Source organism: Bifidobacterium pongonis, from assembly GCF_019331805.1.
GTDB classification, from domain to species: domain Bacteria; phylum Actinomycetota; class Actinomycetes; order Actinomycetales; family Bifidobacteriaceae; genus Bifidobacterium; species Bifidobacterium pongonis.
Map to the genome: position 1 here is coordinate 1 of NZ_JAHBBE010000005.1, position 57,671 is coordinate 57,671.

The window sequence follows — 57,671 nt, forward strand, 5'->3', positions numbered from 1 at the left end:
GCCAGCGCCTCGGCGTCCTGCAGCGGCGCCTGCTCCACGGCCAAGTCGAGAACCTGACCGATCTCCACCTCACGCTGCATGTTCAGGAACGCGGACGTGATCGCGGTGCTGTTCGGCATGAGCGCGGCGGCGCCATTGGCGATATCGATGCACACCGTGGCCAGCAGATCGCCCAGCATAAGTCCCAAACCCCTGCCGATGGCGGCGCTGCCCGTATCGTGCTCCAACGCGCGATGGGCGCTCGGCTTGCCGCGGCGCAAGTCGGAATCGTCGATGATGTCGTCGTGCACCAGCGCGGCGGTCTGGAACACCTCAAGGGCGCAGGCGACATCGAGCATGGCCGAGCGGGTGGCGGTTTCGCCGCCGAACGCATCATAGGCCGCAAGCATCAGCAGCGCTCGCAGACGCTTGCCGCCTTCGCTGCTGGCCACCGCCTGATGGGTCACCGCGCTCATGACATTGCGGCATGCTTCGGGCATCGCGGCATCCTTGGGCATGGCTGACCATGCTTCCACCAGGGAGACGATGCGTGGCTCGATTTTCGAACGGTCGACGTCGGTTATGCACATGTCTTCTAAGGTATCCTCATCGCACTACGAATCACGGAACCCAATGTTTCCAAGGCCTCGCCGCGTGTCGACCACAACCCCTGATCCGGCGTGCGTGCAGCGCGGCGAACGGTCATACTGTATGGACGCCGTCGCACGGGGCGGTGGCGTGACGGATGACATCAAGGAGGATGATCCCATGAAGGAACGAATGGAAACGACGAGATGCGTATTCTGCGGTTGCGATGACGGGCTCGATGGGCTCGACGGGCTCGACGGTTTCGGTGGATTCGGCGGGGCGGATGCGCATGAGATGCACCGTCGGCATGATGCGTGCGACAGTCAAGCCGGCGGAACGCGCGGCTGCGCCCATGACGACGATCCGGTTGCGTTCGCGGAGTTCCTCGACTCGTTGGAACCGGTGGGCGAGGGCGTGGCCGATGATCTGCTCAACCGGTTGCGCGAGGACAGGCGCAGGTACGGTCCGCGCCGCGCGGACGGCGAGTGGATGGAGGAGCCGATGCGCGTATGGCTCGATTGCCTCGACAAGGGCAGTTCGGAACTCGATATGGAGACGATGCTTCCGTTGGCGGTCGGCATCAACGAGGTGCTGTCGATGAGGGACGCGCTGATCATCTCGGTGATCGCCGAACAGGGGGCGTGCAATCGCGACATGCTGATGGACATCGTGAGGACACCGCATGCCAAACAGGTGGTGACCGTCGTACATAAGGTACTGTCCGAAGCATTCGACGACCGCGACGGCCCGGACCGCGACCGTTGCCGGACGGCGCTGCGCATGCTCGCGTCCATGGCCAAGGTGATGCCCGAACGCATGAGGGTGCAGCCGTTGGCCGTCATCTCCTATGTCATGTGGTGGACGGGCGACTGCAGGGCCGAGGATTACGCGTTGAGCAGCCTGTCCATCGACGGGAATTGCTCGCTTGCCGCGATCGTGCTGAAATCGGTGCGCAACGGCATGCATCCCGCCTGCTGCGGAGGCTGATAGGCCTTGTGCCTCCGCGTGGTGCGGTTTCATGGCCCGCATTGCGGGCGTGGAAGTGAACTTTCCCATGCCTTCGGGAATAATCGTCCCTATCAGGTGGTTAACTCACATAGTTGACGATTTGCCCTTGCCAGAAGTGCGCCCATGTGGTATACGCGGCGGGGTGAGCATTCCGCGAGGAGGGATAGTTTGGCTACCAAGAGCACAGCGGCCGCTGAGAACACCGAACAGGTACAGGACGAGGCCCAGGCCGTTTCCGCCAAAAAAGCCAGCGCCACGCGCAAGACTGCCGCGGCCAAGAAGACCACGACCAGGAAAACCACTGCCCGGAAGACCACCAAGTCCGGGGAATCGACGACGGGCACCAAGAAGAAGTCCGCGACCAAGAGCGCGAAGACGACCAAGCCTAAGAAGAAGGTCGAAAGCGACATCGACGAGGTCGACGAGTTCGTCGACGACGAGGCCGATCTGGAGGACGCGAAGGACGACGGTCTCGATGTCGACGACGTGGACGGCATCGACGGCATCGACGGCGATTCGGACGACTCCGACGATGAGGACGAGGACGAAGACGACGATTACGAGGATGACGACGATGATGATGAGGAGGAAGAGGACGACAAGTCCGACACTCCCGACATCAGCAAGCAGAAGGGTGCCTTCGTCGTCAGCGATGATGATGACGACGACGAGGACGCGAAGCCGCGCCGCCGCCGTGGCGGCAAGGTAGGCAATCCGAAGCGTCGCGTCGTCACCGCCGGCGCCACCGCCGATCCGGTGAAGGACTACCTCAAGCAGATCGGTCGCGTCAGCCTGCTGAACGCCGAACAGGAAGTCGACCTGTCCGAACGTATCGAGGCCGGCCTGTACGCCCAGCATCTGCTGGACACCGAAGGCGACACCATGGACTTCAAGCGCAAGCGCGAGCTCAAGTGGGCCGCCAACGACGGTAAGAAGGCCAAGGACCATCTGCTGGAAGCCAACCTGCGACTTGTGGTGTCGCTGGCCAAGCGCTACACCGGCCGCGGCATGCTCTTCCTCGACCTGATTCAGGAAGGCAACCTCGGTCTGATCCGCGCCGTCGAGAAGTTCGACTGGAAGAAGGGCTTCAAGTTCTCCACCTATGCCACGTGGTGGATTCGTCAGGCCATCACCCGCGCCATGGCCGATCAGGCCCGCACCATCCGCGTGCCCGTGCACATGGTCGAGGTCATCAACAAGCTGTCGCGCGTGCAGCGCCAGATGCTGCAGGATCTTGGCCGTGAACCCACGCCCGACGAGTTGGCGCGTGAGCTGGATATGCCGGTCGAGAAGGTGCAGGAGGTGCAGAAGTACGGTCGTGAGCCGATTTCGCTGCACACCCCGCTCGGCGAGGACGGCGATTCCGAGTTCGGCGATCTGATCGAGGATACCGACGCCATCGCCCCGTCCGACGCCGTGGCCTTCTCGCTGCTGCAGGACCAGTTCAAGCAGGTGCTTGAGACGCTGTCTCCGCGAGAATCCGGTGTGATCAAGATGCGTTACGGTCTGGAGGACGGCCAGCCGAAGACGCTGGACGATATCGGCCGCGTGTACGGTGTGACCCGCGAGCGTATCCGCCAGATCGAGTCGAAGACCATGTCGAAGCTGCGTCACCCGTCCCGTTCGCAGACGCTGCGCGACTTCCTCGATCAGTGATGACGATGCTTCCCCGAGGCCAAGCCTTGGGGAAGCTTTTTGTCACGGCGATCGTCACGGCAAGATAGGCATTAAGTGGAAGAGGCACATGGCTAAAGAAGATTACGGCGCGAAGGATCTCGCCGTTCTTGAAGGGCTCGACGCGGTGCGCAAGCGTCCGGGCATGTATATCGGCACCACGGATTCGCAGGGCCTGATGCATTGCCTGTGGGAGATCATCGACAACTCCGTGGATGAGGCTCTGGCGGGCTTCTGCAACAGGATCATCGTCACCCTGCATACGGACGGTTCGATCTCCGTGGACGACAACGGCCGAGGCATCCCCGTCGACAAGGAGCCCAAAACCAAGCTGTCCGGCGTGGAGGTCGTATTGACCAAACTGCATGCCGGCGCGAAGTTCGGCAACTCCTCGTACAACGCGGTGGGTGGTCTGCACGGCGTCGGCTCGTCCGTCGTCAACGCGTTGAGCTCCCGTCTCGATGTGGAGGTCGACCGTGACGGCAAAACCTACCATATGGCGTTCCATCAGGGGCATCCGGGCGTCTACGCCGATGCCGACCCCGAGCATCCCTCGCCCGATTCCCCGTTCAAACGCACCCGCAAGAACAGACCCACCGAACTCGACATCATCGGCAAGGTGCCGGCGAAGCGTACCGGTACGCGCATCCGTTACTGGGCCGATCCGGAGATCTTCAACAAGACCGCGGAATTCTCATACGAGCAGCTCGTCGACCGTGTGCGCCAGACCAGCTTCCTGGTTCCCGGGCTGAAAATCACCGTCATCGACGAGAACGTTCCCGACCAGCAGGAAACCGTGTCGCCGCAGTCTGACGATACGGCCGCCGCTTCGGAAGCAGCCGGTGAAACGGTCGCACAGCCGGTTACGGAAACGTCTGGCGAGACCGCAGTCGTAGCTACGGGTACGGGCGAGGCCGAAACGGAGGCGCAGCCCGTCGCGGGGGAGAACGCGGAAGGCGAACAGCCGGATGAGGACATCACCCTCACCGGTGCCGAGGTCATCGCGGACGGGGCGTTCGGCGCCCAGCCCGACCATCCGCGCGTGGCCGAATTCCTTCACACCGGCGGCGTCAAGGACTTCGTGGACTACCTGTCCAAGGGTGAGCCGGTCAGCGACATCTGGCGCATCCAGGGCGAAGGCACGTATGAGGAGGAGACGCAGGCCGTCGCCGCGAACGGCGAACTGCATGCGGAGAAGATCACGCGCACCTGCGGCGTCGATATCGCGCTGCGCTGGGTGAACGGGTACGACACGGTGATGCGCAGCTTCGTCAACATCATCGAGACGCCGGGCGGCGGCATGCACGTCGACGGTTTGATGAACTCCGTCACCAGGCAGGTGCGCAAGGCCATCGAGGCGAACGCGCGCAAGCTCAAGGTGAATCTCAAGGATTCCAACATGAAGGTCGAACGCGACGACATCATGGCGGGTCTGGTCGCCGTGGTCACCGTGCGCATCGCCGAACCCCAGTTCCAAGGGCAGACGAAGGACGTGCTCGGCACCGCGCAGGTCAAGCCGATCGTCACCCGCATGACCGACAAGCAGTTCGGCGAGATGATCACCGGCTCCAAGCGCGGCTACAAGGAGCAGTCCGGCCGCGTGCTGGAGAAGATCGTCGGCGAAATGCACGCCCGCGTGCAGTCTCGTAAGGCGAAGGAGGTCACGCGCCGCAAGAACGCGCTGGAATCCGCATCCATGCCGGCCAAGCTGTCCGACTGCCAGCCGGGCAACGACGATGTGGCCGAACTGTTCATCGTGGAGGGCGATTCCGCACTCGGCACCGCCAAGGCCGCGCGTAACGCCGGATTCCAGGCGCTGCTGCCGATTCGAGGCAAGATCCTCAACGTGCAGAAGGCTTCGATCACGCAGATGCTGTCGAACAAGGAATGCGCGGCCATCATCCAAGTGGTGGGCGCCGGTTCCGGCCAAAGCTTCGACATCGAACAGTCGCGCTACCACAAGGTCATCATGATGACCGATGCCGATGTGGACGGCGCGCACATCCGCATCCTGCTGCTCACCCTGTTCTACCGGTATATGCGCCCGCTCATCGAGCATGGCTACGTGTATGCGGCCGTGCCGCCGCTGCATCGCATCGCGCTGACCGGTTCGCACAAGGGCGAGTTCATCTACACGTATTCCGACGACGAGCTCGCCGGCAAGCTCGCCGAGCTTGACCGCAAGCACATCGGGTACAACGACGACATCCAGCGTTATAAGGGTTTGGGTGAGATGGATGCCGATCAGCTGGCGGACACCACCATGGACCCGCGTACACGCATGCTGCGACGCATCCGTATGGAGGACGCCGAGCAGGCCAGTCAAATCTTCAGCCTGCTGATGGGCGACGACGTGCCGCCGCGCAAGGCGTTCATCGTCGAGAACGCTGATGATTTCGACCGTTCCAAGATCGACACCTGATCGGCGTTTTGCCGATTCGACCGTGCGGGGTCGTGCGCATGTGGTCCGTTCGTTTGGGCCGCGCGTGCACGACCCCGCACGGTTATAAGCGGTTGATTCGTGGCTAATCTACAGCCGGTCTACAGCTGGTTTGCGGCTGTCTTGCGGCTGGTTCATTCGCGCGGGTCAATCCCGGCGTTCCCTCCACAGGTTGAGTTTGTATCGGGTGATGTCGGCGTTCGGATCGAACTCGTCATCCAGCCGTTCGCGGTACATCGCGATAAGCTCATCGCGTCTTCCCAACGCTTCCAACGCGGCCTCGCGCATCGTCTCCCACTCGTAGGGGACGATATCCTCCGGGAACATCACGGTGCACTGGTTCGGATTGTCGCGTTCCACCAGGTCGACGAAATCGATGAGATCGGCCCACCGTTCGGCGGCGACGAGACGGGCCGCATAGGTGTCGGCGAGCGGTTCGACCGTGTGGTGCTCGCAGAGGAACCTGTCCGCTGCCGTCGCGTCGCCGCTGATGCGCATGAGATCGTGGCGCAGGAACTGGATGGCGTGATCGAACTGGTGCCGTGCGCTTTCGGCGAGCTCGCGTTCCGTCAGCAGCGTCGGATCGAGCGAGGCGAGGTTGGCGAGGTCGTCGGCACTCAGGTTCTTATGAGGCTCGTCGACCCCCTTACCTGTCTCGTTCGCTTCGTTTGCCTCGTTCGCTTCGTTCCCGGACGTGCGTGTGATGAGCTCATCCATCGACGCCGTCGCCGTGGTTAACGCGTCATAGGCGAACATGCGGGTGTCGTCCCATTGCGCGAACGACAGACCGCAGGACAGCAGTTCCACCATTTGCATGGCATTCAGGCGGAATTCATCGTTGCAGGCGACCCTCGTGATCGTGCGCAACGCCTGCTCGCCGGTCATCGGGTCGGCGTTGCAGGCCACGGCGTCCATGTAGACGCGCACGCTTTGGACCAGATCCTTGAGATAGTCGAAGCCCTCATTGTCGCGATCGGCCACGTTGCCGACGAATCTCGCGGTCATTTCCAACGCCTTGGCGAGATTGGCCACGGCATCCGCCCAGCGCGTGCTGACCAAGGCGTTGCCGACCACCGCGTCCACTCCGGACAGCGCCTGCGAATCGAGGTGGAAGGTGGGCATGTCGCTGCGTGGCATTTCCACGCCGTTCTCGGTGCGTTCGGCAGTGGGCACGATGGCGGCGATGGAATCGAAATACCACTGCATAGGCATGCCGATGACGGTGTCCGCGTCGGTGAGTGGGGCGACGGGCGCGTCGTTGCGGTTCTGCTCGTCCTGCTGCGAGGCTTCACGGATCAGATGGTTCCACAGGATCGTCGGTCCATCGAATTCGCCTGATCGCAGCCAGCCGTTGTTGACGTAGTCGGTAAGCTCCTCGACCTCGCGTCGCGTATCGATCCGTTCATGTGATGCGTCGACCATGATCATCCTTCCTCTTGCACAGGTAAGGCTACAACCTGCGTTGGTCCGACCTGCGCGACGGGTGAGGATGAGTGTATTCACGTGGCTTTCCTATCCTCCGCAAGGATGAGATTCGCTTTCGGCAAATCATCCTTAAAAACGACAAAAAGGTTCGAAATGTCGAATATCATAGTTTACGTAGTCATGTGGTTCGCAGTGATCGCAAGACAGGAAAGGGGCCGGCGAGGCAGGGAAAATTCAAAGTTCTCTCATCTCCTTTGGCTGAATGCCCTACCGTAGCCGGTCTCTTTCCGCTTCTTTTTCCCTCAATTCCCCGGGATCCCCACGATCCCGGGGAAATTTGCATTTCCGGACGGTTATGCGTCGGCGCGCAGGTCGCCCTGTGTCGCCTGCTGACTGTTGATGCGCCGTTCGTACCCGTTGTACCTTGCAAACCCGTCGGTTTCCCGCTTCATGCCTTCATGATGACTCGACTACCATCATGCCGATGATATGGTCGGCCTCGCATATACTGGGATGTTGGTTACGAGAGATGGATGGGAACATGGTGCTGCAGGATAAGGGCAACGTCGAAAACCGCGGAAACGGCGGTGACGGCGACGACAATAGAGGCAAGAGCGGCAGGCTCTCCCCGGTGGATATGATGCGCGGAATCGGGGGAGCGGTGATGCGCGCATCGCGCGGCGTGGGCGGAACACTCCGCAAATGGTGCTCCGGTGTGAGCGGCGCGATCGCGAAACGCTGCAGAACCGTCGCCGATGCGCTGAACCCCAAGACCGCTTCGGGATTGGATGCGAAGAAGGTGTTCCGCATCCGTAGAACGGTCGTATTCTCCGGACTGGCGGTCATCATCCTGGTGGTGGCGCTCGTCGTGACCGTGGTTGTGCATACGCACAGTGGAGCCGCCGCCGACGGTTCCACGGCAACGACCTCGCAAACGGATAGGCAGTCGGGCAAAGCGTCAACGACGAAGAAGACATCCGACGGCAAGGCGACGGCATCCACGTCCACGAAGTCGTCCACGAATGCATCCACGAAGCAAACGACCAAGCAAACCACGTCCACGAAGGTCGAACAGGAGAAGAGTTCCTCGTCCGACTCCTCATCCGATTCCGCTACGGCGAAGAACGGTGAACAGGCGAAACTCGATGCGCTCGCGGCCACGATCAGCGATGAGGAATCCGCGAAGATCGCGGCGAAGGCGAGCGAGACCGCGAACAACAGCGGCAAGGGCGTCGCGCAATACAAGTATTGCATTGCGGGCAAGGGAAACGTGGGCAAACTGGACGGATTCGCCAACACCGTGTACCGCGTGCTCAACGATTCGCGCGGTTGGCCGCGAGCCGGCGCGACCTTCGCCAAGGCCGACGATGGCTGCGATTTCACCATAGTGCTGTCCGAGGCGAAGTATCTGCCATCGTTCGACGCGGGATGCAGCACGAAGTACAGCTGCCGCGTGGGAAACCACGTCATCATCAACCTCGACCGTTGGAATGATGGAATCGAGGATTGGAAGAAGGCGGGCGGCGATCTTGCACGCTATCGCACCATGGTGATCAACCATGAGGTCGGTCATGCCCTAGGGCATGTCGATAACGAAACCACCTGCGCTGGTGCCGGCAAGCCCGCGCCGCTCATGCAGGAGCAGTCCATGCACCTCGACGGTTGCACGGTGAACGAGTGGCCGCTCGACGGCGAATTGTGGCGGGGCTGAACGATTGGGGCTTCCCTCCGCTCCGCTCGCGGGGTCTTTACGCTCCTGAATGATTCCGGTGAGCCTTCTGGAGGATTGTTTCGCCGCTACTTCGCTTACATATGGCGGATTCCCGTGCCCGCGCGGAACCAAGTGGCTTATATATGGCACCGGATTTGCGATACCCGGGATATCGCATATGAAGTGCCATATATAAGCCACCTGGCATGATTCATATGCCCGAATCTGCCATATATAAGGCGGATAGCGGCATTACAGCTCGGCCTTGCCGGTCAGATACTTGTAGAACTCCGGATCCAGTGGCTTATTCAACTTGAGTGTCGAAAGCACGACGTTCGTCGGTTTGCCGTCCTTGTTGTGCTTCTGTACGGCCCGGATATCGGATACCGAAGTGATATGGCCAAGATAGTAGTATTTCTTGTCCGCTTCCTCCTGCTTGCGCATGACGAGCAGCGGAACGAAATGCGTATCGGCCCATCGCCCGGCGGAAGCATCCTGCTGCAGCCAGACGAATTCCGGTGAGCTTGGACGTCGTCCGTTCTTGCTGTACCAGTCCATCTCCTGGGTGTTGAGAAACCGGTCCTCATACTGGCTCGCCTCGTATTTGACGAGAATGGGCATGGTCCCGGTCCGTTTGTGGCAGAAATAGCCGCCCACATTCTGGCCGTTGATCTCCTCGGCCCAGCCGCAGAGGCGCTCGATTTCCGTCAGTGTGTACCGATGCCCGTACAGGAAGCCATGGTCGAATTCCAATTGCTGGTCGGTGGCGTCCGCGAACATGTCCCGGCAATTCAACAGTCCTGTCCGCAACGTGTCTGCGAAGAAGATGCGGAAGGTGCTGTTGCGCTCCAACAGCTTGGCGAACTTCGAGTGGAGCGTGATGCGCCCGTCGGGGTTCCTGTCGATGAAGGGGATGTTGCCGAAGCGTTGCGCGCTGGTCTCTCCGAAATAGGAGAAATCCAGCACCCGGAGCGCGGATTCCCATTGGGCATCGGAATCGTCCGCGTTGCCGAAACGGCGGCGGATCTCGTTCCTGAGCTCGTGCTCATCCGCTCCCGTTCCGGGCACCCATGTATGCGGCTGTTCCGGTCGTTCATCGCTGAAACGGCACAGCTGGTCCAGTATTACCAACTCATGCGGGCGGATACCGGGCAGCAACAGTTCCGTGGCCATTTTCAGAATGCCGTTCTCGGTTTCCGAAGTTGCGGCGAGCGTATCGGCAGGCGAATCGCCGTCCTTGCCTTTGGCGCCCTTGGTGAGGCTCTTCTCGCATGCTCGCACGAATTCCAAGTATGACGAGGTGAGCAGGCTGCCGGTCTTGCTGCGGCGCAGGGCGAGCATGCCCGGCAGTGAAGGGTCATGGGCGTACACGTCCGTCAACAGGGGGATGCGTCCTATCTGGAAGCGGATCTGCCGGTATTCCTCGGAAAGCCGCTTCATATTGGACCAGTCGGCGTTGTCGAGAGCCTTGAGGATGCGTTCCCTGGAGATCCGGTCGAAGCTGATGGAGCTGAAGCCGATGCTGCCACGGGTCATGTTCTTGTGGGGGTTGCCCTTCCTGCCGTACAACGCGACGGGTATCAGGAAGTTGTTGGCGTAATTGCCGATGAAGTCGATGACGATGACGCTGTCCTTGTGCGCGAACTTGCGCAGGCCGCGGCCCAGCTGCTGGGTGAACACGATGCTGGACTCGGTGTTGCGAAGCATGACGATCTGGTTGATGGCGGGGATGTCGACACCCTCGTTGAACAGATCGACGGTGAAGATATAGTCGAGTCTTCCCTCTTCGAGATCCTTGATCGCCTGCTGCCGTTCGTCGCGCGAATTGCGGCCGGTGATGGCGCGGGTCCGGTAGTTGCGTTCCTGCTGGTGGAAGAAGCGCGTATTGAACAGATCCGACAGCCGTTCGGCCTCATCCTGGCGGCTGCAGAACACCAAGCCGGTCAGATCCTGATGGTAGGGTGTGTACTTCTGCAATTGCCCGATGATGTAGTCGACACGCTTGGCGTCGGTCAACTGACCGATCTCATAGGTCAGCTGGTTTCGCTTCCCGGTTTCCATATCGCCGTCCAGATGGATGTTCTCGGAGGTTCCCTCGGCGCTGGGCGCACCCAGATACTCGGTGATGCCGTAATAGTGGAACGGGCAGAGCATGTTCTCGTCAAGCGCCTGCTGGAGCCGGATCTCATAGGCGACGTTATAGCCGAACATTTCGAAGATGTTGACGCCATCGGTGCGTTCCGGTGTCGCGGTCATGCCGAGCATGAACTCCGGGGTGAAATAATCGATGACCCTGCGGTAGCTTTCGGCGGACACGTGGTGCGCCTCATCGACGAGGATGTAATCGAAATGCTCCTTGGCGAACGAGGCGAGCGTTTCCGGATTCGACATCGTGTTGATCATCGCGAACACGTATTTGCGGTCGCCCTGCTTGCTGGTTCCGGAGAGAATGCCCAGTTCGGAATCGTCGCAGCCGAGCACCTTGCGGTAGGATTCCTTGGCTTTTTTGAGGATCTCTTCGCGGTGCGCGAGGTACAGCATGCGTTTCGGCTGGAACTGTTTGACGTCGAAGGCCGAAAGATACGTTTTACCGGTTCCGGTGGCGGAGATGACGATCGCGCGATGCTCACCATCGTCCCGCAGCTTGCGTAGATTCGCCAACGCCTCGCGTTGCATGCGGTTCGGTTCGAGAGGCTGTTGGGAAACCGACTGCAGCAGCGTCGAGCGCTTCGGCGCGTATTTCTTGAAATCCTCCTCGTACTGTTCGATCCAGTCTTCGGTGAGTGGGACGGATTCGCTGACCTGGGCCGACACTTCTTCATGCAGCTGGTCGATGAGCGCGCCGTCGCCGGAGGACGAGACCTTCAGATTCCATTCGCGCTGCGAGTTGAGCGCCGGGCGAGTCAGGTTCGAGCTGCCGACGTAGACGTTGAAATAAGGTTTGCCGTCACGCATATGCCGGGCGAAAATGTAGCCCTTCGGATGGAAGGCCTTGTTCCAGGAGCGCTGGTTATGCCCCTCCCAGACCCGCACGTCGACATGCGCTTCGTTCTTGATGCGCAGCAGTTCCCAGAACGCCTTGGGCTCGTTCCACATGTTCTTCGTGGAGGTGATCAGCCTGCTGGTACCGCCGGCCTGACTATGCTCCAGGAACGAGCCGAACAGTGTCCTCAAGGCTTCGGAGCTGATGAAGGCCACGGACATGTCGAACGAGTCGCTGTACTGCAGTTCGTCGTTGAGCGCGGCTTCCATGGTGTTGTTGTTCTGATTCGAGATGAGTCTGGGGGAGAAGGTGCCGGGGGCGCTGTCCCGGCTTTGGATGAAACCGGAGGTGATGTCTTCGAGCATCGAATCGTCCGGGGCGATCTCATGATCGGAATACTGCCCGGCGAGGGATTCATGAATCTGCATGGCGGTCACTCCTTCGTGAAATCCATTGCGGAGATCAGTTCCACGGCCTCGCGGTCGGCGGGAGCCCAATCCAGTTCCGGCATGTTCTTCGGAGTCAGCCAGCGGATCTCCTCATGTTCCGTCAGGCGTGGGGAGCCGGCGGTGAGATGGCATACGAACGTGGTGAGCGTGACGGTTCCGAAATCGTAGCCGTAGGAGGAGGTACACACCTCGTCGGCGACGTTGACCTCGCACAGAAGCTCCTCTTCGATCTCGCGGTGCAAGGCCTCGCGTGCGGTCTCGTGCGGTTCGATCTTGCCGCCTGGGAACTCCCAGTAACCGGCCAATGATTTGCCGTCGCCGCGTTTGGCGCACAGCACCTTCCCCTCGCTGACTATCGCCGCACCGACGACGTTGATCACCCTTCCCGGTTCCCGGTTCTCGCCGCTCATACGCGCCCTCCTTCACTTGCAGAAACCAGGACCAGGATACAACCTCCAAGGCTGCTGGCGTGGTGTGCGGGCGAGGCGCGGGCGAGACACGGGCGAGGCGCGGGAACGGTTCATCAATCGAACATCTCGTTGAGATTTCGTTCGGCGAGATCACGGTAATCGGTGTTTTCGTCCATATACAGGCGGATGGCCGCTTCCGGATGCATCTCGAATACGGGCACGGAACCGCCGATCGCCGACCCGTACAGGCGGCGCATCACATCCGGCATGAACGGCATGTACACCACGCCGCGCAATGCGAGGAGCCTGCGGGATTCCGTCTCCGGATCGTCGAATGCGATCCGCCCCGGCATGATGAAGGCGTTGCCGCGAATCGGGGGAACCATGCTGTTCGTGGCATCGGTGGCGTTACCGATGCCGACACCGAGGGATGCGTTGCCGCCTGCTTCGACGGCCCGACCGGCCGCAAGCCCGAAATAGTAGAAGTACTGTTTCATCACGTCCTTGGCGCTCGGCGCATGGGTGACCGTCGCCTTGCCTCGCCGTGCCGAATACGACGGGACGTAGTATTTCGCGTCGAGAACGTAGACCCGGCCGTCATCGGTACGTGAAACGACATCAGGCAGCATATCCGACGCGCCTTCGTCATCACCGCCCGCGGTGCAATGCTCCCAGCGGGAACGCGTCTTCGCGTCGGCTCCGTTACCGGGCAGACGTTCCGTAAGCGAATCCCGCCGTGCCCCGAACCAGTCGGGCATGGAATCGAACAGCCATGTGGTGGGGACGATGTAATGCAGCTCCTCCTCGTCGGCGAACAGCCTTTTGCAGATATCCTCCCAAACCAGTTCGAACGAGCAGGTGCCCCGCGCGAGAACCATATTCTTACGCGAACCGCCCTCATCCTCCACAAAGCGGATCAACGCCTGCAGCAGCAGACGTTTCCGTGTGACGAACTGGACGGCAAGCTCCCTGCGCAGCAGGCGCAGCAGCATATCCGGGTCGCCGATGTCGCGCGGTGATTCGTCGCACGGTTCAGCCAGAGGAAGATCCAGCAGAAGATTCAGCCGGTTGACGTTCAGATAGCGTGAAATGCTCGTGACGACCGCGGCGTGGATGCGCCGGATGATCGTCTCATCGGAACGCACGTTGCGCTCGCTGTCGTAATCGATGTAGGCGACGCTTTCGTCACCGGCCGGGTAGGGAACGTACCGGTCGATGGTGCGCGACCAGTTGATCTCGCCGTCGCCGTTGTGCTCATGGATGTGCGCGGTCGACTGGTACAAGCCGTTGTCGGCGTAGTCGTTGAGCAGGAACGTGAACAATTCCAGTCGATCGGCCACACCGTCGTCCCCGAAATCGTATTCGAACCCGGTCGCCGAATCGTTGTGCCTCGGGTCGGCGTTGTACCGCCCGATCGCCTGCAGGACGCCTTTCATCGCGGCGATGAGCCGTTCGGCGGCGGTGCCGGAGCCGGGGCGGGCATAGTATTTCGGAAACACCAGGAAAAGATGGTTCGCCACGGAGAGCATGCCGACATAGTTGAATCGGTATTCGGCAGGCCCCCGCGTGGAGTCGCCAGCGCCGTACACGGGTTCCAGAACCGCTTTCCGTCCCATATGCATGTCGCGCAGCAGCGAGACCACGCCGGTGCTGTCGGCTGCGTTATCGCCGGTCGACGGTAGGACCGCCTTGGCGAGCGTTGCCGGGGAATAGGATGCGCCCTCAACGAAGCAATGATCGGAAAGATCCATCGGATGGCTTTCAATCATTGTCGATATCGGCGGAATCCGGGGCGCGGAACGGCGTCATGCCGGTGAAGATGCCGAAATCCTCCCTGTCCCAATCCTCGAACAGTTTGCCCAAGGTGTTGCGCCCGGAGGCGTAATCCCGGAAGATCTCCTTGCGCTTGTAGCGTGCGGCGTCTTCGAACAGGTACATAAGCACCTTGTATTTGAAGGTTTCGCTGAACCGTTCGGGCAGCCGCTTGGCGCCCGAGGGGATGGAGTCCCTGATGAAGAACGGGCCGATGAGTTTGTCCTCATTGACGTGGGCCTTGTCCAGTAGCAGATCGTTGAGCCTGCGGCGGTAGCCGTCCCACACGTCGTCGATGGCGTCCGCCCCGTCGTCGATGCCGACATACAGGAAATCCCAGCGTCTCTTGAACGCGGTGTCGAGCGGGAAAACACCCTGATCCGCGGAATTCATGGTCGCCAGGATACTCATGTTCGGCGGGATGACGATGTTCAGTGGGGTTTGGGTGGATCGTTCGTCAAGGCTGGAACCGGTGAGTTCGGCGAGATAGGCCATGCCGGTCTCGTTCAGGTGGGAACGCAGGTACCGTGACAGATCGGCGTTCGTGCTGATGGCGTATTCGCTTGCGCCGTTGTCGTCGCGGTCGAGCAGCTGGAACAGGTCGCCGAATACCGCCGCGGCGTCGGCGCGATTGATCTCCTCGATCACCAGCGCGTACATGTGATCCTTGTCGTTGAGCGCGCGGATGAGGATGTTGGTGAACGGGCCGGAGGTGAAACGGTAGGTCAGGCGATCGGGCTTGTCTTCGTCGCCGGAGGCTTCCATGGTCGGGCGCAGCGATCCGACGAACTGGGCGTGCAGGTAGTCGGCGTGGAAGGTGATGCGTTCGTAACGCCCCTCATATGCCTGCAGACTTTGGTTCAGCCTATGGCTTTTGCCGGTTCCCGGAGCGCCGAAGTAGATGACGTTTCTGCCGGAGGTGTAGGGGTCGTAGTCGAGGAATTCGAGGTATTGCTTCAGTGCCGCCGCCGCGGTGCCGCTGTTGTCGAAGTTTCTGACGTTGCGCCAACCGTGGGAAAGACTGCGCAGGGCTGTTATGTCGGCGCATTCGAGCATGCCTTGGCAGTCGTCGGGGATGAGGCAGGTGTCGTAGCCGGGGATGATGTCGGCGATGGTCGGCTTGCTCTTGTTCCCCTCGGAGACAGTTCGGCTCATCAGCTCCTCGATCAGGCTTGACGGCTCGATCTTCGTCGCGTCCACGCCATGGCCGAGCGCTTCGCGCAGCGCACGTCTGTAGCTGGTCTGTGTGCTTGACTTCTTTCTGGAATTGTCGGATCCTGAATCGGAGGCACCGGCTTTCCTGAGGTTCAGCCAATCCTCGTATCTGCCGACGCGCAATTCGACATTGTTCCAATCGACCGGCTGTTCATGCGGTTCGACGGCACAAGCCGTGTGGAACAAGGCGTTGTAATCGTAGAGAGTATGGGCGTTGAATCGCCCGTTCGCCGCGGTGAGCGTGACGGCGTTCCTGTTTTCGCCGATGAAATCACGCAAGTCGATGGTCTGCCCGTCGAAGCGGATCATGCCGTCAGTGGAATCGGCGGCTTTCCGGTCGAGTGTGACGCCGCCGAAGGAGCGTGCATCGACAAGCAGATAACGGTCGCTGCCGACGTATGCCCAGACGAGCACGATGTCGTCCGCTTCGAGACCCGCGCCGCGTAAGGGGTATGCTGAGAAGTCGAATGCTTGGTCGTGCGCCCAGAAATCAAGCGCGGCGTTCCTGCTCGGATCGAAATGCCCGCGACCGTCGGTGTACGCGAACAGTGAGTAAATGCGTGAATCCTCCTGCTTGAACAAGTCCTTGAATTGCGTCATGGCGATTCCCCCCGATGGCTGATGTATCCACCAATCATTATGCCATCGGGGGTGCGGCCATTCAGTGATTGCCTGGCTCCGAAAGCGCGATGCGCACGACGGATGGGGTGTTCTCCGCCAAGCATCGAGCCAGCCAATCGAGGTCGGTTTCTTCCGCTTCCGCTTTCCCGTTCAGACATGAGCAGGCGTCCGCGTGCCATTCGAGCATCAGCCCGTTGCTCATGCGGAACAGGATCGTGGCATCCACGTTCATGGTGGTTTCGTTCATGGTGTCTCCTTCCGTTGCTGGACGGGACCAATGGTGATCCATGTAGGGGCGTGACGGGGCGTTTGGGGTGGAACGATCCACGGATGATCCACGATCGGCGGGTAACTCGCTTATTGATGGCGGATTTCGGGGTGCGTGGGGAACCAGGTGGCTTATATATGGCGGCCTAAGGGCGATTCGCCAAGTATGGGTGGCGGAATTCCAACGGCGATACTCGGGGTTTCGGGGATGAGGTGCCATATATAAGCCACCTGGTGCAATGCGGGGCACCGAATCTGCCACATATAGGCGGAGTAGTGGGCGCACGCCGACCCGCACGCCAATCCGCACGCCGACCCATGCGCCAGCCCACTCCGCCACACCGTGCCGCCGCATCGCCCGCCGCGGATACACGTGCCGATATAATAAACCGGCTGAACTTTCAAGAGCTAGGAAATGGGAGAACATATGGCAAGTCTGCTGCTTGCGGTCATCTACGTCGCGTTCATCAGCCTCGGATTGCCCGACGCCATGCTCGGTGCCGCATGGCCATCCATGAGCCAGGATCTCGGCGCTCCGCTGTCGTGGGCGGGCGGCATCTCCATGGTCATCTCCGCGGGCACCATCGTCTCCGCGCTGCTCTCCGACCGTATGACGCTGCGCTTCGGCGCGGGCAAGGTCACCGTGGTCTCCGTAGGTCTGACCGCCGCCGCGCTCGCGGGCTTCTCCATCGCCCCGAACTACTGGGTGCTCATGGCCTTCGCCATTCCCTACGGCTTGGGTGCGGGCGGCGTGGACGCGGCGTTGAACAATTACGTCGCCATCCACTATGAGAGCAAGCACATGAGCTGGCTGCACGCCATGTGGGGCCTTGGCATGCTCACCGGCCCGTATGTCATGGGCTATGCGCTCGGCCGCGGCCAAGGCTGGGGCTGGGGCTACCGCTATATCGCCATCATCCAGATCGTGCTCACCGCGCTGCTCATCGCCAGCCTGCCATTGTGGAAGCAGCGCAAGGCCGTTCCCGCCAGCGCTTCCAGCGATGGCGACGGCAATGGCGATGGCGCCGCCGCTGCGGCCGAGCCCGCGGCGCGTAAGCCGATCGGCATCCGTGGCGTGCTGCGCATCCGCGGCGCCAAGGAAATCCTGATGATGTTCTTCTGCTACTGCGCCGCCGAGCAGACCTCGATGCTTTGGGCCAGCAGCTACATGGTGCTCGGCGACGGCATCGACAAAACCACCGCCGCCATGTGGGCGAGCTTCTTCGGCATCGGCATCACCGCGGGGCGTCTTCTCAGCGGCTTCCTGACCATGCGTTTCGGTGATCCGACCATGATCCGCATCGGCCAGACCGTGATGCTCATCGGCCTGGTCATGCTGTTCATCCCGCTGCCGGCGCATATCGCCACGATTGTGGGACTCATGCTCGTCGGCCTCGGTTGCGCGCCGATCTACCCGTGCGTCATCCACTCCACGCCGGCGTATTTCGGCGAGGACAAGTCGCAGGCCATCGTCGGCATGCAGATGGCGTTCGCCTACACCGGTTCCATGCTTATGCCGCCGCTGTTCGGCCTGCTCGCGCAGCACATCAGCATCACGCTGTTCCCCTGGTTCCTGCTGGCGTGCCTCGTGGTCATGGTGATCATGCACGAATCGCTGCGTCGCAAGTGCGGCAACGCGCTGGCCGCCTGATATGCCCTGACGGCAAAGTCCAGGCATGGGTTCCGAGGCGGTCGCGGGAGACTGCCATAATCGAACATATGTACGAATGCTCGAGCCTGTGCCGTGCGTCCGCGCGAGCCCGGTTCGCGCATGCGTTCGATTTTTCCGTCGGTTCGCCGTTTGTCCGGTTAAACCATATAGGCGGCTTGTGGGCGGCTTCGCGCCGCGTCGCATAGGCAAGCCGCCTGTATGGGTGAATAGGATTCCGTGGCGAGGCCTGCGGAACGGAACGGAAGGAGCGGGCAATGCGCGTGGTGCATACCTCCGATTGGCATATCGGCAGACGGTTCAAAGGCGTCGACCTGTTGGAATACCAGCGCAAGGCGTTGGATTGGCTAGTGGCGTTCATCGAACGGGAGCACGTGGATGTGCTGTGCGTGGCGGGCGACGTCTACGATTCGCCTCGCCCTTCGACCGGGGCGGTGCGCCTGTTCAACGAGGTTTTCGGTACGCTCGGCAATATGCGGGTCAACGGGCATCCGTTGGAGATCATCTTCACGCCGGGCAATCATGATTCCGCCGATCGGTTGGGCACGGGCGCCGCGTTGATGCGGCCGAACGTGCACATGCGGTGCGAGATCGAAGCCATCGCCGACCCGGTGATCGTGAAGGTCGGCGGCGAGCGACTGGCCGTATACACGGTGCCGTATCTTGACCCGGATCTGTCTCGTCCGGTGTTGCAAGGCATGATCGATGCGGCGGCGCAGACGGCGGAAACTGCAGAAGGGAACGTGGGGGAGCGCGCGCAGGGGAACGTGCCTGCCGATGCCTCGACGAATGGCGATGGGGAAGATGATGCCGAAAACGATGGGGAAAACGACGAGGGAAACGGGGAAACCGGCAACGCCAAAATCACACGTTCGCATGAGGGCGTGATGCAAGCCGCCTTAAGGCTCATCACCAGTGATCTGGCCAAACGTCGCGCCGAGGAGCCCACGATGGCCGCCATGCTCATGGCGCACGCCTTCATTTCCGGCGCGCAGCCCAGCGATTCGGAACGCAATATCAGCGTCGGCGGCGTCGACAGCGTCCCCGCGGCATTGTTCTCGAACACAGGCCTCGACTATCTCGCCCTCGGCCATCTGCACAGGCCGCAAGCGGTGACCATCCCGCAACTCGCCCCCGCGCAATCCGTATTCCACGGCATGCGCACGCCGCAGGCGAGATACAGCGGCGCACTGCTGGCCTACTCGTTCTCCGAATGCCGAATGCCGCCGGTCGAAGGCAACGGCAAAAGCGTGGTGCTGCTCGACGTGGACGCCACGCGCGAACCGGAACCGGGCGGCAATGCCGTACGCGCCGTAAGCCTTGCCACGGTGGAGTCCGGCGAACCAGCATTCGCCAGCATCGAAGGCACATTGGAGGAGGTGCTTGGGCCGCTCGCCAGCGAATACGGCGAGGACTGGGTGTCCATCACCGTCCACCTGAATGAATATCCGCGCGGTCTGTACCAGCGGATCGACGGGAAATACGCGAACGCGCTGGAGAAGCATGTCGAATACGACGGGCGTACCGCATCGGCCACGCGCACCATGGCCGACATGAAAACCGCCGTCGACGAGATGGAAGTGCTGGAAGGGTTCGTGCGATATTCGCTTGGGCGTGAGATCCATGATGACGAACGCGCGGTGTTGACCCGCGTGGTGGAGAGGGTGCGTGCGCGCGGGGCGGAACATGCCGGTGGCGGCGACGTGGCGCAGGCGAATGGAAATAAGCATGGGGAGGAAACGCGATGAAGCTCATCGGATTGAAATTCCGCGGCATCGGTCCGTACAGGGGGGAATTCTCTGTCGATTTCGCGGCGCTGACGCGCTCGCACCTGTTCCTGATCGACGGTGAGACCGGCGCGGGCAAAACCACGATTCTCGACTGCATCACCTACGCCCTGTACGGCAACATATCCGGCGACGCGCGTTCCGGAACCAAACAGCGCCTGCGTTCCAGATTCCTGGACGGGGCGCAGGAACGCTCGTATGCGGACCTGATCTTCGAGGAGGGCGGAAACTATTACAAGGTGTACCGTTCTCCCGAATATATGTGCGAGAAAACTCGCGGCGAAGGGCGAACTGCCAAAAGCGCCACTGCGAACATGATGCGCGTCGCCGACGATCACCGGGAGGAATTCCGGGCGTTGACCCAAGCCGATCCCGGCGATTTCGAAGCGAATCGGAGTGCGGAACGCTACTACGGGTTCTTCGACGAGCCGGGGCATGCCGAGCCCATAACCGCTAAGGCGAAGGAAGTCTCCTTGGAGGTCATCGCGCTGCTCGGCCTGAACCGCGACCAGTTCTCCAAAACGGTGATGCTCGCACAAGGGCAGTTCGCCGAATTCCTGCGTATGAAGCCGGAGGATCGTACCGGTCTGGTCAAGGATCTGTTCGCCGCGCAGGAGTATGAGCAGATTCAGGAGCAGTTGCGGGCCATGCGCCAGCAGTACGGCAATGAGGTCGATGATCGGCGGCGTGAACTGATCGAAGCGATCCATGCCGGCCAGTCCAATGCGAAACGCATCCATGAGGCAGTGGCCCCGGCCGGCGATGACGCGAATGCCGATCCGAGCGCAGATTCGAGCGCCGAACCGAACATTGATGCGCATAGCGCCGATGCCGCATGGGGGCTGAATGCCGACGGCGACATTGACGAGCCCGCGCATAGCGTGGACGAAATCGCGACGATGCTGGACACGGCGATGCAAGCGGTCGGCCATGACGCGGCGACGTTGCTCGACGAGACCAAGGCGCGGTACGATGCGGCGGATCAGGCATGGCACGAGGCGCAGCAGCGGTACGCCGCAGCCGGCGCTTTGGCCAAGGCGGTCGAGGATCGCGGGAAAGCCGGGCGGCGAATCGAACTGTTGGAAAGCGTCGCGCAGCAGATCGAAGCGGATGAGCGGCGTGCGCAACGGTCCGCACAGGCGGCGCCCATCGTGGAACTGATGCGCGATTTGGCGGATCAGAACAGGCTGATCGAAGAAAACACGGATCAGCTCGTTCAGCGGGAAGCGGTGCTCGGCGAATACGAAACCCCGGAGGAACTCAGCCTCCGGTACGAGCAGGCTATGAAGGCGGCGGCCGGCGCGCAGACGATCGAGCGTGAGCTGGAACTTGCACAGAACCATGCCGATCTGCTCGCGCGGGCGAAGCGGGCACAAGCCGCAGCCGCGCAAGCCGAAAAGACGCTGCGGGATTGCGAGGCCAAAACCGCCGAAGCCGGGCGGCGGCTCGCGCAATTCCCCGACACACAGGCGATCATGGAACGTCTGGGCGCGATCGACGCCGCCTTGGGCGCGAAAGATCGGCTCGACGATGATGTGAAACGGGCCGAAACCGTCCTCACCCATGCGAAGTGCGTCGAACGGCTGGGCGACGAGCTTGTCAAGGCCAAAGCCCAGGTCGCGGCGACCAGCCGTGCCCACGCCGATGCCGTCGCGGCTCACAGGGAGGCGGAAAGCCTGTTGCGGGCCGCAGGCGCGGCGGGGTATGCGCAGGATCTCAAGGAAGGCGACCCGTGCCCGGTGTGCGGCAGCGGCCATCATCCGCATCCCGCGAAGGTGCCGGAAGGTGTTCCCGCGAGGAGTGAGGTCGACGCGTTGCAGGCCTTGGAGGAACAGCGCCGGAACGATGTGGACAAGGCGCGCGTCGCGCTGGTCCAAACCGAAACGGATATCAAGGCCGAAACGGAAGCCTGCGGCAAGTTGACCGTCGCCGAAGCCGAACGGAACGTCGATCAGGCACGGCAGGCCAAAGCCAAGCTCGGCACACTCGAACAGGAACGTCGGGAACTCGACCTGCAACGCGGGAAACGAGAGCTTGCCGAACGCGCGGCGAAGGAAAGCGAACGTTCGTTCGCCATGGCGAAAGCCATGTTCCAAGCGGCCGGGCAGGAAGCGGAACGCGCAATCGCCGACGCCGAAGGCATCAGCGATGAAAGCGTGAACAGGGAACGGGAAAACGCCCAGCATCGTCTCGACGAGGCGAAACGGCAGCAGCGGTACGCGGATCAGCTCAAGGCGCGAATTGACGAGCGCACGGCCATCGCAACACGCATCACCGAACTCAAAGCGAGCGGCGAAGCGCTCGCCCGGCAGCGCGACGCCATCGAACGCAAACTGGGGGAGAAGCTTGAAACCAGCGCGTTCGCGGACCGTGAGGAAGCCCGCGCCGCGTGGCTCGGTGACGAGGAGACGGAACGACTCCGCAAGCGCGTCGAGGACTACCGCAACCAGTACGCGGCGGCGCACAGCGAGCTGAAGCGTGCGGACGATGAACTGGCGTCATGCCGGAAGGCATGGAACGAAGTCGGCGACGGGCAGGATCCCGATCGCGCCGCGGAAGCCGTCGAGACGGCGGGCGAACTGCGCGACGAGGCCGCCAGCGAACAAACCATGGCTACCGCGCTCGACACCGAACGGCAACGTCTCACTGCCGCCCTGCACGGCAAACTGAAGGCATGGGAACAGGGCATGGCAACCTACGCCCCGATCCGCACCATGGCGACGCTCGCGGTGGGAGACCGGGAATCGCCCGCCGCGAACAAGGTGTCGCTCATCACCTACGTGGTCACCGAACGGTTCCGCGACGTGCTCGACCGCGCCAACGAACTGCTCAAAGACATCCACGGCGGCGTCTACGAGCTGCGTCTCGGCGAACACGAAGGGCGTGCGGGCGCCAAAACGGGTCTGCCCATCGAAGTGTTCGACCGGCGCACCGATCTCGCCACCGAACCCGCCACGCTCTCCGGTGGTGAAACGTTCTTCGTCTCGCTCGCCCTGGCGCTGGCGCTCGCCGATGTCATCCAGGCCGAGAACGGCGGCGTCTCCATGGAAACGCTGTTCATCGACGAAGGTTTCGGCACGCTGTCCGACACGTTCCTGGATGATGTGATGGACGTGCTGGGCGACATCGCCCACCATCGCGACGTCGGCATCATCTCCCATGTCGGCCAGCTGAAAGGGCGGATACGGGAACGCATCACCGTGTCCCGCATCGATGAGGATTCGGAAAGCAGCCTCACCGTGCGACTGTAAGCCGATTGTCAGCGAACTTTCAGGATTCATGTCGGGGGCACGGCGCAGGTCGGCAATATGATTGTCATAGCGCGGTACAAGCCGCGGTAACAATCATTGTCGATGGCATAGGACGGGGGTCGTATGAGTGATCGTTCTTTCCTCGCGCCCGTAGACGCACCCGCGGGCGCACCCTCTTCGGAGGAGCGCCCGGGGGAGCGTGGCAGCCTTGTGCGACGCATGGCCAGAATATGCCTCGGCTGTTTCATCTGCTACTGGATCGTCGTCGAGACGTTCGACCTGATCCCGATGTTCAACGACGTCGCGCAGGTGCGTCCGGCTTCGGGCATCGGCCCGGTGCTTGGCCTGTACTTCGGCGCGCCCGGCATTCTGGGGTGCTCCCTCGCGAATCTCGTGTCCGACATCCTTCATGAGGGGACCGACGCGTGGACCCTGTTCCACTACTTCATCGTGCAGCTCATCTACAACGGCGCCATGTACGTGGCGTGGTATCTGGCGAAATGGCGGAGCCGCAAGCCCTACCCGAGGCTCGAATCCGCCGGCGACATCCTGCTGTATATCGTGTACGCTGTGGTGAACGGCTTGCTCGTCATGCCGCTGTTCGCATCGTTGACTTCGGTGCATGTCGATGAGGGCACGCTTTTCGTCTACACGTTGAACAATATCTGGATGCTGCTGTACTTGGGCATTCCGCTGCTGTATTTGCTTGAACGCAGCAGACTCAACCCCATCGCCCCCATGCTGATACGGGCGCGCAGACCGTACGTTCGCCGCACATACACGACCCTCACGCAACGCCTGTCGATCTCGTTCATCGCCATCGCCGCGTTGGTGGTGCTGGCCATCTCTGCGGGGCTCACGATGTTCTTCGAACGTGTCTCCAACTTCAAAAGCGGCGAGCTCATCATATTGGTCTACTCCTTGGCATTGCTGATTTCGATCCCCGTGTTCATCGTGCTGCTCGCGGTCATCGCGTTCCTGGAACGCAGCCTCACCCGGCCGGTCGAAGTGCTGGTGGATGATCAGCGGACCTTCATCTCGCGCATGAAGCAGGATCTGAAGCGGAACGTCGACAGCATGGCCATCGATGTGGACGAGCACGGCGTCAACCCGCGGTACGAGCTGCGCGAACTGTACGATTCCACGAACCAGATGAGACACGACATGGTCGATTTCGTGGAGCATCTGCATCGGATCACCGTCGAACGCGAACATGCCGCGGCCGAACTGAACGTCGCGCGGCAGATTCAGCTTGGATCGGTGCCGCATGATTTCACCGCGTTCAATCAGCGGTTCGGCCTCGACATCGGCGGCGTGATACGCCCGGCCAGAGAGGTCGGCGGCGACTTCTACGACGTGTTCGACGTGGACTCGCATGACGTCGCGTTCGTGATCGGCGACGTGTCGGGCAAGGGCGTGCCGGCGGCGTTGTTCATGATGCGCGCGCAAAGCCTGATCCGCCAGCATGTGATGGAGAACAGGGATTTGGGCACTGCGCTCACCCTGGTAAACCGGCGGTTGTGCGAACGCAACGATGCCATGCTGTTCGTCACGGCGTTCATCTGCGTGCTGGACACGTCCACCGGCGAAGTGCGGTACGTCAACGCCGGGCATAATCCGCCCGTCCTGGAACAGTCCGGCAAACGGAGCTTCCTCTCCTGCAAGCCGGGGCTGGTGCTGGGAGCCATGGACACGATGACCTACCGTCAGGGGACGCTCGCCCTGCAAGGCGGGGACGGCATCATGCTGTACACGGATGGCATTACCGAAGCCTGCGATCCGGACGACGCCCTGTTCGGCGAGGATCGTCTGCTGGAAACGCTGAACGCCGATGATGCTCCGAATGAGCAGAAGCGGTTGGACGATGTGGTGACTGCCGTGGACGCTTTCGCACGCACGGCGCCGCAGGCCGACGACATCACCATGCTGGCCTTCCGGTGGCCCCTGCCCGTGCAACGGCTGGAGGTCATGCCCGAAAAGGAGAACCTGGACAAGGTGTTCGCGTTCCTCGAACCGTTGTGCGAACGTGAAGGCTGCACGCCGCGCATGGTGCACAGCCTCATGCTGGTGTGCGAGGAGCTTTTCGTGAACGTCTGCATGTACGGGTTCCCGCAAGGCCCGAAACTGCCGGTGATCTTCGAATGCACCATGGACGACGCGAACCGCCGCATGAGCCTTGCAGTCACCGATTCGGGCGTCGCCTACAATCCGCTGAGCTACGAGCCCGAGAAGGTCGGATTGGATAAGGACCACCGCATCGGCGGTCTGGGCATCCTTCTGGTCCGGGACAACGTGGACGAAATCAGCTACGAGCGCGTGGACGGCAAGAACATCCTCCACATCGGTAAACGGTACGTATGAGCCGCGCCCACCCGGCGCGCCCATCACCCGACAGCCAATACGCCCCGACAACCCCCAATGCAAAGCTTCATCCAATGGAAAGGAACATCATGGAAATCAAAGGAACCACCCAAGGCGAAACGCTGATCGTCGAACTGGACGGCAGACTGGACACCAACACCGCCCCCGATTTGGAAACGTATCTCAAGGAGAACATGGGCGGCTTGCGGTCGCTCACTCTGGATCTGGAACACGTGCAGTACGTGTCCAGCGCCGGCCTGCGTGTGTTCCTGTACGCGCATAAGGAACTTGCCAAGGCCGGCGGCGCGCTCACGCTGCGCAAGCCGAACGAATATGTCATGGAGGTGCTCGAAGCCACCGGCTTCACCGATATCCTCGCCATCGAACACTGAGCCGCACGGGCATAACCGGCAAGGAGGGAAAACGTGTTCATCCAGTCAATCGCCAACGCATGCATCATCAACGTGCTGAAGAGAAGAGGAAGGAAGACCCTCGCTGGTCTTGAGGAAGGCAGCGCCCACGCGAAGCAGGTTTCGAACGACCTGCTGATGCGCATCGTCCAGGAAAACAAAGACACCGAATACGGGCGCAAATACCATTTCGACCAGATCCATTCGGTCGAGGACTACCAGCGTCTGGTACCGTTCTCCACCTACGACGATTACGCCCCATACATCGAGCGCATGACGCGCGAGAACGAAAGCGGCCTGCTTACCGCGAAGCCGACGGTGCATTACGCGGTGAGCAGCGGCAGCGTCGGCGCACCGAAGAACATCCCCGTCTCGCAGGAGCAGATCGACGTTTACGTCAAATACACCGCGAGCCTGCTGTTCGGCGCCCATGACGCGTATTCCCGCAAGACCAAAGGCAAGCCGCTCCCCGCAGGGCGAGGCCTGTCCCTCATCGAGGTCCGTGAAATGCATACGCCGAACGGCGTGTACAAGGGCCCTATTTCGGGCACGCTGCCGCGCGCGATCAAGAACCTGCTGCCGTTCATCTACACGTCGCCGCTGGAGGCCGTGTTCACCAATGGCCTGATGAACCTGAAGTACCTGCATCTGCGGTTCGCGCTCGAAGACCCGAACCTGAGCTTCATGATCGCGCCGTTCAGCACGCTGCTCGTGGATCTCATGACGTTGCTGGAATCCGATTGGAAGCAGCTGTGCGACGAGATCGAGCAGGGAACCCTCGATCCGAGCGCATCCATGCCGGATGACGTCCGCGAAAGCCTGCAGGCGAAGCTCAAGCCGAACCCGCGCAGGGCGGCCGAACTGCGCAAGGAATTCGAGCGTGGATTCGATACGCCGATCATCCCGCGCATCTGGAAACGCATGTGGGGCATCTCCACCATCGGATCGGGCGGTTTCGCGCCGTACACGGCGAAAATGCGCCGCTATTCCGGCGACATCCCCATCTTCTTCATGGTCTACGGCGCTTCGGAATCGTTGTTCGCCGCGGCGGACAAGGTGGAGGACGACACCTTCGTGATGATCCCCGAAGGCGGTTTCTACGAGTTCATTCCCGAAGACGGTCCGGACGAGGGCAAGCCGCTCACCATCGGCCAGCTTGAGGTCGGCAGGAACTACGAGATCGTGGTCACGAACCTTTCGGGCTTCTACCGTTACAAGATCAAGGACGTCGTGCAGGTCGTCGGATTCAAGGGCGAGGCTCCCCGCATCCGCTTCCAGTACAGGAAGAACCAGATGCTGAGCATCGCGGGGGAGAAGACGAACTCCGGTGCCGTCGAATGGGCGATCCAGCAGATGTCCAAGGAGATCGGCGTGCGCATTCCGGAATACAGCGTCTACGCCGACATCAGCGCGGAACCGGGACGTTACGTTCTGGTGTTCGAGCCGGAAACCGACCTGCCCGCCTCCAAGGTGGACGATTACGCCCGAATCTTCGAACGGTACCTTGGCGAGGCGAACCCCTCGTTCGGCGAGAAGATTACCGTCGGCACCCTGGGCAGGACCGTGGTGCACATCTCCCAGCCGGAAACCTATGCGCTCTACCGTGACATCCAGGTGATGAAGGGCGCATCCATCAACCAGCTCAAGCCGGTGCGCGTGCTCGATAATCCGATGAAGGAGCGTTTCTTCCTGACCATGATCAAGGACGAAAACGTCGAAAACGCCGCAACCGACGCAACCGACGCAACCACCGAGAACGAACAGTGAGGACAGAACCATGGCATTCCAACTGACCGACGCATTCTATGACCAGCGCAAGCAGCAGACCGACGTGCTGCTCGATATCCTCGCCCACGCGGCGCACAGTGACTGGGGCAAGGCGCATGACGTCGCCGATATCCGAAGCATCGAAGACTTCCGCAGCCGCGTGCCGCTCAGCGACTACGACGATTACCGCGAACCCATCGAGCGCATGAAGAACGGCGAACAGGACGTGCTGTTCGACGGGCCCACCGAAATGTTCCTGGCGACATCCGGCAGCACCGGCATCCCGAAACTGTACCCGGAAAGCCGTCTCGGCGGTCAGATGAAGAACAAGATCATGGAACTGCGCCTGTTCTCCAAGATGTCGCTGAAGCCTGGCGCCCTCGAAGAGGCCGTCGCCCAAGGCTACAAGGGCCTTTCGATGGCCAACCCCGCCGAATACGAACGCACCGCGGGCGGCATTCCGGTCGGCTCCGCATCCGGCCAGACCATTTCCGGCTCCGGCCGCAAGGAATCCCTCGTATACCCGGTGGCCCTGCTCAAGGCGACCTCGCTCGACCGTGAGACGCTCGACTACCTGCATGCCGTGCTCGCCGCGGCCGAACCCAAAGTGGCCGCCATCTTCTGCAACAACCCCGCGCACATCGAAACGTTGCTGAACTCCATCAACGACGATCTCGACCGCATCTGTGACGACATGGAACGCGGCGAACTGAGCGTCGACATCGATGACGACCTGCGTGCGGAACTGCTGCGCAACTTCCCCGCGAACCCGGAGCGCGCCGCCAAGCTGCGAGCGATCAAGGCGGCCGGCAGAAGCGTGGAGCTGGGCGACCTGTGGCCGAACCTCATGTACCTGAGCTGCTGGACGAGCGCCAGCGTGGGCCGTGTGCTCAAAAGCATGAAGCATATGATCCCCGAGAACGTGCTGTGCATGGACGGCGGGTACGGTGCCAGCGAAGGCAAGCTCAACATCCCGATCGAACCGGGCAACCCCTACGGCATCCCCACATCCTTCGCGGTGTTCTTCGAATTCCAGCCGCTGGATGGCGGCGATCCCATCTGCCTCTGGCAGGTCGAGGAGGGCAAGAGCTACCGCGTCCTGCTCACTACGTATTCGGGCCTGTACCGCTACCAGCTGCACGACATCGTCACCATCGGCCCCGCCTGGAACGGCATCCCGACCATCGTCTTCGCCTGCAAGGAGACCGACGCGCTGCAGGACGGCGAGCATAAGCTGTTCGCCTTCGAACTGTACGGTCTGGTCGAACAGTTCGAGGATCGCAACGACGTCATCGTGCGCCATGTCGAGATCTGCAACGCCGACGGTGTGACCGCCCTCGTGTTCGAACCCGGCGCCGCGGGCGGCAAAGCCAAGGAATTCGCCGACTTCATGCGCGAATCCCTGCGCGCCGAACATGGCATCGAACTCGACCGCGTGCTGTGCATGAAGGACGGCTACCGTAATTCGCTGTTCGTGCGCAAGGTCACGGAAGGCAAGACGGTGAACCAGACCAAGCTCGCGACCTTCACCGACCGCATGCCCGACGAGAGCATGATCGAAGCGGAGATGTGAGTCGTGAAGGTCATCACCCGTTACCTACGGCATGGCATCGGGCCGATGTGCCTCGTGTTCGTGTTCAGCATGATGCAGGTCGCCTGCCAGCTGATCCTGCCGACCATGACCGACAGGATCCTGCGACGCGGCGTATACCACGGCGATTTCGCCATCATCGGCGTCACCGGCATGCAGATGCTCGGCATCACCGTCGGCGTGGCGCTGTGCATGATCATCAGCGGTTATGCCAGCGCCAAGGCCACGGCGTTGGTGATCCGTGAGATCCGCCGGGACCTGTTCGGCAGGATCACACGGTTCACCTCGGCCGAATTCAACCATTTCGGTACCGCCACGCTGCTCACGCGCTGCACCGCCGACGTCTCTCAAGTGCAGAACATGCTCATCATGGGCATGCGCTCCGCGTTGATCGTGCCGTTCACCGGCATCGGCGCCCTCATCGTCGCGGCGCGGATGAACGTGTCGCTCACTATGCTGGTGCTCGTCGCCTTCGCCGCGGCGCTCGCGATCGCCTGGGCGGCGTCCCGGGCGAGCCGGAGCCGCTTCCAGAAGCTGCAGGAAAGCGTGGATCGCATCAACCTGCTGTTGAAGGAGAAGCTGACCGGAGCCCGTGCGGTGCGTGCGGCGAATCGGCAGGGCTATGAGGAGGAGCGACTGGAGGCCGCCGACGGCGAAGCCTATAGCAGCGCGTTGGGCGCGAGCCGTTTCGTATGCATGATGGCGCCCGCCATGCAGCTCATCATGAGCCTGACCATCGTGGGCGTGTATTATCTCGGCGCGGTGCAAGTCCAGCATGGTATGGCCGACAGCGCCGAACTCATCAAGTTCCTGCAGTACATCCTGATGTTCATCTCGTCGCTGGCGTCCGTGTCGGCCATTCTCGCGTTCATTCCGAGGGTCGGTGTCTCGCTCAGGCGCATCGACGAGGTGCTGTCGTACGGTTCCGGCGAATCCGCCGATACGGCCGGCCGGCTGCCCGAACGGGCGGACGGCGGCTCCTCGCTGCGCTTCGAGCATGTGAGCTTCGGCTACGCGGGATCGGACAGGCCGGTGCTCGACGACATCTCCTTCGAAGTCGAGCCGGGCCAGACGTTGGCGATCATCGGCTCGACGGGATCGGGCAAGACCACGTTGCTGCAGCTGATCATGCGGCTGTTCGAGCCGACGTCGGGCCGTGTGCTCATCGACGGCGTCGACATCGCCACCGTCGACAAGCGGCAGGTCCGCGAACGGATCTCGTACGCGCCGCAGTATTCGCGGCTGTTCAGCAGATCCATTTGGAACAACATGAAGCTGGCGCAAAGCGATATCACACGCGAACAGGCCGATTCGGCCTTGGCGAGTGCGCAGGCCGGCGAATTCGTGTCCGACCTGCCCGAGCGGTTGGACACCATCATGGAACAGGGCGGCAAGAACGTGTCGGGCGGCCAGCGTCAGCGTCTCTCGTTGGCGCGCGCCCTTGGCCGTGATGCCGGCATCTACCTGTTGGACGACACGTTCTCCGCGCTTGATGCCCGTACGGAACGCGCCGCGCGTCAGGAGACCCGTGAACGGCTGCATGGCAGGACCGTGGTGGTCGTCGCGCAGAAGATCGAGGCGATTCGCAACGCCGACCGCATTCTGGTGCTCGACGACGGCAAGGTGGCGGGCTTCGGCACGCACGACGAGTTGATGGAGCGCTGCACGGCGTACCGCGAGATCCACGACACGCAGTATTACGTGTCCAAGGACGACGGTTCGCGGCGCGGCGTATCCCAAGGCGATGCATCCCGGAACGGAGGCGAGGCATGATGGCGGCGAAAAGCAAGCAGCGCAAGTCGCGTAATTTCGCGGCGACCCTGCGCAGACTGGTCGCGATGTCCTGGCGCAATCCGGTGCTGGTGGTGATGCTGGTCGTCATGATTGCGCTGGAGACCGCTTTCCTCACCCTCGCGCCGCTGGTGATCCGTACGATCGCGAATCATATCGCCGGCGTCGCCGAAGGCAAAAGCATCGACTTCTCCTTTGTCACCACGCAGTGTCTGATTCTGGTGGGCATGTATGTGATCGGGCATTGCGCCAGCTGGCAGGACAATCGGATCGCCGTGCTCATCTCGCAGAAGATCGTCAAGCGGCTGAGGGACGACGCGCAGCGGAAGATCAACCGTATGCCGTTGCGGTATATCGACAGCCACCCGATCGGCGATTTGCTTTCGCGCGTCACCAATGATGTGAGCACGCTGTCGAGCATGCTCGACACCACGGTGATCAAGCTGATCTCGCAGGTGCTCACCATCGTCGGCACGTTGATCGCCATGCTGTGCCTCGACGTGCGTCTCAGCGTGATCTTCCTTATCATGGTGCCGTTGAGCTATGTGATCATGCAATCCATATCGCGTATCGCGCAGCCGATGTACAAGCGTCGCCAACGCTTGGTCGGCGAGTTGAACTCGATCATGGATGATGCCTACACGAATCACGAAGTGATGCAGGCGTTCTGCTGCGAGGGCCGGATCCGCGAGGATTTCGACGAGCTCAACGACAAGGTGACGCACATGTACGTCCGCAGCCGTTTCGTCACGGGGTTCCTGCTGCCGGCGTCCAAGTTGCTGAACAACCTCGCCTACATCGCGTTGTGCGTGCTGGGCGGCATCCTGCTGGTGAAGGGCAAGCTCGACATCGGCAGTTTCCAGGCGTTCCTGATCTACGCGGGCCTCATCGACACGCCGATACAGACCCTGGCCGGCAGCTTCAACAACCTGGCTTTGGGCGTCGCTTCGGCCGAACGCATCTTCGAATTCCTTGACGCCCCGGAATCGCCGAGCGAAGGCGAGCCGAAGCAGACGCTCGACGCGGCACGCGGCGAGGTCGAATTCTCCCACGTGCAGTTCGGGTATGTGCCCGGCAAGCAGCTCATGCATGACGTGAGCTTCAAGGCCGAACCCGGCCAGACCATGGCGGTGGTCGGTCCGTCCGGTGCGGGCAAGACCACGCTCGTCAACCTGCTGATGCGCTTCTACGACATCCAGGGCGGTTCGATACGCATCGACGGCGTCGACACGCGCGACCTGTCCAAGCGGAACCTGCGCGAGCAGTTCGGCATGGTCCTGCAGGACACCTGGCTGTTCGAAGGAACCATCGCCGAGAACATCGGCTACGGTAAGCAGGGAGCCACGCGCGGGGAGATCATCGAAGCCGCGAAGGCCGTGAACTGCGACAGTTTCATCGATAAGCTGCCGGACGGCTACGACACCGTGATCCGCGACGGGAATTCCGCCCTGTCCGCGGGCGAACGGCAGTTGCTCACCATCGCACGCATCGTGCTGGCCGATCCGAACATCCTGATCCTCGACGAGGCCACCTCGCAGGTCGACACCAAGACTGAGCTGCTTATCACGCAGGCCATGGAACATATCATGCGCGGGCGCACCAGCTTCATCATCGCCCATCGTCTGCTGACGATCCGCAACGCCGACTGCATTCTCTATATGGAGAACGGTGACATCCTCGAAGTCGGCTCGCATGAGCAGCTGATGGCGCTCGACGGCAAGTACGCCGCGCTGTACCGGAGCGCGTCGGATTGATGGTTCAATCGTCGAAATAAGTGGTGAGACGTTGCGATGGCGGGGTTTTCGGCCCCGCCATCACGCGTTTCGGGGGCGTGTTCATGTGAGGAAAGTGGCTTTTGGTCGGGAGGGCTACTAAGCTGTAGCGCATGCTTGAAGAGAGTGAAGAGCACGAACAGATGCCCGAAGCCATTCGGGAACGACTACGCTCACTGGAAGACGCACGAGGCTCCATCGTCGTCGTCGGCTCCATGAATGCCGATTACACGGTCGCGGCAAAGCATTTGCCGGCACCGGGCGAGACGGTCAGCGGAGGCAGCCTGAAGATCCTGCCTGGCGGCAAGGGCTCCAATCAGGCGTCCGCGGCGGCGCGTCTCGGCGCACAGGTCTGCATGTTGGGCGCGGTCGGTGAGGATGACAACGCGAACTTCCTGCTACGCAAACTGGACGAGGCCGGTGTCGACACCGCCGAAATCCTGCATGAGGAAGGTGTGAGCGGTACCACGATCATCACCGTGGATCCGGAAGGCAAGAACACCATCGTGTATTCGCCGGGTTCGAACGCGAAGGTCAGCGCGGGGTACGTGCAGTCGCATCAGGATGTGATCGCCGATTCCAAGGTGCTTGGCCTGTGCCTGGAAAGCCCGCTGGCCACGGTGATCGCGGCCGCGCAGACCGGCCATGAGGCCGGGGTCACGGTGTTGCTGAACGATTCGCCATTCATCGACGAATTGCCGCATGAGCTTATCGAAGCCGCCGACATCCTGCTGGTCAGCCAGCATGAGGTGGCCCAGCTGCTGGGCATGCCCGACGAGGATGTGTCCACCATCGACTGGTTCGACGCGGTTTCCCGTTTCGAGGATTACGGGTTCGATCGCGTGGTGGTCACGCTCGGCGCGTCCGGTTCGATCGTGATCGAGGACGGCAACTGGCATCGCGTCTCCGCGGTGCAGGTCAAGTCCGTGGACACCACCGGCTGCATCGATTCCTTCATGGGAACCGTGCTCGCCGGATTGGCCGCCGGCTACACGTTGCTGCAGTCCGCACAGATGGGCTCCTACGTTTCCGCATACGCGTCCACCAAGCTGGGTGCGCAGTCCGCATACGGTTCCGTGACCGAAGTGGTCAACTACTTCAGCGACAACGACTGATCGCAGCAGGACATTCATCCATACACAAGGTCAGGGCCTCCCGTCATTGCGACGGGAGGCCCTAGTCATGCGTACGGCGACGTTCCGTGACGGACGGACGCATCGTTGTCATGGGCAAATCGACGAAGCGGAAGCCCGGGTGACTTTTCGAATGGTTGTGAGCCGGAACGATTCCGTCGTACGCCTTGCCATATATCCTGAACGCATACGCTTGCCGGCACTGCATTGCGGTTCCGCGCGAATGAAGAGATGAGGGGACGGGGGAACGCCATGTTCTGTACCAATTGTGGACAGCCCAACGACGATACTGCGAAATTCTGCATCAACTGCGGCAATCAGCTTGTACCGGAATCGGAACCGGCCTATGAGCGGGCGCAGGAACCGCAATCCTGGGAATGCTCGTTTTGCCGGTCGTTGAATGACGCCGATTGCGTGTTCTGTACATACTGCGGGCAGCGTCGGCATATCGTTGACGATGCCGAAGAACCGGATGCGGCGGGGGAGTGGGCAACGGCCCCATCGGAGTACGCGCAGTTGGAGGCGGTCGCTTCGGCACCCGAACCCGACGCGCAGAGCCGGAAGGGCAAGTATGGTCTTGTGATAGCGGTGACGGCGGCCGTTGTCGTCGTCGCGCTGATCGTCGGCGGAGGTCTGCTGTGGTACCGGTACTCCGGAAACAGCGCCCATAATGCATCCGAAACCACCGAAACCACCGAAACGGCGGACAGCTCCGATTCGGCGAAACGGAAGAAGAATCAGAAGAAGGAATCGAAGAAGGGGAAGGAGAAAACCAAATCCTCATCATCCGATTCCGCGAAGAAGAAGACCCTGGACAGGAAAACCATGGATGCCCTGGTCAACCCGTATGACACAAGTTCGGGCAGCGTCGCCGTCTCGGTGATGACCAGCGACAAGACCGTAAGCTATTCGTCGGAACACGCCTACCTGTCCATGTCGTCGGCGGGCCTGTACTTTCCTCCGTGGCTCGACTATTACGATAAGTCCGGTTCCTCGCCGGCCACCGACTATAGCGCCGCTCTTACCTCGATGGATAACGATAAGGCCAACGATCTGATCGACGCGGTCGGCGGGCTTGACGCGCTCAACAGCTGGCTGGACGCGCGAGGGTATAGCAGCACCCACTTCGGGCATCGTTACGGTGACGTCGAAACCGCAGGGCTCGGGTACCAGAACACCACGTCGTCGAACGATGCCGCGAAGATGCTGACCGCAATGATCGCCAAGGGCGACGACGGTTTGCTTACCTATGATGTCACCACCGATGGCGTGAACGTGCCTTCCGGCGCGACCGTGCATGCGCACCGCGGCATGGGTGTCGGCGACGCATACGACTACTACATGGTGGTTTCGAACGGCAGCCGGAAGGTCGCGGTCGTGGTGCTCACCCAGAACCAATCCAAAGAGCAGGCGGCCTCCCTGACCTCCGGTGTGCTTCGGCAGGTCTGGAACACCATGCTTTCGGACGGGAAGTGACCGGAAATGGCGCGGCATGCGAAGCGCGTGACACGTTGGACCCCGCGCGGCGGCATCCGGTTGAGGATCGTGGTGGCTGCCATACTCGCCATCACCGTGGTGATCGGTGTGGCGGCGTCCGCGGCGCAACGTTATTTCAGCGGCTTCCGGGAGGCGCGATTGCAATCGGTGGCCAGTGGCACGGAAAACCGGCCCGCCACGAGGTCTTCGACGGCGCACGCTGAAAACCCGAAGGATACGAAGGGAACCGACGAGCGGAATCAGGCGAAACAGCGGACGCTTGACGCTTTGTCGGCTCAGTTGCAGCAGCAGCTGGCCGGATATCAGGGAACCTGGCAGGTGTATGTCGAGGATCTGCCGACCGGCGCCTCGATCAGCATCAACAGTCACCAGCAGTATTCGGCGAGCGTCATCAAACTGATGGTGATGCTCGCGGTGTTCCAGCAGATCGCCGACGGCACGCTGCAGGAGGATGCGCAGATCGATGATCTGCTCACCCGGATGATCACCGTCAGCGACAATGAGGCCACCAACACGCTCGTCGACCGCTTGGGGAACGGCGATACGCAGGCCGGATACGCGGTGGTCAACGGTACGGCGCAACGATACGGATTCACTCAATCCCATCTCGACCAGCGTATGGGCAATTTGACGGGTGATACCGGGAAGCAGACCTCCGTGGGCGATCAGGGGCGCTTTCTGGCGGCGGCATGCCGAGGGCAGCTCGTTTCGGCCGAATACAGCCAGAGAATGATCGGCCTGATGCTTCAGCAGACCAGACGGAGCAAGATTCCGGCCGGTCTGCCCTCGCAGGTGAGCGTCGCGAATAAAACCGGGGAGAGCCCCGGAGTCGAGAATGATTCCGCCATGGTGTTCGCCGCGGGTGATGGCGAGCGTATAGCTGGGGCGACGCCCGGCACCGGCGACTATGTGATCGCGGTGATGAGCGAGAACGTTCCCATGCCCAGCGAGGCGCAGAACGATATTCGTACCATGTCATCCACGGTATGGTCGGCGTTGCAATAGCGCTGCAGGCACATGACGTATGACATGCGGAAAGCGGTGAGTCGCTGAGAATAACCGATCGGGCCCTTCCATCGTGATGATGGAAGGGCCCGATCGGTTAAGGGCACAATGCTCTTTGCGTCGCTTCGAGACGGGGAAGACGCCGCTTATCCGGCGAAAGCGATGGGAGCGTCCAATTCGGTGCCGGAGCCGTCGCGGCGCATGTCGGGCTCGGGCAGCTCCACCGGCGAACCGCCTTCGGTGGAGGCATGCACCGGGTACGCGCCCACCCAGGCGAAGATAAGCGTGTCCTGCCCCTTGAGGAAACGCTGCGAACGCACGCCGCCGGTGGCACGCCCCTTGGTCGGGTACATTTCCAGCGGGGTCACCTTGGCCGCGCCGTTCTCGGTTCCGGGCAGCGCCTCGGAATCACCGGCCACGGTGAGCACCACCGCGCCGGACGCGGACGTCAAACCGTTGTCACCCTCCTCATAGGTCCACGGAACCATACCGGCGGGTACCGCGTTGAACGCGGCCACCGTGCAGCCCTCGGCGAGTTTGATACCCGCCATGCCTCCGGCGGTACGCCCCTGCGGGCGCACGTTGCGCGCTTCGAAGGTCAGCAGCGAGGAATCGGTGGACACGAACACCAGTCGATCCTCATCGCGGGCGACCGCAGCGAACACGATCTCATCGCCATCCTTCAGATCGATCACCGACCACGAATCCATGGTGGTCGGAGCCTCACGATTCCAGCGTTTCACCACGCCGGCACGCGTACCGATGGCCAACGACGGCAACGTGCCGCGCCCTTCCTTGCCGTTCGCATCGCCGTTCGTGTCTCCGGTCGCGTCCGCTTCGCCCTCGCCGTTCGTGCTGGGGGCGGGTTCCATGGCGATGGCGGTGATCACGCGCTCGCCGGGGATCGGGTCGGTGCTTTCCGTCTGCCCGATCAGCTCGTCCGCCTTCACGCCGCCGCTCAGGCTCAACGCGTCCGAGGTGGGGACTGCCGGCAGATCCACCACGGAGGCGAGCACCAGTCGCCCCGCGGAGGTGATCAGCGCATAGGAGGCGCGCGTGGACGTGTTGAAGATGGAAACGATCTGATCGTCGGCGGTGCGCTTGCCGGAGACGGAACGGGTACGGAACCTGTCCATCGCATCCGGCGTGGATCGCGCGATCAGGCCAGTGGCGCTCATCATCACCACGCACGGCTCGTTCTCGATCTTCAGCCCGCCGCTTTCCTCGCCGGCCTTCTTCGCGGCGGCCACGTCGGCGGCGGCGGATTCCACGGTGTTCACGGATTTCGCGGCTTCCAGTGCGACCGCGGACACGCCGGACATGCCTTCGGCCACGACCGGGACGAGCTTGCCGTCGGCATCGGTGTCGAGCAGCACCGTGCGGCGCGGCGTACCGTATTCGGCCACGGCCTGGTCCATTTCGTCGATCACGACGCGGTCGAGCGCTTCGGCGGAGGCGAGGATGCGGTCAAGCTCTTCGATACGGCGCTTCAGATCATCGCGTTCCGCTTCGAGTTCGATGCGGCTCATCTTGGTCAGCCTGCGCAGACGCAGGTCGAGGATGTACTGCGCCTGGATCTCATCCAGGTCGAACACCTGCATCAGTCGGCTCTTCGCGGTGTCCGCGTCTTCGGAGGAGCGGATCACCTGGATCACCTCGTCGATGTCGATCATCGCCAACAGCAGGCCTTCGACCAGGTGCAGGCGTTCCAGCGCCTTCTTGCGGCGGAATTCGCTGCGGCGCCTGATCACCGCGCGGCGGTGTTCGATCCACACCTGCAGCATTTCCTTGAGACCCATGGTGTGCGGCCTGCCGTCGACCAGCGCCACGTTGTTCATGGCGAAATTGTCCTGCAACGGGGTGTGCTTCAGCAGCTGCGCGAGCACGGCGTGCGGGTCGAAGCCGGTTTTCAGCTCGATCACCAGACGGGTGCCGTTGTGGCGGTCGCTCAGGTCGATTGCGCCGGAAATGCCTTCGAGCTTATGGTTCTTCACGCCCTCGGAGATGCGTTCGAGCACTTTCTCCGGGCCTACCATGTACGGCAGTTCGGTCACTACGATGGCCTGCTTGCGCGCGGTCACATGTTCGATATGCGTGGTGGCGCGCGTGGAAAGCGTGCCGCGGCCGGAGGCGTACGCCTCACGGATGCCGTCGCGTCCGATGATCATGCCGCCGGTCGGCCAATCCGGGCCAGGCACGTAGCGCATCAGCTCTTCGAGTGTGGCGTCCGGGTGCGCCATCAGATGCTTCGCGGCGTTCACGACTTCGCCGAGATTATGCGTGGCGAGGTTCGTGGCCATGCCCACGGCGATGCCGGAACCGCCGTTGACCAGCAGGTTCGGGATGGCCGCGGGGAGTACGGTGGGTTCCTTGAGCTTGTTGTCGTAGTTCGGTGTGAAGTCGACGGTGTCCTCATCGATGTCGGCGTTCATGCCGAGCGCCGCGGGGGCGAGCCTTGCCTCGGTGTAACGGGATGCGGCCGGGCCGTCGTCCAGCGAGCCGAAGTTGCCGTGGCCGTCCACGAGCGGCAGTCTCATGGCGAACGGCTGCGCCAAACGGACCATGGCCTCGTAGATGGCCGAATCGCCGTGCGGGTGGAGCTTGCCCATCACTTCGCCCACCACACGCGCCGACTTCATGTACGGGCGGTCCGGGGTCAGGTTCATCTGGCCCATCTGGTAGACGATGCGCCGCTGCACGGGCTTCATACCGTCGCGGGCGTCGGGGAGTGCGCGGGCGTAGATCACGGAGTACGCGTATTCGAGGAACGATTTGCTCATCTCCTCGTTCAACGGCGTCTCGACGATGTTCTCTTTCACTGTGCGCGGATCGTATGCCGGCGCGGCTGCCTTACGATGTGATGCCATGGGACTCCTTGGAATTTGCAAACTCGCTCCATTTTAGCGCCCTTCCCGCCGCCGCGGTGTACCGCCCGGATATCGTCCGATATCGCCGATAGCGCCGGAAATCAATCGACAGGACGATGGATAACGTTGTCATGTGACATATAATCAAAAAGCGTGATGCCGCGGGGTGATGCTGCGGATTTCGTGCCGGCCGCGGGAGCATTGTTCCGTGCATGGCTGGTTATGGTGCATACGGCCATCACGAAAGGAAAGAGAAGCATAATGCTCAATCAGCCTTGGCTGAAGCCAGTCCTGGAATGCTCGCTGGTCAGCGGCGCATTGCCATGGACGTTCTGGATACTCACCATAGCGGGGATGGCTGCGGTTCTCGCGTTCCTCATTATGGAAAGAAAACGCAAGCATATCGTTGTCACGCTGATCGCCACGGTGGCCAGCGGCGCGATCGGATACCTGCTGACCTGGCTGTGCTCCGACGTGTTCGTGGTGTTCGGCGTCGAAATGGGAGCCAAGGTGATTCGCGCCGTGGCGATCGGTTTCGCGGCGATGGCGCTGCTGATCTGCGGCATCGTGTTCCTGCGCCACTGGAAGCGTGCGATCGCCTCCGTGGCCGTTGTGGTGGCACTGCTCGCCACCTGTATTCACGTGGACGCGATCTACGAGGAGTTCCCCACCATCGGCAGCCTGTTCGGCTACACGGGGTATTCGAGACTGTCATCGACCAAACTGCATAAGAGCACGATGAGCGTCAAGGAGTGGAAGAAGCTCGCCGCCGAAGGCAAGACGCCCAAGACGCCGAAGGAGGGGCGCATCTACGACGTGTCCATTCCCGCCACGAAATCCGGTTTCAAGGTCCGCGACGCCATGGTCTACCTGCCGCCGGCGGCATTGAGCGCCAAACCGCCGGAGCTGCCGGTCATGGAACTCATGGCAGGCCAGCCGGGCAGCCCGGGGCGTCTCTTCCAGGCCAGCCATATCAAGACCATGCTCGACGAATACGCCTCCAAGCACAACGGATTGGCGCCGATCGTCATCTCCCCGGATCAGAACGGGTCGAACTCCAACAACAGTCTGTGCGCCGACACGTCGCAAGGCAAGGCGGAAACCTACCTGACCAAGGACGTGGTCGACTGGGCGAAGAAGAACCTGCCCATATCCGACCAGCAGTGGGCCATCGGCGGCTTCTCACAAGGCGGAACCTGCGCCACGCAGCTGGGGCCGAGGCATCCGAAGCAGTACTCGCTGATCATGGCGGTCGGCGGCGAACTGCAACCGACCAGCGGCAGCGTCGAGCACATGGTCTCCGCATATTTCAACGGTAACAAGGCCGCCTATGAGGCGCAGATCCCGGCCAACGCCATCAAGGAGCACGCGCCCAGCGATCAGGTCATGATCCTCGGAGCCGGCGCCCTCGACCACCAATCGCTCTCCAATCTGGAAACCAACGCACAAGCCGGTATCCAGGCGGGCATGGAGGTCTTCAAGATCAAGGTGCCCGACACCGCCCATGACTGGCACGCAGTGCAGGCGGTGCTCAAACCGACCATCGACCGGTTCGCCGACATGAGCGGACTGGGCAAAATGACGAAAACCATCAACGAATATGAATCATTGGAGGTGCTGCCGTGAGCGGTGAAACCAAGGAAGAAACCAAGGAAGTGAAGAAACCAAGGCCGGTGACGCCTTGGACCATGCTGTGGAACGATGCCAAGCAATGGAACAAGAACCATAATTTCGCCACCATCACCACGGCGGTGTTCGTGGCGATCAACATCGTTCTGTGGATCATTCTGGCATGCTTCGGCCATACGCTGCCGTTGCGTTACCTCAACACCACCATCGTCGAATTCAACGTCGGCAAGCTGCTGGTCTCGCTGGTTCTGGCCCGAGGCGTGCTGCAGATGATCGGCGGCGCGATCCTCATCGTCTTCGTGCTGGCCGTCGCCGAATCGCGTATGGGCGTCGTGCGTACCGTCGTGGTGGCGCTGGTGAGTGCCCTCGGCGGCCTGATCGTGGGCATCGGCCTGTGCTACGGCATCGGCGTGGCCTATCAGGATGTCGGTTACATCACCCGCCAGCAGTTCGCGCTCAGCCCGGTGGTGCTGGTCATCGGCGCGCTCATGGCCGCCAGCGCCTACAGCGACACCCTGATGCGTCGCCGCATCAGAATCATCGGCTATATCGCCATCCTCGTGGTGCTGCTGTACGGCGGCAATCCCGGCGACTACTGCGTGCTCGCCGCCGCGCTGATCGGCCAGATCATCGGCCGCGCATGCGCCGGCGCCCCCAAGCGCAAGTCCTTCCCGTCCAAGAACGAAACCGAAGCCTCCAATGGCATGCGCCCGTGGCAGTTCGGCTCCGCGCTGGAAAGCCGCCGTATCTTCGGTGCCATCTCGGCCGTCATGGCCCTGGGCCCGCTGGCTGCAATCACCTCGCCCAACCACGCCGGCCCGCTGAGCACGCTCGGCCTGCTGATGAGCCCCGACTACGTCGATAACGTCACGCTCGCCGACTGCCTGGCCAACAACACCAAGCAGGGTTGCTTCCTTCAATTCGATCTGCTGCGCGTCTCCATGCCCGGCGGCGTGCTGCGCTCCCTGCTGCCCACCGCGGTGATGCTGGTGCTCGCCTGGGGCGTGTACCGTGGACGTCGTTTCGCGGCGATCGGCACCGTGGCCGTCGACATCCTGCAGGTGTTCGTCGCGGTGGTCTACTACCTGTTCATCCCGATGACGTTCTCCGACGGCGGTTTCTCCACGCTGGCCCGTCACGGCGCGATGTTCGCCTGCATCGCCACCGCGCTGCCGTCGCTGCTGCTCGCCGTCGCGCTGATCATGTCGATGAGCCACTTCAACATTCTGATCGGTTGGCAGCGCTTGGTGCGGGGCCTGTGCACCATGGTCATCGCGTTCCTCGCCTGCGCCTGCCTGTTCCTCATCTACGGCATGGCCAGCCCGGACTCCTTCAAGCCCGCAGTCACCATGGAAAGTCTGCTCACCGAACTGCCCGGCCGTTTCCTGCCCATCGGCTTCCTGCATTTCTCCGGCCTGAACTTCGAACCCAAGACCCTGCTCGCGTCCGTGGTGTTCCAGGGCGTCGGCCTGGTGTTCTGGCTGGTCGTGCTCATCGTGATGCTGCGTTGGATGAAGGACGCCACCCAGGAGAACGAAGCCGTCCGTGAACGCACCGGCCGTCTGGTCGAGCTCGGCGGCGAATCCATGAGCTTCATGGCCACATGGGAAGGCAACCAGTACTGGCTGTCGCCGTCCAAGCGTTCCGCCGTGGCATACCGTACCGTCAACGGCATCGCGCTGACCTGCACCGGCCCGTTCGGCGACCCCGCCGAATGGGAGAACGATCTGAGGGAATTCTCCTCCTACTGCGCCAAGCAGTCGCTGATCCCCGTGTTCTACAGCGTGCATCGCGGCCAGCGTGACTTCCTGCTCAAGTCCGGCTGGCATTCCATCGAGGTCGGTGGCGAAATGGTCGTCGATCCGCGCAGCTGGAAGACCACCGGCAAGAAGTGGCAGGATATCCGCACGGCCATCAACAAGGCCAAGCGTGAGGGCATTACCGACGTGTATTCCAGCTTCGCCGACGCGCCGTTCGACGTGCGCGAGCAGATCGAGGACATCTCCGACGAATGGACGTCCGGCAAGGCGCTGCCCGAAATGAAGTTCACCCTCGGCGGTGTGGAGGAGCTGCGCGATCCGCGCGTCAAGCTGCTGTACGCCATCGACGAGAACGGCCGCGTGCTCGGCGTCACCAGCTGGATGCCGACCTGGCGCGATGGCCGCTTGGTCGGTTGGACGCTGGACTTCATGCGTCACCGCACCGACAGCCCGAACGGCATCATGGAGTTCCTCATCGCCCGCATGGCCCAGCGTCTGCACGACGAGGGCGAGGCCGATCCGCAGAACGCCGTCGAATTCATGAGCCTGTCCGCCGCGCCGCTCGCCGGTATGAACCCGGAGCGCGACAACACCGACGAGAACGGCAACACCAGCGAGGGCATGGTCATCCTGCAGCATGGCCTCCAGCTGGTCGCCAACCTCATGGAACCGGCGTACGGCTTCCGTTCGCTGTTCAACTTCAAGCGCAAGTTCCAGCCTGCCGAAGAGCCCGTATACGTGTGCTACCGCGATTCCGCGAAGCTCGCGCAGATCGGTCTGGCGGTGGTGCGCGCCTACGTGCCGACCGTCACCGTGAAGCAGGCCGTGGGCATGATGAAGACCCTCGGCAGCGGCCACAAGTGATGCCATAAGGCTCCGGAACCGGGCGTGGAGACGCTTCGGCCCGGAGCCTTCAGCATGAATCGATTGTTCACCCCTCAACCGGTCCGGCGACGGATTTCCGGTTGGGGGGTGAGGTTTAGGATGAGGACATCATGGAAATGCCGGAAAGAAAAGAACTGCTGGGGCTGGTGCCCACAGCGACGTATGGTGATCACCTGCCGCAGGAGGGGGAGCGCGGGGGAGCGTTGCACCTGTCTTCCATCCTGCCCGCCCTGTCCAGCGCCATCGGGCATCCCGTGCCCACGGCGGTGCACGGCGATCCGAAAAGCCTGCAGCATGCGTTGGGATTGCCTGACGTGCGTTCCGCCATCGTGGTGTTGGTGGACGGCCTCGGCTTCTGGAATCTCACCGATCGCATCGGGCATGCGCCGTATCTGCGTGCGTTGATGAAGGATGAGGCGAACCGTCGCCCGATCTCCACCTGCGCGCCCAGCACCACCACGGCGGCCATGGGCACCTTCGGCACGGGCACCTGCCCGGGGTTGACGGGCATGGCAGGGTACACGCAGCTCGCGCCGACGCGGGATAGGCTCATCCAGCTCATCCAGTTCAAGGATCCGCTCGCGCCGAAGACGAACGGCCCGGTCGTGCCCATCATCGACCCGCACGACTTGCAGCGGCAGACCACCATCTTCGAGGCGTTGAATGCGCAAGACGTGCGCGTCACAAGTTCCGGTCTGGCGAAGTTCAAGGGGTCGCCGTTGAGCGAGGCCGCGTTGCGCGGCGGCGAATACATCGCCAACGTCACGCCGCGCGAACGGGTCAGGGCGGCCGCCGCGGCGGCACGTGAGCCGGGATTGTCGTACCTGTACATCCGTGACGCGGACAAGGTTGGTCACAGCAGCGGCTGGGATAGCGACAAGTGGATCGCCGCGTTCGAACATATCGACGCGCAGCTGGCGTTGCTGTCCAGGGAGGCTCCGAAGGGCACGCTTATCGTGATCACCGCCGACCATGGCATGGTGAACGCCGATCCGGCCAAGCGCATCGACATCGCATGCGAGCCGGTATTGCAACAGGGTGTCCGTTTCGTGGGCGGCGAGCCGCGTGCGGTGATGCTGTATGCGGACGACGATCCGGAAGCCGTGGCGGACAGGTGGCGCGATTTCCTAGGGGACAGGGCGCTGGTCCGCACCAAGGCCCAGGCGATGGCCGACGGGTTGTTCGGCACGGTGAGCGAGCGTGTGGAGCCGATGATCGGCGATGTGATCGTGCAGGCGAGCGACGAGGTCACGATCGTCGATTCGCGCACCCAGGCGGACAAGGCCACGCGCCTGCCCAGCGTGCACGGATCGCAGACCATGATGGAGATGGACATCCCCTGCATCGTGGACGTGGCCTGATCGCGCCGATATGGCGGTGCTGACGGCTCACAAGTATGCGAACGCCCTCCGGTGAGGATTCACCGGAGGGCGTTCGCATGGGGGCATTGGAAGGCGTTTCCCGCCTGTCGATCACTCGCCGAAGAGGATCTCATCCCAGCTGGGCACCGCGGAACGGCCCGAACGGCGTTTCGCACGCACCGTCTTGGCCACGCGCGGCGTTTCGTCCGTGTCCATCGTGTCCTGCGCGGCGATCGCCTGCTCGGACGTGATGCTGCGCGTCTCCGGCACGTTCCGGTCGCCTTCGGGCTGCTCGGAGGCGTCGCCGGTCTGTTCTCCGTTCACGTTCTCGCCCTGCGTATTCTGGGCGTCTTGATCGTCTTGACCGTTCTGATCGGCCTGGGCGTTCTGATCAGCTTGGGAGTTATCGCCATTACCGTCCTGCTCGGCGTTGCTTTCGGGGGAGTCGCCCTGTTCGACGGCGTTTTCGGCATTGCCGCCGTTCGATTCGCTGCTCTCGTTCGCCATGGCTTCGGCGGTCTGCGCGGTATGCGCCACGGTATCCACCGCGAGACGCTGCGTGCCGTTCGCACGTTCGGTGATCAGCGGCATCGCCGGCGAGGAGGAATCCGCATCCCCCGCGTGCACGGACGCCATGTCCTCCAACGGAACCGTCTCGTCGAAGATGATATTGGGGGAGCGGTCGACGATGCGATGCTCCTCCATGATCCGCTTCGCGATGTCGTTGAGGCTCACCACGGAATTGTCATGCATGTTCCACGTCCACTCGGCGCGCATCTGCTCGCCGGAAATCATGAAATCGGCGAAGATATGCCACGGCTCATGCCCGCGGCGCGTCGCGCTCCACGTAAGCGTGTCGCGTTCGATATGCGACTCGCTGATGGCGAGCGTGATCAGATCCTCCACCGTGTGCGCACGGCTCTCCTTCGGGGCCGGAACGCGCTTGAACTGTTCGATGGCATACTGTTTCTCCGTCTGCACCGAGGAGGAGAACCTTCGGACCAGAGCCTCGTTGAGATTGTACTGTTCGGCCACCTCCGAAGGGGTGAAACCGGCGCGAATCAGCTGCTGGATCTTCGAGATCGGCAGCGTGTCGTGGGTCTGGGGCTGCTGTTGCCCCGACGCTTCCAAGCGAATCTGCTTGGCTTCGAGGATGGCTCGTTCCAGTTTTTCGTCCACCGTGACGAGGAACTTCTCGCCGCCCGCGACGAATACCAGGTCACCTGCGTCGGAGACATGGTCCAGACGGGCGCCCCGAGGCGAATTATCAGCCATGCGCACACCACTTTCCGCTAAAACTTATGCACTTCTTTTAAGTATGCCCCACGTGTCGAACTTTACGAGTATTTCTTTTCGTGTATCCTCTACGGGAGTAGACCCGACACCGAGTGCGTGTCGCTTGGACCGAAGAAAGGAAATGTGATGGCTCAGGATTACGATTTCCCCCGCAACAAGGACGAGGACGAGGAGTCGCTGCAGGCGTTGGGCAAGAGCTCGCAGAACTCCGCGAGCGATCTTGACGACGACGAGAACGCCATTGCCGAGGATTACGAGCTGCCCGGTGCCGATCTGAGCAACGAGGATTCCTCCGTGACGGTGATCCCGATGCAGGGCGACGAGTTCATCTGCTCCGAATGCTTCCTGGTGAAGCATCGCAGCCAGCTCGACCACACCACCGAGGATGGTCCCGTCTGCAAGGAATGCGCCGCCTGATGTCGTTCGACGAAACCTATAACGAGCCGGAGAACACCGAGGTTCTCATCAAGGCCGTGAACGAAGGTCAGCCGGAGGAGCTGGTGCAATTGCACTATGCGCACGCCGGGGACGCCGGGGCCGACCTGAGAGCCGCCGAGTCATTCGACCTGAAACCGTTCGAGCGCAGACTGGTACCCACCGGCGTCGCCATCGCGTTGCCGGCAGGGTACGTGGCGCTGGTGCATCCCCGCAGCGGCCTGGCCGTCAAGCAGGGCATCACGGTGCTCAACGCGCCGGGAACCATCGACGCCGGGTACCGTGGCGAAATCAAAGTGCCGCTGATCAACCTCGATCCGGAACACACCGCGCATTTCGAAATCGGCGACCGCATCGCGCAGTTGGTCATCCAGCGCTACGTGGAAGCCAGATTCATTCCGGCCGAAACGCTGCCGGGATCGGACCGTGCGGAACGAGGCTTCGGGTCCACCGGAATCAAAGCATGACGCATCGGCTTGCCCGCCGCGTCGACTGCGGGTCGGCGGGCAAGCGGTGATAACGTGGAGACGTTCGCGTGTAATACCGCAAGCGATGGAGAGGCAAGTATGGCAGACGACGACATGGAGTTCGATTCCGCGAGAAAACTGGGCTGCGAGGTCAGCTCCGACCCCGTAAACCCGTTGCTGCCCATCATGCAGGCATGCATGATGCATCATCCCGACGAGGACATGACGATCCTCGAACGCGCCTACAAGCGCGCCGTCATCCAACACTCCTCGCAGCGGCGCAAATCCGGCGAACCGTACATCATCCATCCGCTCGCGGTCGCGCAGATCCTCGCCGATCTGGGCATGGGACCGCGCGTCGTCGCAGCCGGCCTGCTGCACGACACCGTTGAGGATACGGACTACACGCTCGACGAATGCCGCGCCGAATTCGGCGACACCGTCACCGGCTTGGTTGACGGTGTGACCAAGCTTTCCAAGATGGAATACGGCGATTCCGCGCAGGCCGAAACCATCCGCAAGATGGTCGTGGCCATGAGCCGCGACGTGCGCGTGCTCGTCGTCAAGCTCGCGGACCGCGTGCACAACGCACGCACCTGGCGTTACGTGAAGACGTCCAGCGCGGTCAGGAAGGCGCACGAGACGCTTGACGTGTACGCGCCGCTGGCCAACCGTCTCGGTATGAACGCCATCAAAACCGAGCTTGAGGAACTGAGCTTCAAAACCATCTACCCGAAGATCTACAACGAGATCGTGGTGCTGGTCGCCCGCCGTGCGGGGCAGCGCGACGTGTATCTCAAGCAGATTCTTGCCGAGATCAATGAGGATCTGGACGAGCAGAACATCAAGGCGTATGTGACGGGACGTCCGAAGGACTACTTCTCCATCTACCAGAAGATGATCGTGCGCGGGCATGATTTCGCCAACATCTACGATCTGGTGGGCGTGCGCATCATCGTCGATTCGATCCAGGACTGCTATGCGGCGCTGGGTGCCGTGCATGCGCGTTGGAGCCCGGTTCCGGGGCGTTTCAAGGATTACATCGCCATGCCGAAGCTCAACATGTACCAGAGCCTGCACACCACGGTGGTGGGCCCTGGCGGCAAGCCGGTGGAGATTCAGATCCGTACGTGGGATATGCACAGGCGAGCCGAATTCGGCATCGCCGCCCATTGGAAGTATAAGGAGAACGGTCAGGCGGGCCGTGCGCTGAGCTCCCCGGACAGTTCCGACCGCAAGCGCGGCGAAAGCCAGGACATCAGCGAGGCCGATAACCTCAAGTGGATCCAGCAGCTGGCCGATTGGACCAGTGAAACGCCGGATTCCAACGAGTTCCTCGGATCGCTCAAGGAGGATCTCGGCTCGGCCGAAGTGTACGTGTTCACGCCGAAAGGCAAGATCGTCTCTCTGCCCGCGCAGGCAACGCCGGTCGATTTCGCGTACGCCGTGCACACCGAAGTGGGCCACCGTACCATGGGCGCCCGCGTCAACGGGCGTTTGGTACCGCTCGACACCAAGCTTGAGAACGGCGACACCGTCGAGATCCTGACGTCGAAGTCCGACACCGCCGGTCCGTCGCGCGATTGGCTGAGCTTCGCCAAAAGTCCGAAGGCGCGTAACAAGATCCGCCAGTGGTTCAGCAAGGAACGTCGCTCCGAGGCCATCGAGGAGGGGCGCGACGAGCTGACGCGCGCCATGCGCAAGCGCAACCTGCCGATCAACGCGCTGCTCACCACGGAGGCGCTGGTCGGTGTTGCCGACGAGCTTAACTTCCCGAACGCGGATGGTCTGTTCGCGGCCATCGGTGACGGCCAGATCTCCACGCAGAACGTCATCTCCCATCTGGTCAAGGACGCGGGAGCCGATGAGGTCGACGAGGAGATCGAGCAGGAGGTGCTGCCGCTCAAGCCGGTCGAAAGCCGCGCCAAGCGCACAAGCTCCAGCGGCGTGTCCGTCAAGGGCGTGGGCGACGTGTGGGTCAAGCTCGCACGCTGCTGTATGCCGGTGCCGGGAGATACGATCGTCGGATTCATCACGCGCAACCAGGGCGTTTCCGTGCATCGCGCCGACTGCCAGAACATGATCGACTTGAAGAAGCGCCAGCCGGAACGCGTGGTCGAAGTCGAATGGACCAGCACGCAGGGCGTGTTCATGGTCAAGATTCAGGTGGAGGCACTCGACAGGCGCAACCTGCTGTCCGACGTGACCCGCGTGCTTTCGGATCATGGCGTGAACATCATCTCCGGCTCGATCTCCACCGGTTCCGACCGTGTGGCCACCAGCCAGTTCAGCTTCGAAATGGCCGACCCGCAGCATTTGAACACGCTGCTCGCCGCCGTGCGCAAGATCGAAGGCGTGTTCGACGTGTACCGCCTCACCGGTGCCAAGGAATCCGCCGAACCGCGCCTGCGCAAGATGAAGTAGGCTGTTCGGACTCGCAGGAAGCGGAAAACTGAACGAAACGGGGACGCCCGCGGTTCGGCCTTCATATGGCCGGCCCGCGGGCGTTCGGGTATGGTGGCTAATTTGCTGTTGGTCGGGGCTTAAGGTTGCGGTGGAGTGGGGGCCGGTCACACGCAGTGCGGCGTGGCGATTCAAAGCCTTGCCTTCCTGTCGTAATCCTTCTCCATATGGGCGGCTGGAAATCGTCGGGGAATGCGGTGCGGAGCCTTGCGCTGCTGGGCGCCGGAGAATATGTAATAGGTGATTGACGGTGGAATATTCGCGAGAAATACGTCATTTTTGCAAAAACTTGCAGAAATGGCGCATTTCATGTAACCTATTCGTGCCTGAAGATTGTAAAAGAGGTGTCCGATGTTGATAAATTTCGATTTCTCGAACTTTAGGAGTTTTCGAGATGAGCAGTCGTTCACAATGATGCGTGATGACCGTTTTATGAGCTCGGAGACTTCGGATTGTTCAACGGTTACGGCTGTATATGGGGCTAACGCTTCCGGGAAATCCAATTTCCTCGAAGCGTTCCGCGAGATGCAAACCATGGTGGTGACCAGCTATGCGCGGGGTGATTCGACAAGTAACATTTTTCGGCAGCCCTTCGCGCTTGAAGATAATGTCGAACAACGTCCATCGGCCTTTTCCATAGAATTCATCGCAAGCGACAAGCTTAAATACCAGTATTCTTTTTGCTGTGATGACAGTCATATTCTTGACGAGAAACTTGTGTATTTCAGGAATATGGATGGCAGGTTGTCTACGCATTCCTCATTGCTTTTCCATCGCGAAGAAGATGGTTCGGTGAAATTCGGTTCCGCGTTCAAGGGGCCGAAAACCCAAGTGCGGCAGACCATTGCATTGCGGCCCACCGCTTTGCTGCTTTCCGCATCGGCTGCTGCCGGTATCAAGAGCATTCAGTCGGCTTACTCTTTTTTCAAGAATGATATTTCGTACCATGATTCGCGGGCGTTCGATCAAGAGCAGCCGATACTGATTGAGGAGTTTAAGAATAAGACCGAATACGCAAAGAAGATCAATGTTCTAATTAAATATGCGGATTTCGGTATCACGTCAGTGAAAAGCGAGCCGGTTGATTTCCCTTCGGAAGCATGGAGCCAGTTCAAGGAGGAGATGCAGCAGCTTGGCGCGGACGGGGCGAAGCTCGAGAAGGCGTTCCCTGCCAGGAGCGAAAATCAGTTGAAGTTCGTGCATGCGGCCAAAACAGGTGGCATCGAGTTTGGAACGGACAATGAGTCCGTGGGAACCATTGCGGCCTTGTCGTTCTTCTCGCTGGCATTGCGTCAACTCGCTAGGCCTACGGTAACGCTTGTGGATGAGATCGATACGAGTCTGCATCCCGCGTTTGTTAAGGAATTGGTGTCGCTGTATGCCGATCCGGAAACGAACCCGCATGGTTCCCAGCTGATTTTCACGACGCATGATGTGTCGTTGATTAATCAATCAGGTGCCGCCCATCGTGTTCTGCAGCCGGATCAGGTTTGGCTCGTCGAAAAAGACGGTGATGGCGCTTCGGAGCTCTTCTCGATGACGGATATTAAAGGTCTTCGAAAGGACGAGAATATTGGGCGCAACTATTTGAACGGTGTATATGGGGCCGTGCCGGGGCTGAGCTTCCATGAAGCATTCGCTCGGATGATGAGCGAAGGTGATGCGTGATGTCCAGGAAACGCAGGGAATCGGTTCGCGGGTGGAAGAATGCGCGTCGGCTTCGGGAGCGCAAACCTCGGTATTTGGTGGTCAGTGGCGGCGCCGTCACCGAAAAGTGGTATTTCAAAGCACTTGCATCGTTGTGTGACGTTGTCATCGATTACGAGCAGAAGAATCTCAGTCCGTCGCAGCTTGCGAAACTGGCTTGCAGGTTGAAGGAGGATGCCGATCGGGATGGTTCTGTGGACTCATACGTGAAGGTCTGGGTGGTGGTCGATGTTGACGCTTTCCATGACCATTCCGAGGCTGAAAGAATATGCCGTGGTCATGATGGAGTGGAACTCATCATTTCCAACCCCTGTTTTGAGGTATGGTTGCTCGATCATAAGCGAGCCTGCCCTCAAAGTTGCACGCAGACCGCCATGGTGGAAAAACTGGCTATTGCTGAGGGGGTTACCGAGGGGAATCGGGGGAAATTCATTTGTGCTGAAATTCTGGATGAAACGCATATCATGAGCGCGGTGGGCAACGCCAGACGGCATAACAAAGTTGGGGGCCTTGAGGGAAGAAGGCTTTTGCGGCCTAACCATGAGCAGGATTACGCACCATGGACCGATATGCCGTCAGTTATAAACGAGTTGGGGAAGTATTTTAAAAACACGGCGGATGGGAGCCAATCTCAACGTTGAACTGAATGGTTCGCCGGTGTCATTTTTGAGGGCTGATTATTGTGATGCGCGCAGATGCGAACGGCTCCCGATTTGACCGGTAGTAACTACCGGAAAATAAGGTGGGCGACAAGCGGAACGAAATATGAAGCGTTACGCAAAGCGCTATGCAAAGGAGAACAATATGAAGGCAGCCGTATTCGTCGAACCGCACGTCATGGAAGTGCATGAGGTTGATATGCCGGTGCTGCAAAAGCCGGATGATGCGATTATCCGTGTGGTCAAAGCGTGCGTATGCGGATCGGACTTGTGGTGGTTCCGCGGTATTTCGCAGCGCCAGCACGGTTCGCTGACCGGCCATGAGGCCATCGGCGTCATCGAGCAGGTCGGCCCGGACGTGCACGAACTCAAGCCCGGCGATTTCGTCATCGTGCCGTTCACGCACCCCTGCGGCCGTTGCGCCGCATGCCGCGCCGGATTCGAGGCGAACTGCTTCAACGCAGAACCGGGTGGCAACGCCGGGTATCAGGCGGAATACATGCGTGCGGCCAAGGCCGACACCGCGCTGGTCAAGGTGCCGGGTGATCCGGCGACCTTCTCCGATGAGACGCTCGCCTCGCTGCTCAGCCTGGCCGACGTGATGGCGACCGGCTACCATGCGGCCCTGTCCGCCGAAGTCAAGCCGGGAAGCACCGCGGTCGTGTTCGGCGACGGCGGCGTGGGCCTGTGCAGCGTGCTGTCCGCGCGTCTGCTGGGCGCGGAACGCATCATCGCCATGAGCCGCCATGCCGACAGGCAGGCGGTGGCCCGCGAATTCGGCGCCACCGACGTGGTGGCGGAACGCGGCGACGAAGCGGTGGAGAAGGTCATGGAGCTGACCGGTGGTGTCGGCGCGGACGCCGTGCTCGAATGCGTGGGTTCCGCGCTGTCGACCGAAACCGCGGTGCGTGTGGCCCGTCCGGGCGCCACGGTGGGGCGCGTCGGCGTGCCGCATGATCCGAAGATCGACATGACCTCGCTGTTCTGGCGCAACGTTGGTCTGAAGGGCGGCCCGGCTTCGGTGGTCGTCTATGATCGCGAAGTCCTGCTCGGCAAGGTGCTCGACGGCGAAATCAATCCGGGTCGGATCTTCACCGCCGACTTCGACCTCGACCATGTGCAGGACGCTTACGAGGCGATGGACGAACGTCGTGCCATCAAGTCGATGATCAGCATTTCGCCCGTTCGCTGACGGCGAGTTCGAATGCCCTGAACACAGTCGAAAGGTCGGGTGGTGATTCCGCGCGGGAATTACCACCCGACCCTTGCCGTATTCCCGGAATTCTCAGTTAGCCGGCGCAAAGACATAGTTGTCATACTTTTTCATACAGCACCTTTCCCCGGGTGTTGATTTCCTTGCGCAGTTCGTTTGAAATAGGGGCATCCAAATCGATGACGTCCACTTTCAGCAACGACCACAGGTCGTTCTGAAGACGTTGTTCAAGAGTGTCGAAATCGGGGCATCCGGCAACGGCCACGTCAATGTCGCTTTTCGGTCTATTGGTGCCTTTTGCGCGCGAGCCGAAGAGGATGACTTTCTGCGCCCCGGCATCGCTGGCGAATCGGGCGATCTGTTCATACACCTGATCGATCGGTATCATCGCGTCTCCTCGTCGTTGCGTAGTCCTTCGGAGCCGTGGCTTCGTAGCTCATGTCGAGCAGTGTGCGGATCTTGTCGTCCGGCGCACTGCCGTCGAGGGCGATGGTGATCCAATGGCGTTTGTTCATGTGGTAGGCGGGGAAGAAGCCCGGCTCATCCCACAGTGATTCGATCAGGAACGGATCGCATTTGACGTTGACGACGTCCACGGGCTCGTCGCTGTCCAATCCAAGGAAACGCCGAGGTATTTCCATGACCAGGGCGAACCATTTGCGATTCCGGTAATGGCGGAACACCTCGTTATCCGGCGACGTCATCCACGGGCGGTCGGGCTCGCAATGGTATGCGTCGAAAATATAGCGTTCCAAGTCGGTTCGATTCATGATTGGCTGCCTCCGTTTCCGCCTTTCCCCATTCTAGGGGGGGGCACTGGAATATGAGGTTATGCGGTTATGAGGCGATGAAAACCGTACGGCAACAGAAAAGCGACCCCTTTCGAGGTCGCTTTCCGCAAAACATGCACCGTGCGTGCGTTCAAACTCAAACGTTACACGCCGTGCGCTCGCCGGTTGGGGGAGTGGCTCACTTCACCACTTCGACGGAGACGATGCCCACCGGTTCGGTCGGACGGTCCATGCGGTCGGTGGAGACGGCTTCGAGCTTGTCGACCACGGCCTTGGATTCGTCATCGGCGACCTCGCCGAAGATGGTGTGGTGGCCGTCCAGCCACGGGGTCGGCACGGTGGTGATGAAGAACTGGGAGCCGTTGGTGCCGTGGATCTGGCCGTCGCGGCCGCGACGCAGGCCGGCGTTCGCCATGGCCAGCAGGTACGGGTGATCGAACTTCAGGCTCGGGTCGATTTCGTCATCGAACTCGTAGCCGGGGCCGCCGGTGCCGGTGCCCAGTGGGCAGCCGCCCTGGATCATGAAGTCCTTGATGATGCGGTGGAAGGTCAGGCCGTTGTAGAACGGCTCGTTGGAGGGCTGGCCGCTCATCGGGTCGATCCACTGCTTTTCGCCGGTGGCGAGGCCGAGGAAGTTGGCCACGGTGTTCGGGGCCTTATCGTCGAACAGGTTGATTCTGATTGCACCTTCGGAGGTGTTCATGATGATGATAGTCATGGTCCCAAGTGTCTCATGGGCTTGAGACCGGGCCGCGGTCTTCCATAGCCGCAGCGAGCTCGCCATCACCGCCATCACAGTCGGATGCTGACCGGTTTCCGGTTTGAATCACGGTGTGTGGTCGTTCCTTGCCGTGAACTCCGTCGTCTCCTGTCGGGTCGGGAAGATGCGGAACAAGAATCGGTTCATGTCATGTCACGTACGGGCGAAATTCAGTCGATTGGGTTGTGGCTGAGTGTCGAAACTGCTTATTATTTACATAATTCTTATGTAATAAGTATTGATAGGAGGTTGTCATGGCGGTGAAGGAACGGACGACCATTGCGTTGGATCCTGAGGTCAAACGCGAGGCGACGGATGTGCTTGAGCAGATGGGGTTGAGTCTGAGTTCATTCACGGAAATCTGCCTGCGGCAGGCGATCCGCGACAAGGGCATGCCGTTCACGCCGAGTCTGAGGCCGGTTCGACCTGACGGGTATCCGGTTCCTCCGGCTCACGACGCGTATCGGTTTGAGCGTTCGAAGAGCACGGGCAATATCGTGCTGCCTCAGGAGTGGGACGATCCAGCGGATGACATCTACGATCATGCGTGAGCCCGAAGTGTACGACGTGTGGCTGATGCGCGTCGAGTTCCCCGATCATCCCGGCATGGGCAAGGTCAGACCCGTCGTCATCACCAGGGTCGAGGATGATCGGGTTTCGGGCATCGTCGTCAAGGTGACCAGTGTGACGACATGGGACGGTCCGGGTGACGTGCCGTTGCTTGACTGGCGTCAGGAGGGGCTGTACAAGCCGTCCGTGGCGAGGTGCTCGCAGCGTTTCTGGTTTGATGATGGCGACTTGTTGAAGTATTTCGGCAGGTTGTCGTTGCGCGACGCGAACAATCTTGATGCCGGTCTTGATGCCACCGGCGACATCCCGCCCCACCGCCAGTCACGTCCGTGATGTTGGCGAAGTCAATGGATTTGCCCCTCGGGGTATCTGCAATGTGGGGAATTGCGAGCGGGGTCGACCGGCGAAGATGCGGGGTCCGGCAGAATGGTGGATTATGTTCGGGTGCCTGTGGGTGTTTTGCGGAAACGAGGCTGATTGGCGGGTTCTCAAAAAACGTAAGACCTTGAAAATAAGCCGAAGACGGCCACGGGGGAATTATCGTCAGAGGCGCTCATAATGCTGGTGGTCGTAGTTTCCTGGTTTCTCAGGGGTTGGGGGCAAGCGGATTCGGCGGGCGGTCTTTCCGATTCGGCGCCCATGGAAGCCGGAAATAAGGTAGAGTGAGCCACATCTGATCAATGGCGGTCAGGGTCGACCAAAGGCGGTCGGCATTTTGGCCGCGATGCATCAGACCGCTATCATTCCCCGCAATCGAAGAAAGGATCAGGCAATTGGACTATCTAGTGCTATTAGGCATTTTGGTTGTTATTGTCGGTTTTGCGTTGAAGCTCGACGCCATCCTCATCATATTCGTCGCGGCCATCGTCACCGCGTTGGCAGGCGGGATCGGCATCGACGGGTTCCTGACCACGCTCGGCTCGTCGTTCGTAAGCAACAGAAGCATGGCGGTTTTCATCATCATCCTGCTGGTGGTGGGCACTTTGGAACGCAACGGTCTGAAAAGCGCGGCTGCGGCCTTGATCCGCAAAGCCAGGAAAGCCACGCCGAGCGGCATCATCGCCCTATACGGCATGATGCGTCTCGTATTCGCCGCGTTCAACGTGGGCTTCGGCGGCGTGGCGGGCTTCGTGCGTCCGATCATCGTGCCGATGGCCGTCGGCGCGATCGAGGCGCACGGCCATGAGCCCAAGGAAGGGTACGTAGAGGAACTCAAAGGCATGGCGGCCGGCATGGAGAACATCTCCTGGTTCTTCGGGCAGATGCTGTTCGTGGGCACCGCCGGTGCGCTGCTCGTCCAATCGACGCTCAAACCGCTGGGCTACGAGGTCGACCTGTTGCCCATGGCGTTGGTGGAGATCCCCGTGGCGATCATCGCCGTTCTGGTTGCCGGCGTGTACTACATCCTCAAAGACCGCCGTTTGCGCGCCGAATATTACGGCAGCACAGCTGCAACCGCTGCACCCGCCGCGCCAGCCGTGAAGGAGGGCTGACCCATGGCGTTCTTCATGGACCCCGCCAACCCGATCGGCATCAAGATCCTCGAGATCTTCTACTTCGCTATGGGCATCATCGTCGTCTACACCGGCGTGCGCAACCTGCGCGACAAGACGAACCTCGCCCGGTACGGCACCTGCGTGTTCTGGACGCTGATGGGCGTGGTGCTCGCCTTCGGACGCTGGATTCCACCGGCCGTCAACGGCGCCATCATCGTACTCATGGTCGTGCCGGCCATCTTCCGGCGGGTCAAGACAGGCGAATCCGCAGTGCCCTCCAAAGAGGAGATCGCACGCAACTTCGGCAGGATCGGCATGAAGGTATTCGCCCCGGCCCTGTCCATCGGCGTATTCGCCGTCGCGGGCGCACTCATCCCCAAAGTCGGCGCGCTTGCCGGATGCTGCATCGGCGTGGTCGTCTCCGCCCTTATCCTCATGGCTCTCAACCGCGCCAACAAGCCAATCGTGTTCCTGGACGATTCGGAACGACTGCTGAGCGCCATGGGGCCGGTGAGTATGCTGCCGATGCTGCTCGCCAGCTTGGGTGCGATCTTCACGCAGGCCGGTGTGGGTGGCGTGATTTCGAAACTGGTCGGCGGCATGATCCCCAAAGGCAACGTCGTCATCGGCATCATCGTGTTCGCGTTCGGCATGATGCTCTTCACCATGGTGATGGGCAACGCCTTCGCCGCCATC

Annotated in this window: 41 protein-coding genes (1 of these 41 running past the window's edge); 29 read left to right on the forward strand and 12 right to left on the reverse strand. The window is 61.4% G+C overall.

Going from position 1 to position 57,671, the window contains the following annotated elements:
- A partial coding sequence (locus KIH75_RS02375; protein WP_219055220.1) for a polyprenyl synthetase family protein occupies window positions 1-569 on the reverse strand: 569 nt, incomplete at its 3' end.
- 178 nt (window positions 570-747) lie between these two features.
- On the opposite strand from KIH75_RS02375, the gene KIH75_RS02380 reads away from it, so the two are divergent.
- From KIH75_RS02380 to KIH75_RS02390, 3 genes are all read left to right on the forward strand, one after another.
- Complete coding sequence (locus KIH75_RS02380; RefSeq protein ID WP_219055221.1) at window positions 748-1,554, forward strand: DUF4192 domain-containing protein; 807 nt, start codon at window positions 748-750, stop codon at window positions 1,552-1,554.
- A gap of 144 nt (window positions 1,555-1,698) precedes the next feature.
- Window positions 1,699-3,231: an RNA polymerase sigma factor gene (locus KIH75_RS02385; protein ID WP_274608080.1), complete on the forward strand. Its 1,533-nt coding sequence runs from the start codon at window positions 1,699-1,701 to the stop codon at window positions 3,229-3,231.
- Between the two features lie 88 nt (window positions 3,232-3,319).
- Window positions 3,320-5,671, forward strand: coding sequence for a DNA gyrase/topoisomerase IV subunit B (locus KIH75_RS02390; RefSeq protein WP_219055223.1), 2,352 nt, complete (start codon window positions 3,320-3,322; stop codon window positions 5,669-5,671).
- A 165-nt stretch (window positions 5,672-5,836) separates the two neighbouring features.
- Here KIH75_RS02390 and KIH75_RS02395 read toward each other — a convergent pair whose 3' ends face one another.
- Complete coding sequence (locus KIH75_RS02395) at window positions 5,837-7,111, reverse strand: hypothetical protein (RefSeq protein ID WP_219055224.1); 1,275 nt, start codon at window positions 7,109-7,111, stop codon at window positions 5,837-5,839.
- 544 nt (window positions 7,112-7,655) lie between these two features.
- Here KIH75_RS02395 and KIH75_RS02400 point away from each other — a divergent pair.
- Window positions 7,656-8,825, forward strand: coding sequence for a DUF3152 domain-containing protein (locus tag KIH75_RS02400; protein ID WP_236027971.1), 1,170 nt, complete (start codon window positions 7,656-7,658; stop codon window positions 8,823-8,825).
- A 252-nt stretch (window positions 8,826-9,077) separates the two neighbouring features.
- On the opposite strand, the gene KIH75_RS02405 is transcribed toward KIH75_RS02400, so the two are convergent.
- The 5 genes from KIH75_RS02405 to KIH75_RS02425 form a co-directional block, all read right to left on the reverse strand.
- Window positions 9,078-12,236 carry a DUF3427 domain-containing protein gene (locus KIH75_RS02405; protein ID WP_219055225.1) on the reverse strand — a complete coding sequence of 1,053 codons (3,159 nt, stop codon included), beginning with the start codon at window positions 12,234-12,236 and terminating at the stop codon, window positions 9,078-9,080.
- A gap of 5 nt (window positions 12,237-12,241) precedes the next feature.
- Window positions 12,242-12,667, reverse strand: a complete 426-nt coding sequence (locus KIH75_RS02410; RefSeq protein WP_219055226.1) for a (deoxy)nucleoside triphosphate pyrophosphohydrolase — start codon at window positions 12,665-12,667, stop codon at window positions 12,242-12,244.
- 113 nt (window positions 12,668-12,780) lie between these two features.
- A complete protein-coding gene (locus KIH75_RS02415) occupies window positions 12,781-14,418 on the reverse strand; it encodes an LlaJI family restriction endonuclease (RefSeq protein WP_219055227.1) in 1,638 nt (545 codons plus the stop codon).
- A 10-nt stretch (window positions 14,419-14,428) separates the two neighbouring features.
- The gene (locus KIH75_RS02420) at window positions 14,429-16,294 is read right to left on the reverse strand and encodes an AAA family ATPase (protein ID WP_219055228.1); all 1,866 of its coding nucleotides are present in this window, start codon (window positions 16,292-16,294) and stop codon (window positions 14,429-14,431) included.
- Between the two features lie 61 nt (window positions 16,295-16,355).
- Window positions 16,356-16,562, reverse strand: coding sequence for a hypothetical protein (locus tag KIH75_RS02425; RefSeq protein WP_219055229.1), 207 nt, complete (start codon window positions 16,560-16,562; stop codon window positions 16,356-16,358).
- A gap of 447 nt (window positions 16,563-17,009) precedes the next feature.
- On the opposite strand from KIH75_RS02425, the gene KIH75_RS02430 reads away from it, so the two are divergent.
- The 12 genes from KIH75_RS02430 (at window position 17,010) to KIH75_RS10285 (ending at window position 36,616) form a co-directional block, all read left to right on the forward strand.
- Complete coding sequence (locus tag KIH75_RS02430; RefSeq protein WP_219055230.1) at window positions 17,010-18,233, forward strand: MFS transporter; 1,224 nt, start codon at window positions 17,010-17,012, stop codon at window positions 18,231-18,233.
- Between the two features lie 275 nt (window positions 18,234-18,508).
- Complete coding sequence (locus KIH75_RS02435; protein WP_219055231.1) at window positions 18,509-19,999, forward strand: exonuclease SbcCD subunit D; 1,491 nt, start codon at window positions 18,509-18,511, stop codon at window positions 19,997-19,999.
- Window positions 19,996-23,289: an AAA family ATPase gene (locus tag KIH75_RS02440; protein ID WP_219055232.1), complete on the forward strand. Its 3,294-nt coding sequence runs from the start codon at window positions 19,996-19,998 to the stop codon at window positions 23,287-23,289. The genes KIH75_RS02435 and KIH75_RS02440 overlap by 4 nt, the downstream gene beginning before the upstream one ends.
- A 123-nt stretch (window positions 23,290-23,412) precedes the next feature.
- Window positions 23,413-25,650, forward strand: a complete 2,238-nt coding sequence (locus tag KIH75_RS02445) for a SpoIIE family protein phosphatase (RefSeq protein ID WP_219055233.1) — start codon at window positions 23,413-23,415, stop codon at window positions 25,648-25,650.
- Window positions 25,651-25,739: 89 nt separating this feature from the next.
- Window positions 25,740-26,042: an STAS domain-containing protein gene (locus KIH75_RS02450; protein ID WP_219055234.1), complete on the forward strand. Its 303-nt coding sequence runs from the start codon at window positions 25,740-25,742 to the stop codon at window positions 26,040-26,042.
- A gap of 33 nt (window positions 26,043-26,075) precedes the next feature.
- Window positions 26,076-27,827 carry a GH3 auxin-responsive promoter family protein gene (locus KIH75_RS02455; protein ID WP_219055235.1) on the forward strand — a complete coding sequence of 584 codons (1,752 nt, stop codon included), beginning with the start codon at window positions 26,076-26,078 and terminating at the stop codon, window positions 27,825-27,827.
- A gap of 10 nt (window positions 27,828-27,837) precedes the next feature.
- Window positions 27,838-29,400: a GH3 family acyl-acid amido synthetase gene (locus KIH75_RS02460; RefSeq protein ID WP_219055236.1), complete on the forward strand. Its 1,563-nt coding sequence runs from the start codon at window positions 27,838-27,840 to the stop codon at window positions 29,398-29,400.
- A 3-nt stretch (window positions 29,401-29,403) separates the two neighbouring features.
- On the forward strand, window positions 29,404-31,191 hold the full coding sequence (locus tag KIH75_RS02465; protein WP_219055237.1) for an ABC transporter ATP-binding protein: 1,788 nt from the start codon (window positions 29,404-29,406) through the stop codon (window positions 31,189-31,191).
- Complete coding sequence (locus tag KIH75_RS02470) at window positions 31,188-32,963, forward strand: ABC transporter ATP-binding protein (protein ID WP_219055238.1); 1,776 nt, start codon at window positions 31,188-31,190, stop codon at window positions 32,961-32,963. The genes KIH75_RS02465 and KIH75_RS02470 overlap by 4 nt, the downstream gene beginning before the upstream one ends.
- Window positions 32,964-33,094: 131 nt before the next feature.
- The gene (locus KIH75_RS02475) at window positions 33,095-34,096 is read left to right on the forward strand and encodes a ribokinase (RefSeq protein ID WP_219055239.1); all 1,002 of its coding nucleotides are present in this window, start codon (window positions 33,095-33,097) and stop codon (window positions 34,094-34,096) included.
- Between the two features lie 270 nt (window positions 34,097-34,366).
- Window positions 34,367-35,590: a serine hydrolase gene (locus tag KIH75_RS02480; protein ID WP_219055240.1), complete on the forward strand. Its 1,224-nt coding sequence runs from the start codon at window positions 34,367-34,369 to the stop codon at window positions 35,588-35,590.
- Window positions 35,591-35,617: 27 nt separating this feature from the next.
- Window positions 35,618-36,616: a serine hydrolase gene (locus KIH75_RS10285; protein ID WP_219055241.1), complete on the forward strand. Its 999-nt coding sequence runs from the start codon at window positions 35,618-35,620 to the stop codon at window positions 36,614-36,616.
- 146 nt (window positions 36,617-36,762) lie between these two features.
- On the opposite strand, the gene KIH75_RS02490 is transcribed toward KIH75_RS10285, so the two are convergent.
- Entirely contained in the window at window positions 36,763-39,483 is a 2,721-nt protein-coding gene (locus tag KIH75_RS02490; RefSeq protein WP_219055242.1) for a DNA gyrase/topoisomerase IV subunit A, read from the reverse strand.
- A 261-nt stretch (window positions 39,484-39,744) separates the two neighbouring features.
- Here KIH75_RS02490 and KIH75_RS02495 point away from each other — a divergent pair, with 261 nt between their 5' ends.
- The 3 genes from KIH75_RS02495 (at window position 39,745) to KIH75_RS02505 (ending at window position 45,118) form a co-directional block, all read left to right on the forward strand.
- Window positions 39,745-41,109 (forward strand): alpha/beta hydrolase-fold protein, encoded by a 1,365-nt coding sequence (locus KIH75_RS02495; protein WP_219055243.1) that lies wholly within the window; start codon window positions 39,745-39,747, stop codon window positions 41,107-41,109.
- Window positions 41,110-41,171: 62 nt separating this feature from the next.
- Window positions 41,172-43,736, forward strand: coding sequence for a bifunctional lysylphosphatidylglycerol flippase/synthetase MprF (locus KIH75_RS02500; RefSeq protein WP_219055274.1), 2,565 nt, complete (start codon window positions 41,172-41,174; stop codon window positions 43,734-43,736).
- 131 nt (window positions 43,737-43,867) lie between these two features.
- Window positions 43,868-45,118 carry an alkaline phosphatase family protein gene (locus tag KIH75_RS02505; protein WP_219055244.1) on the forward strand — a complete coding sequence of 417 codons (1,251 nt, stop codon included), beginning with the start codon at window positions 43,868-43,870 and terminating at the stop codon, window positions 45,116-45,118.
- Between the two features lie 111 nt (window positions 45,119-45,229).
- Here KIH75_RS02505 and sepH read toward each other — a convergent pair whose 3' ends face one another.
- On the reverse strand, window positions 45,230-46,393 hold the full coding sequence (gene sepH / locus KIH75_RS02510; RefSeq protein WP_219055245.1) for a septation protein SepH: 1,164 nt from the start codon (window positions 46,391-46,393) through the stop codon (window positions 45,230-45,232).
- Between the two features lie 147 nt (window positions 46,394-46,540).
- Between sepH and KIH75_RS02515 the strand changes: the two genes are divergently transcribed.
- The 6 genes from KIH75_RS02515 (at window position 46,541) to KIH75_RS02540 (ending at window position 53,337) form a co-directional block, all read left to right on the forward strand.
- Complete coding sequence (locus KIH75_RS02515; protein ID WP_033522956.1) at window positions 46,541-46,831, forward strand: DUF4193 domain-containing protein; 291 nt, start codon at window positions 46,541-46,543, stop codon at window positions 46,829-46,831.
- On the forward strand, window positions 46,831-47,316 hold the full coding sequence (gene dut / locus KIH75_RS02520) for a dUTP diphosphatase (protein ID WP_219055246.1): 486 nt from the start codon (window positions 46,831-46,833) through the stop codon (window positions 47,314-47,316). Before KIH75_RS02515 ends, dut begins: the two co-directional genes overlap by 1 nt.
- A 99-nt stretch (window positions 47,317-47,415) precedes the next feature.
- Window positions 47,416-49,740: a RelA/SpoT family protein gene (locus KIH75_RS02525; protein WP_219055247.1), complete on the forward strand. Its 2,325-nt coding sequence runs from the start codon at window positions 47,416-47,418 to the stop codon at window positions 49,738-49,740.
- 450 nt (window positions 49,741-50,190) lie between these two features.
- Entirely contained in the window at window positions 50,191-51,447 is a 1,257-nt protein-coding gene (locus tag KIH75_RS02530; RefSeq protein WP_236027972.1) for an AAA family ATPase, read from the forward strand.
- Window positions 51,447-52,127 (forward strand): RloB family protein, encoded by a 681-nt coding sequence (locus KIH75_RS02535; protein WP_219055249.1) that lies wholly within the window; start codon window positions 51,447-51,449, stop codon window positions 52,125-52,127. Before KIH75_RS02530 ends, KIH75_RS02535 begins: the two co-directional genes overlap by 1 nt.
- A 163-nt stretch (window positions 52,128-52,290) precedes the next feature.
- A complete protein-coding gene (locus KIH75_RS02540; RefSeq protein ID WP_219055250.1) occupies window positions 52,291-53,337 on the forward strand; it encodes a zinc-dependent alcohol dehydrogenase family protein in 1,047 nt (348 codons plus the stop codon).
- A 121-nt stretch (window positions 53,338-53,458) separates the two neighbouring features.
- On the opposite strand, the gene KIH75_RS02545 is transcribed toward KIH75_RS02540, so the two are convergent.
- The 3 genes from KIH75_RS02545 to KIH75_RS02555 form a co-directional block, all read right to left on the reverse strand.
- Entirely contained in the window at window positions 53,459-53,746 is a 288-nt protein-coding gene (locus tag KIH75_RS02545) for a nucleotidyltransferase family protein (protein ID WP_219055251.1), read from the reverse strand.
- Entirely contained in the window at window positions 53,721-54,128 is a 408-nt protein-coding gene (locus KIH75_RS02550) for an MmcQ/YjbR family DNA-binding protein (RefSeq protein ID WP_219055252.1), read from the reverse strand. Before KIH75_RS02550 ends, KIH75_RS02545 begins: the two co-directional genes overlap by 26 nt.
- 199 nt (window positions 54,129-54,327) lie before the next feature.
- Window positions 54,328-54,867 (reverse strand): peptidylprolyl isomerase, encoded by a 540-nt coding sequence (locus KIH75_RS02555; protein ID WP_219055253.1) that lies wholly within the window; start codon window positions 54,865-54,867, stop codon window positions 54,328-54,330.
- Window positions 54,868-55,163: 296 nt separating this feature from the next.
- On the opposite strand from KIH75_RS02555, the gene KIH75_RS02560 reads away from it, so the two are divergent.
- The 4 genes from KIH75_RS02560 to KIH75_RS02575 form a co-directional block, all read left to right on the forward strand.
- Window positions 55,164-55,460, forward strand: a complete 297-nt coding sequence (locus KIH75_RS02560) for a type II toxin-antitoxin system RelB/DinJ family antitoxin (RefSeq protein WP_219055254.1) — start codon at window positions 55,164-55,166, stop codon at window positions 55,458-55,460.
- Window positions 55,438-55,812: a type II toxin-antitoxin system PemK/MazF family toxin gene (locus KIH75_RS02565; protein WP_219055255.1), complete on the forward strand. Its 375-nt coding sequence runs from the start codon at window positions 55,438-55,440 to the stop codon at window positions 55,810-55,812. The genes KIH75_RS02560 and KIH75_RS02565 overlap by 23 nt, the downstream gene beginning before the upstream one ends.
- Window positions 55,813-56,264: 452 nt before the next feature.
- A complete protein-coding gene (locus KIH75_RS02570; RefSeq protein WP_338024272.1) occupies window positions 56,265-56,972 on the forward strand; it encodes a DUF969 domain-containing protein in 708 nt (235 codons plus the stop codon).
- A gap of 3 nt (window positions 56,973-56,975) precedes the next feature.
- Window positions 56,976-57,671 carry the 5' portion of a DUF979 domain-containing protein gene (locus KIH75_RS02575; protein WP_219055257.1) on the forward strand. Its footprint extends 249 nt past the window's final position, so only the first 696 of its 945 coding nucleotides appear in the window; the start codon lies at window positions 56,976-56,978; its stop codon lies off the right edge, out of view.

What these genes read in the sequence shown, in the direction of transcription:
- KIH75_RS02380 (WP_219055221.1), top strand. Translation starts at nt 748, where the DNA reads ATGAAGGAACGAATGGAAACGACGAGATGCGTATTCTGCGGTTGCGAT.
- KIH75_RS02385 (WP_274608080.1), top strand. Translation starts at nt 1,699, where the DNA reads ATGTGGTATACGCGGCGGGGTGAGCATTCCGCGAGGAGGGATAGTTTG.
- KIH75_RS02390 (WP_219055223.1), top strand. Translation starts at nt 3,320, where the DNA reads ATGGCTAAAGAAGATTACGGCGCGAAGGATCTCGCCGTTCTTGAAGGG.
- KIH75_RS02395 (WP_219055224.1), bottom strand. Translation starts at nt 7,111, where the DNA reads ATGGTCGACGCATCACATGAACGGATCGATACGCGACGCGAGGTCGAG.
- KIH75_RS02400 (WP_236027971.1), top strand. Translation starts at nt 7,656, where the DNA reads ATGGTGCTGCAGGATAAGGGCAACGTCGAAAACCGCGGAAACGGCGGT.
- KIH75_RS02405 (WP_219055225.1), bottom strand. Translation starts at nt 12,236, where the DNA reads ATGCAGATTCATGAATCCCTCGCCGGGCAGTATTCCGATCATGAGATC.
- KIH75_RS02410 (WP_219055226.1), bottom strand. Translation starts at nt 12,667, where the DNA reads ATGAGCGGCGAGAACCGGGAACCGGGAAGGGTGATCAACGTCGTCGGT.
- KIH75_RS02415 (WP_219055227.1), bottom strand. Translation starts at nt 14,418, where the DNA reads ATGGATCTTTCCGATCATTGCTTCGTTGAGGGCGCATCCTATTCCCCG.
- KIH75_RS02420 (WP_219055228.1), bottom strand. Translation starts at nt 16,294, where the DNA reads ATGACGCAATTCAAGGACTTGTTCAAGCAGGAGGATTCACGCATTTAC.
- KIH75_RS02425 (WP_219055229.1), bottom strand. Translation starts at nt 16,562, where the DNA reads ATGAACGAAACCACCATGAACGTGGATGCCACGATCCTGTTCCGCATG.
- KIH75_RS02430 (WP_219055230.1), top strand. Translation starts at nt 17,010, where the DNA reads ATGGCAAGTCTGCTGCTTGCGGTCATCTACGTCGCGTTCATCAGCCTC.
- KIH75_RS02435 (WP_219055231.1), top strand. Translation starts at nt 18,509, where the DNA reads ATGCGCGTGGTGCATACCTCCGATTGGCATATCGGCAGACGGTTCAAA.
- KIH75_RS02440 (WP_219055232.1), top strand. Translation starts at nt 19,996, where the DNA reads ATGAAGCTCATCGGATTGAAATTCCGCGGCATCGGTCCGTACAGGGGG.
- KIH75_RS02445 (WP_219055233.1), top strand. Translation starts at nt 23,413, where the DNA reads ATGAGTGATCGTTCTTTCCTCGCGCCCGTAGACGCACCCGCGGGCGCA.
- KIH75_RS02450 (WP_219055234.1), top strand. Translation starts at nt 25,740, where the DNA reads ATGGAAATCAAAGGAACCACCCAAGGCGAAACGCTGATCGTCGAACTG.
- KIH75_RS02460 (WP_219055236.1), top strand. Translation starts at nt 27,838, where the DNA reads ATGGCATTCCAACTGACCGACGCATTCTATGACCAGCGCAAGCAGCAG.
- KIH75_RS02470 (WP_219055238.1), top strand. Translation starts at nt 31,188, where the DNA reads ATGATGGCGGCGAAAAGCAAGCAGCGCAAGTCGCGTAATTTCGCGGCG.
- KIH75_RS02475 (WP_219055239.1), top strand. Translation starts at nt 33,095, where the DNA reads ATGCTTGAAGAGAGTGAAGAGCACGAACAGATGCCCGAAGCCATTCGG.
- KIH75_RS02480 (WP_219055240.1), top strand. Translation starts at nt 34,367, where the DNA reads ATGTTCTGTACCAATTGTGGACAGCCCAACGACGATACTGCGAAATTC.
- KIH75_RS02490 (WP_219055242.1), bottom strand. Translation starts at nt 39,483, where the DNA reads ATGGCATCACATCGTAAGGCAGCCGCGCCGGCATACGATCCGCGCACA.
- KIH75_RS02495 (WP_219055243.1), top strand. Translation starts at nt 39,745, where the DNA reads ATGCTCAATCAGCCTTGGCTGAAGCCAGTCCTGGAATGCTCGCTGGTC.
- KIH75_RS02500 (WP_219055274.1), top strand. Translation starts at nt 41,172, where the DNA reads ATGCTGTGGAACGATGCCAAGCAATGGAACAAGAACCATAATTTCGCC.
- KIH75_RS02505 (WP_219055244.1), top strand. Translation starts at nt 43,868, where the DNA reads ATGGAAATGCCGGAAAGAAAAGAACTGCTGGGGCTGGTGCCCACAGCG.
- sepH (WP_219055245.1), bottom strand. Translation starts at nt 46,393, where the DNA reads ATGGCTGATAATTCGCCTCGGGGCGCCCGTCTGGACCATGTCTCCGAC.
- KIH75_RS02515 (WP_033522956.1), top strand. Translation starts at nt 46,541, where the DNA reads ATGGCTCAGGATTACGATTTCCCCCGCAACAAGGACGAGGACGAGGAG.
- dut (WP_219055246.1), top strand. Translation starts at nt 46,831, where the DNA reads ATGTCGTTCGACGAAACCTATAACGAGCCGGAGAACACCGAGGTTCTC.
- KIH75_RS02525 (WP_219055247.1), top strand. Translation starts at nt 47,416, where the DNA reads ATGGCAGACGACGACATGGAGTTCGATTCCGCGAGAAAACTGGGCTGC.
- KIH75_RS02530 (WP_236027972.1), top strand. Translation starts at nt 50,191, where the DNA reads ATGATGCGTGATGACCGTTTTATGAGCTCGGAGACTTCGGATTGTTCA.
- KIH75_RS02535 (WP_219055249.1), top strand. Translation starts at nt 51,447, where the DNA reads ATGTCCAGGAAACGCAGGGAATCGGTTCGCGGGTGGAAGAATGCGCGT.
- KIH75_RS02540 (WP_219055250.1), top strand. Translation starts at nt 52,291, where the DNA reads ATGAAGGCAGCCGTATTCGTCGAACCGCACGTCATGGAAGTGCATGAG.
- KIH75_RS02545 (WP_219055251.1), bottom strand. Translation starts at nt 53,746, where the DNA reads ATGATACCGATCGATCAGGTGTATGAACAGATCGCCCGATTCGCCAGC.
- KIH75_RS02550 (WP_219055252.1), bottom strand. Translation starts at nt 54,128, where the DNA reads ATGAATCGAACCGACTTGGAACGCTATATTTTCGACGCATACCATTGC.
- KIH75_RS02555 (WP_219055253.1), bottom strand. Translation starts at nt 54,867, where the DNA reads ATGACTATCATCATCATGAACACCTCCGAAGGTGCAATCAGAATCAAC.
- KIH75_RS02560 (WP_219055254.1), top strand. Translation starts at nt 55,164, where the DNA reads ATGGCGGTGAAGGAACGGACGACCATTGCGTTGGATCCTGAGGTCAAA.
- KIH75_RS02565 (WP_219055255.1), top strand. Translation starts at nt 55,438, where the DNA reads ATGACATCTACGATCATGCGTGAGCCCGAAGTGTACGACGTGTGGCTG.